The organism is Georgenia sp. Z1344, assembly GCF_057652375.1.
Window position 1 is genome coordinate 1,142,601 of record NZ_CM172728.1, and the last position, 56,247, is coordinate 1,198,847.

Sequence of the window (56,247 nt, forward strand, 5' to 3'; positions counted from 1 at the left end):
GGGCGGCCTGCTCGCGTTCGAGACGCGCCGCCCGGAGGCCCGGGCGTGGGAGGACTGGGGACGGCGGTACGCGCCCGAGACGATCGACGTGCCCGGCACCGGCGAGGTCACCCAGGAGTACACGCTCCTCGCCGTCGACCTGCCGCTGGTGAGCTTCCGGTTCACCCACACCTTCCACTCCGACGGCGCGGTCGTCGTCTCCGACTCGACACTGCGGTTCCGCGACCGGGCCGAGGTGACGGCGGACCTGCTCGCGGCCGGGTTCGCCGTGGAGGAGGTGCGGGATGCGCCGGACCGCCCGGGCCGCGAGCACGTGTTCCTCGCGCGGCGCCGGCCGTGGACGGTCCGCCCGGCGGGCGCCGACGACGAGACCCACCTGTGGCGCGGCCTCGCCCGTGCAACGGCCTGGCGGGGCGGCGAGGAGCGCCCGGTCGAGGTACTGCGGGCCGACGGCGACGTGGCGCGCTACGTCGAGGGCTGGACGCCGGACCAGGGCGGCGTCGTCGCGGTCGGTGGCGACGGCGAGGTGCTCGGCGTCGCCTGGCTCCGCCTCCTGCCCGCCGACGGGCCCGGGTACGGGTTCGTCGCCGAGGACGTCCCGGAGCTGTCGATCGGGGTGGCGCCGTCCGCGCGGGGCGCCGGCGTCGGCTCAGCGCTGCTCGCCGTGCTGCTCGAGCGGGCCCGCCGGGACGGCCGACGCGCGGTGAGCCTGAGCGTCGAGCGGGACAACGTGGGCGCCCGGCGGCTCTACGACCGCGCCGGCTTCGTGCGGGTCGGCGCGGTCGGCGGCGCGGACACCCTGCTGTGCGAGCTGTGAGCGCCCCGTGAGCGCGCGGTACGCGGTGGTGGTCCGCACCGGTCTCGACGCGGATCGGGCCCTCGCGCGGGTGCTCGACCCGGCGCTGCACGCCGAGGTCGTGCCGCTGACGACGCTGCGTGGCCGCGCTCGGCGTGGACCGCTGCTGCGGGGCGAGAGGTTCACCATGCGCACCGCACTCGGACCGCTGTACATGGACGACCACATGGTCGTCGACCGGTTGCGCACCGACGAGGCGGTCGGCGCCGGTGCAGGGGCGGAACGTCCGGGAGGCTCGGTCGCGTCGACCGGGGGGCCGACGCGCGACCGGGGAGGCTCGGGCGGCGCCGTGCGGTTCGTCAAGACCGGGCGCGTGCTGCGCGGCGTCGTCCTCGCCCGGGTCGCGCCGGCCGCCGGCGGCGCCGTCGTGCGGTGGGACGCGGAGCTCGCCGTGGCCGGGGTGCCGCGCGTGCTGGACCCGGCCCTCGCCGTCGTCGCGCGTCTTGCCTACGGAGCCGCGCTGCGCCGCATCCTTCGCCCCGGGGCGGCGCCTGTCACCAGCCGGTCAGAACGAGGACAGCAGGTCCGCCGGCAGGACCGGTGACAGCGCGGTCCACGCCCACCACGTGCACAGCGCCGCGACGAGCACGAACGTCCCGGTCCACAGCCAGGACGGCACGCGGGTGAGGTCGGCCAGCTGGGCGGGGTCGTCGCCGCGCCGGCCGGTCGTCGCCACCACGGCGATGTGCCGCCACGCGCCGAGCAGGAGGAACACGCCGGCCGCGAGCGTGAGGATCGCCGCGCCGTCGGGGCCGCCGAACCACCAGACGCCGCCGACGACGGCCGCCGCCCCGAGCACCGCGGCCACGGTGTGCAGCGAACGGGAGAAGGCGAGCGAGACGAGGAGGACGAGCAGGGCAGCGAGCAGCGCGATCCCCGCCCAGCCCCGCAGGCCGACGTTGACGAGGGCGGCGCCGAGCAACGCCGGCGCGGGGTAGCCCGCCCAGGTGGTGGCGACCCGGCCGAACCCGCGCCGCGGGCCCACGGTGACGGCGTGGCCCGACATGTCCGAGCTGACGACGAAGCCGGTGAACCGGCGCCCCACGAGGATCCCGACCCCGGCGTGCCCGAGCTCGTGGGCGATCGTCACGGCCGGACGGACGAGACGCCACAGCACCGGCACGAGGACGACGGCGAGCGCCGCGCCGAGCGCGACGAGCGCCCACGTGCCCACCTCGGGGGTATCGGTGGGCCGGGTGCGCTCCCACACGGCCGGCCAGATCTGATCGACGTCCACGGCCCCATCGTCGCAAGGACGAGGGGGCCGTGGAGGTCGGGTCCCGGGGTCGGGCTACCTGCCGCTGCCGCGCAGCCGGGCGACGAGCGCGAGGCCGCCGACGATCCCGGCGAGCGCCCGCAGCGCGGAGGCGACGACGGTGCCCCACGGGAGGTCGTCGTAGACCACGAGGTCGTTGGGCACGATCGTCACGACGCCGAGGTAGGTGCCCCACGCCGCGAGCGCGCCGGTCCCGGCGAACGCGAGCACGACGGCGACGCGCCGGGCGCCGTCGGTCCGCAGCGCCCACAGCGCGCCGGCGGCGACGCTCCCGATCCCGAGGTCGATGACCCGCTGGACCAGACCGGCGTCAGTGACGAGGAGGTGGACGACGCTCGCGCCCAGCACGGCGGTCGCGGCGGTCGCGAGCCACGCGCGGGCGCCGCCGGTGACGGGCGGGAGCGTGCGCCGGCCCCACCGCGTCCAGGTGTAGACGGCGAACGCGCCGAGGAGGCCGATGCCGAGGCCCGCGAACCCGGCGTAGACCATGCCGAACACCCAGCCCTCGATCGGCGGGAGCTCCGTGGTCGGCTCGGGCGGGTCGACGATCCCCGCCACGAGCAGGACCGGCATGGAGACGAGGATCTGCCCGAGCAGGCCGGCACCGATCCACAGCGGCGGGAGCGTGAGCCACGCGGGCGCCCGGATCCCCCTGCGCGTGATGAGCACGACGGCGAGGACGAGGGCGACGACGTCGAGCCCGGCGGTCGCGACGTTGAGGGCGATCATGCCGGGGCTGTCCCCGAACCCCGCCTCGGCGAGCCCGATGTCGGACCCGGCGAGCCAGGCGACCTTGAGGGCGAGGTACGGCAGCGTCATGAGGATGGCGAACGCCGCGAGGCCGCGCCGGACCGGGCCGACCGGCGGGAGCTCGTCGGTCGGCCGCCGGTCGGTCGGGTCGCCGGTGGTCGGGGCGCCGGTGGTCGGGGCGCGGTCGGGCGGGAGCCCGCCGGGTGGGAGCCCGCCGGGTGGGCGGTCGGGAGTCAGCACGGCGGGGCGCGGGCGGGTCTCGTCGTCGTGCGTGGTCGTGGTGGGTGTGTCGGTGGTGTGCATGCCCCGACGCTCCCGCCGGCCGCCTGCCCGTCACCACCCCCTGCCGGGTGGACGCGCTCCCTCGCGCGAGGGATCCCGGGCGCAGCGCGTGCTGCCACGATGGGCGGGTGGCCGGCCGCTGGATCCGAGGGCTGCTTCACCTCCTGGTGGGCGGCGCGTGCGGTGCGCTCGTCGCGTGGCTCGGGTACGGCTTCACGGTGACGATCGTGTCCACCGACGGTCCGGCGCAGGTCGCCGTCGCCGCGCTGGTCGCGGTATCGGCGGCCGTCGTCGTGACCCTGCTGCTGGCTCCGCCGGTCCGGGCCGCCGAGGTCGCGCTCGCCCGCGCGCTGCTCGCGACCGACCTGCCCGAGCCGCTCGACACGACCTCCCTCGAGGCACGCGGGCGGGGGTTGCTGTGGGCCGGCGTCGTCCTGCTCCTCGGCAGCGTCTCGCTCGGCACGATCCTGTGGGCGGTCCCGCAGGGCGTGGTCCTCGTCGTCGCCGCGTTCGCCCCGGTCACGCGCGAGACGGCGGTGCCGTTCCAGATCGCCGACGCGCACCCGGTCGTGCTCGTCGGGCTCGGTGTGGCACTCCTGGCCGGCGGGATCGCGCTGCAGCCGCTCCTCGTCCGGCTGCTCGAGCGGCTCGCCCCGCGCGTGCTCGGGCCGACGCCCGCCGACCGGCTCGCGCACGCCGACGCCGAGCGGACGCGCCTGCGGGCGGCGAACGCACTCGCCCGGGAGCTGCACGACTCGATCGGGCACTCGCTCACGGCGATCGGCGTCCAGGCCGAGGCCGGCGCGCGCGTGGCCGCGCGGGACCCGGAGCTGGCCCGCGAGTCGCTCGGCCGGATCACCGGGCTCGCGCAGCGCGCGGTCGCCGAGCTCGACGACGTGCTGGGCATGCTCCGGCAGGGGGACGAGGCAGGGCGGACGGCGACGCAACCCGAGCGGAACGGCCTGCCCGACGTGCTCGCGCTCCTCGGGGACCTCGCCCCGGGCGGGACGGAAGGGGTCGAGGTCGGCGTACGCCCCGGCGAGGTCGACGACGAGACGGCGGCCGTCGCCTACCGCGTGGTCCAGGAGGCGCTGACCAACGCGCAGCGCCACGGGGTGGACGGTCCGACGGGGAGCGTCTCGGTGACGGACGGCCTGCTTCAGATCGTCATCGCGAACCGGATGCGGGTGGAGGACCACCCGGGGCAGGGTCGCCCGGAGCAGAGCCGGCGGAGCCGGGGGCGGCGGAGCCCGGGACGTCACGGACTGCTCGGCATGCGCGAACGGGTCGAGGCGCTGGGCGGCTCGCTCGTCGTCGGCCTCGCGCCCCCCTCCGGGGGCGAGCCGATCTGGCAGGTCCGTGCGACGCTCCCGGCGCGGGTGGAGGAGGAGCCATGACGGCGGTGCTGGTCGTCGACGACGACGCGATGGTGCGGTCAGGGTTCGCGGCGATCCTCGCCGCCGAGGGGTTCGACGTCGTCGGGGAGGCCGAGGACGGGGCGGGGGCCGTCGAGGCCACGCGGCGACTCTCGCCGGACGTCGTCGTCATGGACGTGCGGATGCCGGGGATCGACGGGATCGAGGCCACCCGGCGGCTGCTGCGGCTCACCGACCCGCCGCGCATCCTCGTGGTCACCACCTTCGAGCACGACAGCTACGTCCTCGACGCGCTCGAGTCCGGCGCCCACGGGTTCCTGCTCAAGCGGGCGGGCGCCGACCAGCTCGTCCACGCCGTGCGCACGGTGGCGGCGGCCGAGGGGCTGCTGTTCCCGGCGTCGATCCGCGAGCTCGTGCGCGCGACGTCTCCGCCGGGACCCGCCCTCCCCGCGCTCTCGGCACGTGAGGAGGACGTCCTGAGGCTGCTCGCCCGGGGGCACAACAACGCGGAGATCGGGGCCGAGCTGTTCCTCGGCGTCGAGACCGTGAAGACGCACGTCGCGTCGCTGCTCGCCAAGCTCGGGGTGCGGGATCGGACGCAGGCGGTGGTGCGGGCGTTCACCTCGGGGTTCGTCGACCAGGGATGACGGGGTCAGGCAGGTCGTCGTCGGGCATGTCGTCGTCGGGCATGTCGTCGTCGGGCAGGCTGCCCCGACCGGGACCGACGCGGCTCCTGCCGACGGGCCCGCCTCCCGTAGCGTGGTCGCACCGGCCGCCCTGCGCGGCACCCCAGACGAAAGGATGTTCATGTCCGAGCAGCTGCCCACCGCCACCGGCTCCTTCGGCGAGAGCCCCACGCTCACGTTCCCGACCCCGACCGCGCCCGAGGGCCTCCAGGTCGAGGTCCTCTCCCCCGGCGACGGCGAGGTCGTCGAGGCCGGCGACACGATCGTCGTCAACTACCACGGGCAGGTGTGGGGCGGCGGCGTGTTCGACAGCTCCTACCCGCGCGGCGAGACGATCTCGTTCCCCATCGGCATGGGCGTCGTCATCGGCGGCTGGGACGAGGGGCTGCCGGGCAAGACCGTCGGCTCCCGGGTCCTGCTCTCGATCCCGCCGGAGCACGGCTACGGCGAGCGCGGCGTCCCGCAGGCCGGCATCGGCGGCGGGGACACGCTCGTGTTCGTCATCGACATCGTGGGCGTCGAGCGGCACTGATCCCGGGCGGCACTCATCTCGGTCGGCACTGATCCCGGGCGGCACTCATCTCGGTCGGCGCCGTCCGCGGGTGGTGCTCGATCGGGTGGCGGCGTCGTCGTCGGATGTGAAGCGCATTCTCGGCACCGCTGAGCCGCACGCTCGACCAGCAGGGACGCGCGCACGTTCGTCGAGATTGCGGTTGGGGCCCCAACCGCAATCTCGACGACGACGAACCGCAATCTCGACGTCCACCAACCGCAATCTCGACGACGACGAACCGCAATCTCGACGAACGGACGAACGACGGCGGCCGGTCACCGTGGGGTGACCGGCCGCCGTCGTCAGCGGGTGCCTCGGATCAGTCGTTGCCGCGCAGGATCGCGAGGATGCGCAGGATCTCGACGTAGAGCCAGATGAGCGTGACCGCGAGGCCGAACGCCGCCGCCCACGCGTACTTGCGGGGCAGGCCGGCGTTGACCCCGCGCTCGATCCCGTCGAAGTCGTGCAGGAGGCTGAACACCGCGAGGAGCACGGCGAACGCGCCGACGAGGATCCCGAGCGGGATGCCCATGATCTCGACGCCGGAGCGCATGCCCCACGGGTCGTCGGAGAAGCCGAAGATCATCATGCCGAAGTTGACGAGCGAGAACAGCCCGTAGCCCAGCATGCCGATGAGCATGAAGCGCGTGAGCTTCGGCGTCACGCGCACGGCGCGCGACGTGTACAGCAGGAGGGTCACGGTGGCGACGGCGAAGGTCGCGAGGACCGCCTGGATGACGATGCCCGGGAACTGGCCCTCGAGGACCATCGAGAACGCCCCGAGGAACAGGCCCTCGAGCGCGGCGTAGGCGAGGATCAGCGCCGGGCTGGGGCTGCGCCGGACCGCGTTGACGATCCCGAGGACGAGACCGCCGATGGCGCCGACGATCATCGGGAGGAACGCGTTCTCGATCGGGGTGAGGAACGCGGTCGCGAGGCCGACGAGGATGACGGTGCCGAGGACGAGGCCGGACTTGACGATGACGTCGTCGAAGGTGAGGCGGCCCGTGTCGGCCGGCGCGGCGGCCGCGCCCGAGTACTGCTGCTCGAACCCGCCCATCGGCATCGAGCCGGGCTGGGTCTGCTGGCCGAAGCCGGCCTGGCCCTGCTGCGCGTAGCCGGGCTGGCCGTAGCCCTGCGGGGCGGTGGCGGTCGATGCGGCCGCGCGGCTGCGCTGCCTCGGATCGTCGGAGAACACGCTCCGGTTGAAGTATGGGTTGCTCAAGGGATCCTCCTACCCGCTGAGGCACGGGGGGCGTGATGGGTGTCGCGACCGACGACGTCCGCCGACGGCGTGTCTCCACCCCAGACTATCCGGTGATCCGCCGGACGACAGGTCCCGTGCGGGGCGTTCACCCCAGGGCGTAGAGGAATATCCACCCACGGGGCACGACCGCCACGTACTAGGTTGGCCTGCGTACCGCGTCCGCGCCGGGCGCGGTGGACCACACCCGCCGGGGAGCGACACATGATCGAGGCCCAGGGCCTGACGAAACGCTACGGACCGACACTCGCCGTCGACCGGGTGGACTTTCAGATCCACCCCGGCACGGTGACCGGCTTCCTCGGGCCCAACGGCTCGGGCAAGTCGACGACGATGCGCATGATCATGGGCCTCGACCGCCCCACGGCCGGGTCCGTGACGATCGACGGCAAGCGGTACCAGGACCTGCGGGCGCCGCTGCACGAGGTCGGCGCGCTCCTCGAGGCCAAGGCCGTCCATCCCGGCCGCAGCGCCCGCTCCCACCTGCGAGGCCTGGCCGCCACGCACGGGATCGGCCGGCGGCGCGTCGACGAGGTCATCGAGCTCACCGGTATCAGCAAGGTCGCCAAGAAGCGGGTCGGCGGCTTCTCGCTCGGCATGGGGCAGCGGCTCGGGATCGCCGCCGCCATGCTCGGCGACCCCAAGGTGCTCATCCTCGACGAGCCGGTCAACGGCCTGGACCCCGAGGGCGTCCAGTGGGTCCGCACGCTCGTGCGCCGCCTCGCCGACGAGGGCCGGACCGTCTTCATCTCCTCCCACCTCATGAGCGAGATGAGCATGACCGCCGACCAGCTGCTCGTCATCGGCAAGGGGCGCATCATCACCGGCGGCCCGGTCAAGGACGTCATCGACGCCTCGGTGCGTCCCGTCGTCGTCGTCCGCACCCCGCACGTCGACCAGCTCCTCGCCGCGCTCCCGCCGCAGGCCGTCGCCCGGCGGGCCGAGGACGGGTCGCTCGAGGTCGAGGACCTCTCCGCCCCCGAGATCGGCGCCGCCGCCCACCACGCCGGTGTCGAGCTCCACGAGCTCAGCCCGCGCAGCGCGAGCCTCGAGCAGGCCTTCATGACCCTCACGCACGACTCGGTCGAGTACCGCGCCGGCAACGACTCAGGCAGCGAGGTCACCCGATGAGCACCGCAGTCGCACCGCCCGCCGCCCGCGGCCGCGTCACCTGGCTCGGCACCCTGCGGTCCGAGTTCATCAAGTTCTTCTCGCTGCGTTCGACCTGGTGGGTGCTCGGGATCGGCGTCCTGCTCTACGTGGCGTTCCAGTGGGCCACCGTCTGGGGCATCACCGACTCGGTCGACCAGTCGGGCTTCCCCGGCCTCGGCGACATCAACGGCGTCTACCTCCTCGTCCTCGTGGCCGGCATGCTCGCCACCACCTCGGCGATACTCGGGGTGCTGACGATGACGTCGGAGTACTCGACGGGGATGATCCGCGCGACCCTAGCGGCCCAGCCGAGCCGGATCGTGGTCCTGCTCGCCAAGACCGTCCTCATCGTCATCGCGATCGCCGTGCAGACGCTCGTCGCCTTCCTCGCGACCTGGGCGGTGGGCAACCCCTACCTCAGCGACGTCATGGACTCCGTCAGCCTCACGGACGGCGACACGTGGCGCGTGGTCGGCCTGTTCGTCCTCTACACCGTGACGTGCGGGGTGCTCGGCGTCGGCTTCGGCGCGATCTTCCGCTCGACGGCGGCCGGCATCTCCGCCGTGCTCGTCCTGCTCATGCTCGTCCCGATCATCCTCGAGTTCCTCCCCTGGGAGTGGGTCTCGACGGTCCGCGACCTCCTGCCCTCCAACGTGGCGGCGGACTACCTCGCCCCGGAGACCGGCATGCTCGGGATGGAGAAGGCCTACTCCGACACGGTCGGCGCGCTCGTGTCGACCGCGTGGGCGGCCGTCCCGCTCGCCGTCGGCGGGGTCCTCATGGTCCGCCGCGACGCCTGACGGCACTACCGGTGGCGGTCGAGGAGGTCACGGCGCCCGGGGAGCGGCCAGGCTCCCCGGGGGCGACCTCCGCGCACCCGCGGCCAGACGGGGACGGCGCCTCGCGTTCCGGGGCCAGGACGGGGGCTGCCGGGAGGGGGACGGCCGGGACGGGAACGGCCGACGACGACGCCCTCGGGGCGGAGGGGTGGGCCGACCGGGGGACCGACCCGCTCCTGACCGGGGCACTCGGCCGACTCCTCGCCCGCTACCCGGGCGCCCTCGACCTCGTCCTCGCCACGGCGTACGTGGTCGTCATGCTGGGGCTCGCGATCGTCGGCGCCCTCAGCCGGTACACGCCGGTCGCGGTCGTGGGCATCGCCGAGACCCTCGCGCTCGGGGCCGTCATCCTCCTGCGGCGTCGCGCCCCGCTCGTCCTCCTGGGCGTCGCCCTCACGGTGCCCGTCCTCGCCCGCATCGCCGACTCCGGGCTCGAGCCCGACCCTCCGGTCGTCACCATCTGGTCCTACGACCCGACGACACCGTTGCCGGTGTTCGACATCCTCGTCACCCCGCGGATCTCCCCTGTCGAGATCGTCGCCGTCGCCGTGCTCGTCCTCACCATCGCCCTCGAGCGGCCCGGGCGCACGACGGTCGTCGCCTCGGTGTCCGCCGTCGTCGTCGCCGTCTGCGCGTACCTCGTCTTCGGCGGCGAGGGGACGCGCATGCTCGACGGCGCCGAGGCCGCCGGTGTCATCGCGGTGGCCGCGCTCGTCGGCTCGAACCTGCGCGAGCGACGCCGCCGGGTCGCCCAGCTCGGCGACCGCGCACGGCGCCTCGCACTCGAGCGGGACCAGCGCGAGCAGCTCGCGGTGAGCTCCGAGCGCACCCGGATCGCCCGCGAGATGCACGACGTGCTCGCCCACTCCCTGTCCGTCATGGTCACCCTCGCCGACGGCGCCGTGCGCATCATGGACCGCGACCCCGCCCGCGCCCGCTCCGCGCTCGAGCGACTCGCCGGCACGGGGCGCGAGGCGCTCGGCGACACACGCCGGATGGTGGGGATGCTGCGGGACGACACGCGCGCTGCCCCCGTCGTCGGGGCCGGTTCCCGCCTTCCCGGCGTGAGCGCGCCCCTCGCGCCGCAGCCGGTGGTCGGCGAGCTCGACTCCCTCGTCGAGTCCTTCCGCGGCGCCGGGCTGCCCGTCTCCCTCGAGGTCACCGGCCTGCCGCTGCCGGACGACACGACGCTCAGCCTCACCGTCTACCGGATCGTCCAGGAGTGCCTGACGAACGTGCTGCGGTACGCCCCGGGCTCCCCCGCCATCACGGTGACGATCGCGCGCACCGCGGGCCAGGTGACGATCACCGTGGAGAACGTCGCCGGGGGCGAGCCCACGGTGCCGGGCGGATCGGGGCGGGGTCTCATCGGCATCCGCGAGCGGGTGGCCGTGTTCGACGGCAGCGTGACCGCCGGCCCGACGGATACTGGGTGGCGGGTGGAGGCGCGCCTGCGAGTGGGCGCCGGGACGATGGAGGCACGGACATGACCGACCGGCACGAGTCGAGCGACCAGGGCGTGATCACCGTGCTCCTCGCGGACGACCAGGCGCTCCTGCGGATGGGCTTCCGCATGGTCCTCGACGCGGAGGACGACATCGAGGTGGTCGGCGAGGCCGGGGACGGCCGCACCGCGGTCGCCCAGGCCGCCGCGCTGCGCCCCGACGTCATCCTCATGGACGTGCGCATGCCCGAGCTCAACGGCATCGACGCGACGACCCGCATCGTGCGCTCCCACCCGGGCGCGCGGATCCTCATCCTCACGACCTTCGACTTCGACGAGTACGCGTTCGCCGGCCTGCGCGCCGGTGCCTCCGGCTTCCTGCTCAAGGACACGCCGCCCGCCGACCTCGTCGAGGCCATTCGGCGCGTGGCGAGCGGCGACGCCGTCATCACGCCGCGCATCACCCGCCGGATGCTCGACATGTTCGGCCCTCGACTGCCCGCGACGGGACGGGAGCAGACCCCCGCCGAGCGCGACCCGCGGATCGGCAGCCTCACGTCGCGGGAGCTCGAGGTCTTCACCCTCGTGGCCCAGGGGCTCTCGAACGCCGAGATCGCCGGGGAGCTCGTCGTCTCCGAGACCACGGTCAAGACGCACGTGGGGGCCGTGCTGGGCAAGCTCGCGCTGCGCGACCGCGTCCAGGCAGTGGTGCTCGCCTACGAGACGGGCGTGGTGCAGCCGGCCTGAGTGGCGGCGGGCGGTGCGGACGTCATCCGGGCCTGACTGGTGTGGCCGGCCCGAGTGGCGCGGGCGGTGCGAGCGTCATCCGGGCCTCACTGGTGTGGCCGGCCCGAGTGGCGCGGGCGGTGCGAGTCGCGGCTGAGCTCCGCACCTCCGCCGACTGCTCGGCACCCCACCGAGGGGTTGAAGAGTTGCCGAGGAGTCGGATCGCCGCCGAAGAGTCGGTCAACGCACCGAAACGACAGGCGGCGGAGGTCCACTCGACACGTCCACCGACTCCTCGACACATTCACCCGCTGTTCGACACGCCCACCGACTGTTCGACACGTCCGCTGCGCAAGCGGTCGGCCCGCCGAGGGGTTGAAGAGCCGCCGAGGATTCGGATCACCGCCGAACAGTCGGTCAACGCACCGAAACGACAGGCGGCGGGGGTCCACTCGACACGTCCACCGACTGTTCGACACGTCCGCTGAGCAAGCGGTCGGCCCGCCGAGGGGCAGTAGAGATGCCGAGGAGTCGGATCACCACCGAAGAGTCGGTCAACGCACCGAAACGACAGGCGGCGGGGGTCCACTCGACACGCCCACCGACTCATCGGCACGCCCACCGACTGTTCGACACGCCCACCGACTGTTCGACACGTCCACCGACTGTTCGACGCCCCCTCGGCGCCGCGGGTCCCGATCGCCGGACCACCCGGCAGCCACCGCAGCCCACAGGCGCCCCCCGGCCCCCGCTGTCCACAGGGCCAGCGCGGTACCACCGCCCGGCCGGCGCCCGTCGACCAGTCTCGAGCTCATGACGAACGCCGCACGGGTCCCACGGCCGCCGACGCCCCGGCTGCTCCTCGGCGACCGCCGCCGCTGCTCGGACCCGTTGGCCGGCGACCCCGCGCACGAGACCGTCAGGGTCCGGCGCGGCGCCGTCGCCGTGGTGCGGCGTGACCTCTCCGGTCCCGCTCGACGGCGGGAGGTCTACCGGGCGAGGTGCGTCGCGGTGCAACGACAGGCCCGGTCGAGGCGTGCCCTGACTCTCGAGTCGGCGGCGGCGCTCCACGGGCTGCACCTGTGGGGCTTCCCGACGAGCGTGCCCGTTCTCTACCCGGCGCGCGGGAGTGCGGTGTCTGCCGCGGACGTCGAGATTCACAGATTCTCGGTCCGGCCCGACGACGTCGAGTCCATCGACGGCATCCTCGTCACGACGCTCGAACGCACGGCGATCGACCTGGCTCGTCTGCGCGACCCGGAGTCCGCGATCCTTCCCCTCGACCACGTGTTCGCGAAGCTCTGCCGCGCCGATCGACGGGAACGGGAGCGGGTCGACCGGGACGCGGCCCAGCTCCGCGCGCGTCTGATCGATCGGCTCCGGACGGAGTTCCGCGGCGCTCGCGGCGTCCGTCGCGCCATCCAGCTGATCGGCTGGGCCTCACCGTGGTCGGAGTCGGCGTGGGAGTCCCGGCTCCGCTGGATCGTGCTCACCTGGGGCGTGCGGGACGCGGTTCAGCAGTGCCGGATCGAGACCGAGCACCACCGCTGGTGGGTCGACCTCGCGATCCGGTTCGGGACCTCCGACGACGGGCGTCCGCTCTGGCTCGTCGTCGAGTTCGACGGGCGGACCAAGTACGGCACCGATCCCACGACCACGTCGGACGCGTTGTTGAAGGAGCGCCGACGGTACCACGATCTCGAGCGGGCCGGGCACAAGGTTCTCCACCTCACCGCCGCGGAGGCCACCGATCCGGCCGTCGCCGTCCGCCGGATTCTCGATCGCCTGCCGGACGGCACCCACCTGGCCCTCGACCCCGTCGTCGAGCTCATGAACCCTGCGCCGAAGCCCAGCCGGCAGGCCAGGTAGGCGCGACCCGCACAGCAGGCGCGACCGGCCCGGCAGGCGCGGCCCGCACTGCAGGCGCGACCGGCCAAGCAAGCGCGGCCCGCACAGCAGGCGCGACCGGCCCGGCAGTCGCGACCGGCCCGGCGGGCGAGGTCGGCCCGGCAGTCGCGACCGGTCCGGCGGCGGACACGGCTGAGTCGGCAGGCGCCGCGCCGCGTCCTCATGTGCCCCCAGCGGGACTCGAACCCGCACTGGGCCGGGTTTAAGCCGGCTGCCTCTGCCGATTGGGCTATGGGGGCGCCCGCTCTCGCGAGGCAAGGGTCCATCGTGCCGTACCCGGGCACGATCCGAACCGACGACGACGCCGTCACCACCGCCGACACCACCGGCACCATCACGGCAACACCCTGAAACCGCGCGGGAGTCCACCGAGGCGTGGATACACTGCCGCCGATGCCAGTCACCGTCGACCTCGTGCCCGACGCCGCCGTCGCCGCGTCGGTCTGCACGCTGCCCGTGCACGTGGGCACCAACGGTCAGGTGTCATCCTGGGGCGCACCGCTGGCGGGATTCCCGCCGACCCGATGAGTGCGGCCGGCCCATCCGCGCGAGCGAGACCGTGCGGGTGCGGCCAGTGACAGACCAGTCCCCCATCACCTCCTAGGCGGCACCGTTGCTCACCCTTGCACTTCTGGCCACGCTCCTCGCGTGCGTGGCCGCGATCCCGCTCGGGCGCGTCCTCGGACGCGGCGCCGGCCTCCCACTGGCCCTGCCACTGCTGATCGGCGCAGGGCTGCTGGTCACGGCCTACGACGGGGTCGACGAGCCGGTCGACGAGGTGTGGTCGTGGATGCCCACGCTGGGCGTCGACCTGGCGCTGAGGCTGGATGGCCTCGCCCTGGTGTTCGCCCTGCTCGTGCTCGTCATCGGCGGCGCGATCCTCGTCTACGCCAGCCGGTATCTCGGCCGCGGGACGCAGTCGCGGTTCTACCTCCTCATGACGCTCTTCGCCGCGGCGATGACGCTCCTCGTGCTCTCCGACGACCTCGTCGTCATGTTCGTCGCATGGGAGATCACGACCCTGTGCTCGTTCTTCCTCATCTCACGGTCCGGCCCCCACGCCCACGAGCCCGCGGTCCGCACCCTCCTCGTCACCGTCGCCGGGGGCCTGAGCCTGCTCGCCGCCGTCACGACGATGATCGCCACCACGGGTACGAGCAGGTTGAGCGAGGTGCTCCGCGACCCGGTGTGGACGCAGGACGGCACCTTCACCACGACGGTCGCCGTGCTCCTCGCCGTCGCCGCCTTCACGAAGTCCGCCCAGTTCCCGTTCCAGGCGTGGCTGCCCGACTCGATGGTCGCCATCACGCCGGTGTCCGCGTATCTCCACGCCGCCGCGATGGTCAAGGCCGGCATCTACCTGCTCCTGCGGTTCTCGCCCGTGCTGTCCGGCGTGCCGATCTGGTCGTGGCTGCTCATCTTCTCCGGCCTCGTCACGGCGCTCATCGGCGCGGCCGGAGCGATGCGCCGACACGACCTCAAGGAGCTGCTCGCCTACTCGACGATCAGCCAGCTGGGACTGCTCGTCGCCGCGATCGGCGTGGGGACCGAGGCCGCCCTCACCGCCGCCGTCGTCCACACGATCGCGCACGCCCTGTTCAAGGCCACGCTGTTCATGCTCGTCGGCGTCATCGACCACGAGGCCGGGACCCGGGACCTGCGCGAGCTCGCCCGGATGCGCATCCGTATGCCGGTGACGACGGGCGCCACAGCCCTCGCCGCCGCCTCCATGGCGGGCGTACCGCTCCTCCTCGGCTTCGTCTCCAAGGAGTCCCTGCTCGACGCGTTCCTGGGCGCCCCGGGACCCGGGTGGGTACCGGTCGTCATCACGCTGGCGGCCGCCGCGACGTCGGTGCTCACGTTCGCCTACTCGGCCCGATTCGTGCTGGGCGCCGCCGGTCGCGGCACCGGTCGGCCCGAGATCGACCACCCGTCGACGACACGCCCGACGACGACAAGCCCGACACGCCCGACGACGACAGACCCGTCGAGCGCACCGGCGGCGTCGCTGCGTTCCTCCCCCACCGAGGTCCACGACGGCGATCCCGTGTTCCTCGCGCCCCCCGTCCTCGGCGCGCTCGCCACGCTCGTGCTCGGCCTCGCGCCGTTCCTGCTGGACACGCTGGCCTCCGCCGGCGCGAGCGGCTCGACCGGCGCGGGGCTCGACGTCCACCTCGCCCTGTGGCACGGCCTCACCCCGGCGCTGGGGGTGTCCGCCGGCATCATCTCCCTCGGCGTCGTCCTCGTCCTCACCCGCGCCCGGGTCGACCGCCTCCTCGAACCGCTCGCGTTCCCGTTCTCGGGGCTCGACGTCGTCGACGCCCTGCGCCGCGGCACGATCTCGTTCGGTGGCAGCATCGGCCGTCTCACCTCACCGATGAGCCCGCGCCGTCACCTCGCAATCCCGGCGGCGTCCCTCGCACTGATCGCGGGCTGGATGCTCCTGCGGACGGACGAGCTGCCGGCGCAGGTGGGCGACCCGACCCGACCGCTGGACTGGGTGCTCGTCGCGCTGGTCGCCGCCGGAGTCGTCGCGGCCGTGCGGGCGCGGTCGCGGATCTCCGCCGTCGTCGTCACCGGTCTCGCGGGCTTCACCATCAGCCTGTGGTTCGTCGTCCTCGGCGCCGCGGACGTCGCCCTGACCCAGCTCCTCGTCGAGATCCTCACCGTCTGCGTGATGGTCCTGCTCCTGCGCAGGCTCCCCGAGAACTTCCGTAGGTCCCCGCTCCGCAAGCGGGTCCCGGCCGCCGTCGTCGCGGCCGCGGCCGGCCTCGCCACGTTCGCCGGGGTGTTCGTGCTCACGGGCCGCCGCGAACCGTCGTCGGCGAGCACCTACTACCTCACCGAGGGCGAGTCGATCACCGGCGGTGCCAACATCGTCAACACGATCCTCGTCGACTTCCGTGCCCTCGACACTCTCGGTGAGCTGACGGTGCTGGGCGTCGCGGGTCTCGTGGTCGCCGTCGTCGTGCGGTCGCGCCGCCTCACACCCAGCCGCCCGTCCCCGATCGACCCGCGTTCCCCCATCGCCGACCCCCGCGAGAACACCGTGTTCGTCCGGACCGTGGCGCGAGTCGTCGGTCCGCTGGCCGTGATCCTGTCGGCCGTCCTGCTCCTGCGCGGGCACCATGAGCCCGGCGGCGGCTTCATCGCAGCGCTCGTCGGCGGCAGCGGCTTCGCGCTGCTGTACCTCGCCGCCCCGGCGGACAGCAAGGCCCCGATCCGTTGGCCCTACCTCCTGCTCACGGGCCTCGGCATCATGGTCGGTGCCGGGTCCGGGCTCGCGGGCTACCTCGACGGCTCGTTCCTCGCCCCGTTGTCGACCGACATCCTCGGGTACCACCTCATGTCGTCGCTCGTCTTCGACATCGGCGTCTACCTCGCCGTCCTCGGCCTCGTCCTCGCCTCGTTCAACCTCCTCGGCCGGCCGACGACGCAGACCGGGCCCGGCACGCCGACGGCACAGACCGGCCCGACCGACGCGGCGCCCCGGCGCGAGCACGCCATCCCCACCGACACGGAGGAGGCACGATGACCGTCGCCCTCACCGCCGCGATCCTCGTGGCCGGCGCCGTCTACCTCATGATGCAGCGCGAGATGCTGCGGGTCGTCCTGGGCTTCGTCCTGCTCGGCCACGCCGCGAACCTCGTCCTCATCGCGGCGGGCGGCACGTCCCGTCGGGGCCTGCCGTTCGGCACGCCCGACGACCCGTCCTCGACTGCCGACCCGCTCCCCCAGGCATTCGTGCTCACCGCGATCGTCATCGCCTTCTCGATCACGGTCGTCATGCTCGTCCTTGCCGTGGCCGGGGGTCAGGACGACGACACCGCCGACGGCTCCATGGAGGACGACGACGGGGCCGGTCCCGAGCGGCTCGGCCCGTCCGACTCCGACGGGGACTGGAGCGAGCCCGCCGACGCCCCGGCCTCGCACCGGGACGCCGACCCACGCAGCACCCGCGCACGACCGGCCGAGGACCCGGCGGTGAGCTCGTGAACGCCGCCGTACTTCCGCTGTTCGTCGCCGTCCCGCTCCTGGTCGGTGGCCTTCTCGTCGTCGTCGGGGATCGTCCGCGGGTGCAGGCGGTCACGTCCTTCGCGGTGCTCGCGGCGTCGCTCGCCGGCGGGGTCGCGCTCGTGGCCCACTTCCGCGACGGCGGGGCGATCGCTCATGACGTCGGCATGTGGGAGACGGGGATCGCGATCCCGTTCGTCGCCGACATGTTCTCCGCCCTCATGCTCGTCGTCACCGGCATCCTCACCCTGACCTGCACCGCGTTCGCCCACGCATCCGGACGCGCGGCCTCGCGCTACTTCGGCCCGCTGGTCCTCGTGCTCACCGCGGGCGTCAACGGCATCCTGCTCACCGGCGACATCTTCAACATGTTCGTCTTCATCGAGGTCATGGTGGTGCCGGCGTACGGCCTCTACGTGCTCGCGCGCCCCGCCTCCGCCACCCTCGGTCAGATCGCCGGCGCGCGACTGTTCGTCACCGTCAACATGCTGACGTCGACGCTCTTCGTCTCCGGCGTCGGGCTCGTCTACGGCGTGGCCGGCACGGTCAACCTCGCCGAGCTCCAGGGGGCCGCCGCGGAGGACCCGTTCGTGGCGGCCGCGGGCGCTGTGTGCCTGTTCGCACTCAGCATCAAGGCGGCCGTCGTCCCCGTGCACGGCTGGCTCGCCAAGGCCTACCCGGGCACCTCACCGGCCGTGACCGCGCTGTTCTCCGGTCTCAACACGAAGGTCGCGATCTACGCGATCTACCGGATCTACGCCGTCCTCTTCGACGGCGACTCGCGGTACCTGTGGATCGGCGTGGTCGCGTTCGCCGCCACGATGGTCATCGGCGTGCTCGGCGCGGTCGGCGAGACGACGACCCGCTCGATCCTCGCGTTCCACATGGTCAGCCAGATCGGTTACATCCTCCTCGGGGTCGCCTTGTTCACGCTCGCCGGGCTCACCGCGGGGATCTTCTACCTGCTGCACCACATGATCGTGAAGGCGTCGCTCTTCCTGTCGACCGGGGCGATCGAGGTCCGCTACGGGACCGGGAGGGTCGGCGCGCTGAGCGGCATCGCCAGACGCGAACCCGTGCTGGCGGTCGCGTTCTTCGTCGCCGCACTCTCCCTCGCGGGCATCCCTCCCTTCTCCGGCTTCGTGGCCAAGCTCTCGCTGATCACCGCCTCGATCGGGGCCGGTGAGATCGGCGCCGTCGTCGTCATGCTCGCCGTCAGCCTCGTCACCCTGCTGTCGATGCTGAAGATCTGGTCCGGGATGTTCTGGGACCGGAAGGCCGGGTCCGCGGCCTCGGGCGCTGCGACCCAGCAGGACGCGGACGCAGCCCCCTTCGCCGAGGAGGGTGACTCCGTGCCGCCGGCCTCCGCCGGTGCTCGCCCGGCGACGAACGACCAGGCGCCCCGCACGACGACGAACGACGCGGCCGCCACCGCGACGGTGACGGCCGCCCGGACGGCGACCGACCCCACGACCGACCCCACGGACGACACCGCGACCGCCGCGGAGAGTCCAGTCCCCGAGGACGGAGGCAGGCGGGTCGGCGCCGCGCTCGCCGCCCCGGCGGTGGCCCTCGCGGCCGTCACGGTCGCGCTCGGCCTCGGCGGCGAGCTCCTCCTCGGGCTCTCGGAGACCGCCGCCCAGGGTCTTCTCGACACGTCCACGTACGTCGAGGCGGTGCTGGGTCGATGAGCTGGTTGACGTGGCCGTTCCGCATCGCGTGGTTCGCCCTCTGGTACGCGTGGCAGCTGCTGATCTCCAACGTGGCCGTGCTCAAGGACAACCTCACGCCGGGACAGGACTCGACGCCGGGCATCGCCCGGCTCGTCACCCGGTGCCGCACCGACCTGGAGGTCACCCTGCTCGCCGCCCTCATCACGCTGACCCCGGGCACGCTGACGATCGGGAACGAACGATCCGGACCCGACGGCAGCCGCGTCCTGTACGTGCACGGCCTCTACTGCGCGGACGCCGAGGAGCTGCGCGCCGAGCTGCGGGACATGGAGTCCCACCTCCTGCACGCGTTGCGACGGACGGGGGTGGCCTCGTGACCGGCGTCGTCGTCGCGATCGTCATCGTCGGCGTGACCTCCGTGGTCGCCACCTACCGGATGTTCGTCGGCCCGACGGACGCGGACCGCGCCGTCGGCGCCGACCTGCTGTCCTTCGGGGTCATCGGACTGATCGCCCTTGCCGGCGTGCTCACCTCCATGGTCTTCGCCTTCGACCTCCTGCTCGTCGTCGCGCTCGTGGCCTTCCTCAGCGCGATCTCGCTCGGGCGCGCGGTGACGAGGGGGCGGCGATGACGGAGGTGATGGCAGTGGTCGGCAACGTCGTGGTGGTGCTCGGCGCGCTCGTGTTCGCGACCGCCGCGCTGGGACTCGTGCGCTTCCCCGACGTGTACATGCGGATCTCGGGCGTCGGGACCGCCGGAGGCTTCGGCATCATCCTCGTCGTCGTCGGATGCCTCCTCATCATGCCCTCGTGGCGCAACCTCGGCCTCGCGCTCCTCGTCATCGGCATCCACCTCGCGACCTCGTCGGTCGGCACGATGGTCGTGGCCCGCGCGGCCTACCTCACCGGCGTCCCGCTTCGTCGGAGGAGCTTCGACGACCTGGCCGACGAGACCGAGCGCCGTGCCGTGCGGGGCGACACGGCCGCGCCCGACGACGACGAACGCGCCGCCGACCACCGCGACTAGCCCGTCAGGCGAGCGAGAGCGCGATGCCGTCGAGGATGTCGTGCTCGGAGGTGACGACGCCGGCCGTCCCCGCCCCGCCCGTCCGCTCGGACACGTGGCGCACGACCTCGCTCCACACGAGCGCGCCGCCGCCGATGACGTCGATCCGGCCGGGGTGCATGAACGGCATCGCCTCGCGCTGCGCGCGGGAGGCGGCGAGCAGCTCGTCGCAGGCGGCGAGGACGGCCGCCTCGGTGAGGACCGAGCCGTTGATGGCGGCCGGGTCGTAGGCGGGCAGGCCGAGCGCGTGCGCGGTGACGGTCGTGACGGACCCGGCCACGCCGATGAGCGTGCGGACGCCGCCCAGCGGGAGGTCGGCGTCCTCGAGCAGCCGCCGCACGTCGGCGCGCGCCGCGGCCTCCTGCTCGGCGCTCGGCGGATCGGCGACGAGGTGCCGCTCGGTGAGGCGGACGCACCCGACGTCGAGCGAGACGGCCGCGTCCGGGGTCGCGGACCGCGGGTCCCCGACGACGAGCTCGGTGCTCCCGCCGCCGATGTCGACGACGACCACCGGCCCCGGCGTCCCCTCGGCCAGGACGGAGGCGGCACCGGCGAACGAGAGCGCCGCCTCGGCCTCCCCCGTGACGACCTCGGGCTCGACGCCGAGGATCTCGCGGATGCCGTCGACGAAGACCTGCCGGTTCTCGGCGTCGCGGGTCGCGGACGTGGCAACGAATCGGATCCGCTCCGCACCGTGCTGCTCGCACAGCTGCGCGTACTCGCGGGCCGCGGCGAAGGTCCGCTCGAGCGCGTCCTCCGCGAGGCGGCCGGTGCGGTCGACGCCCTGGCCCAGGCGGACCACCCGCATCTCGCGCACGACATCGTCCAGCGCCGCGCCGCCCGCCCCGGGCACGTCGGCGACGAGGAGTCGGATGGAGTTGGTCCCGCAGTCGATGGCTGCCGCTCGAGTCACCGGGTCATGCTGTCACGCGCCGGGGACAACCCGCTCAGCAGGTGCAGGTCTCGGGACTCCACATCCCGCGCGCGGCCAGGACGTCGAGCGTCTCGTCGCCGAACGGGTTGATCCCGCGCCCGACGGCGAGGGTGTGCGCGAGCAGGGCGTGCAGGCACTTGACGCGCTCGGGCATGCCACCCGCCGAGATGCCGGCGATCTCCTCGACCTCGCCGAGCTCGGCGCGCCGGGCGAGGTAGTCCTCGTGAGCGGCGGCGTAGGCGGACCTCAGGTCGTCGTCGGCGGCGAGTCTGGACTGCATGTCCGCCATGAGGTGCTCGGCCTCGAGCGTGGAGACGGCGCGCGTGGCGGGCGGGCAGGTGAGGTAGAAGCTCGTGGGGAACGGCGTGCCGTCCTCGAGGCGGGGTGCCGTCCGGACCACGGTGGGGCGGCCGTGCCGGCAGCGCGCGGCGATCGCGATCACGCCGCGCGGGACGCGTCCGAGCTGGTCCTGCAGCGCGTCGAGGTCGGCCTGGGCGACGGGGCTCTCGCTCATCAGTCCGGCACCGTCTCGCCCGACGGGATCTCCTGGTCGCTCGGCACCTCGGGTGGCAGCTCGGGCTCGGGGACGTCCTGCCCCTCCTCGCCCTCGGTCGCGTCGGCGCCCGGGATCGCGCCCGCCTCCTCGACCGACTCCTGGAGGTTGAGGTACCAGGGGCGCGAGGCGGCGATCGCCTCCTCGCGGGCGGCCTCCTCGACCTCCTCGACCGGTCGGCCGCCGGTCACGGCCTCCGGGTCGACGACGACGAACGGCGTCTGCCCCGGCATCGTGTAACCGAGCCGCTCGCGCGCCTGGGACTGGACGTACTCCGGGTCGTCCCACAGGGCGAGCTCGTCGGTGAGGCGCTGCTCCTCCTCCTCCGCGGCCGCGAGCGCGTCCTCGGCGGTGCGCAGCTGCTCGGCCTGGAGGAGGGCGTGGCGGGCCGTCGGCGCGATGATCGCGAAGGCCACGAGGAGCGTGAGGACGAGCGCGAGGGCCCGCAGGGAGAGGATCGGCCGGTCGCCGTCGGACGTGGCGATCGCGAGGCGACGGTTGCCGCGCGAGCCCCCGCCGGACCCGGGCGACGGCGGTGTGCTGGAACCGCGCGAGCCGCCGGCCCTCGTCCGGCCGGCGTCCCCGTCCCGGCCACGGCCGGTGGTGGTCGGCCTGCTCGCCCGGTCCGCGGAGGGGCGGGTGCGGCCCGTGGGGCGCGACCGTGCGCCGCGGGCGGCGGACGAGCGGGGTGCCCCGGGCTTGCGGGGGGCGGCGGGCGGACGACTCACCGCGTCATCGTCCCTCACGGGTCCGGCAGGGGCGGGGACCGGCGTGGCGCGAGTCGCGCCACACCCTCACCGAGACTGCGGTTGGTGCCCGCCGAGACTGCGGTTGGTGCCCGTCGAGATTGCGGTTGGTGCCCGCCGAGATTGCGGTTGGTGCCCGCCGAGATTGCGGTCGGGAACGGCGTCCCGGCCGAGAGTGCGGCGGGGAACGAGCCTCGGTCGAGAGTGCGGTCCGGAGACGTCGAGAGTGCGGGTGGAGCCAGGCCCCACCCGCACTCTCGACCACCGGGGGCGAGGGAGCTCAGCCCCCCACCCGCACTCTCGACAGCTGACAACCGGAGACTGTCCGGCTCCTAACCGCAATCTCGACGAAACGGGGAGGGTCAGGCCTGGTGACGCGGGAAGGCGCTGCGGCCGGCGTACTCGGCCGCCTCGTCCAGCTCCTCCTCGATGCGCAGCAGCTGGTTGTACTTCGCCACGCGCTCGCCGCGCGCCGGGGCGCCGGTCTTGATCTGGCCGGAGTTCACGGCCACCGACAGGTCGGCGATCGTCACGTCCTCGGTCTCGCCCGAGCGGTGCGAGACCATCGCGGTGAAGCCGGAGCGCTGCGCGAGCGCGACGGCGTCGAGGGTCTCGGTGAGCGAGCCGATCTGGTTGACCTTGACGAGCAGCGAGTTGGCCGCCTTCTCGGCGATGCCGCGGGCGAGCCGCTCGGGGTTGGTGACGAACAGGTCGTCGCCGACGATCTGCACCTTGTCCCCCACGGCGCCGACGAGCCGGCTCCACGCGCCCCACTCGTCCTCGCTCAGCGGGTCCTCGATGGAGACCAGCGGGTAGTCGGCCACGAGCTGCTGGTAGTACGCCACCATCTCGTCGCTCGAGGTCGACTTCCCCTCGAACTGGTAGGCGCCGTCGGAGAAGAACTCCGTCGAGGCCACGTCAAGGGCGAGCGCGATGTCCGTGCCGGCCGAGAGGCCCGTGCTCGAGATCGCCTCGAGGATGAGGTCGAGCGCCTCGCGGTTGGAGCCGAGGTTGGGGGCGAACCCGCCCTCGTCGCCCAGGCCGGTGGCCAGGCCGCGCTGCTTGAGCACGGACTTCAGCGCGTGGTAGACCTCGGCGCCCTGACGCAGCGCCTCGGCGAAGCTCGTCGCACCGATCGGCGCGATCATGAACTCCTGGATGTCCACGTTCGAGTCGGCGTGCGAGCCGCCGTTGAGGATGTTCATCATCGGCACCGGCAGCAGGTGCGCGTTGGGGCCGCCGAGGTAGCGGTACAGCGGCAGTCCGGCGGACTCGGCGGCGGCCTTGGCCACGGCGAGCGAGACGCCGAGGATCGCGTTGGCGCCGACCTTGCCCTTGTTGGCCGAGCCGTCGAGGTCGAGGAGCGTCTGGTCGATGAAGCGCTGCTCGGACGCCTCGAGGCCGAGGATCTCGGGCGCGAGGATCTCGAGCACGTTGTCGCGTGCCTGCTGCACGCCCTTGCCGCCGTAGCGCTTGTCGCCGGCGTCACGGAGCTCGACGGCCTCGAACGCGCCGGTCGACGCGCCGGAGGGGACGGCCGCGCGGGCGACGACGCCGTCGTCCAGCCCGATCTCGACCTCGACGGTCGGGTTGCCCCGGGAGTCGAGGATCTCGCGTGCCGCTACTTCGAGGATGGTGGCCACAGGTTCTCCTTGTGTCGGGGATGCCCGGATGTTGTCGGGCTCCACGCTAGTCCCCACGAGCGGCCGGGGTCAGTGCTGTCCGGCCTTCCGGGAGTACGTGCAGCGCTCGGGGCGATGCCCCCACCCATGCACGACGACGAACATCGCACCTTCGCCGCGGCGCACCGCACACGGACCCGGCCGGCTCACGACCGACGAGCGGCCCGGTCAGGGAACGACCGGCATGCCCTCCCCGGCGGGCGCCGCCTGCAGCCACGGATGCGCCGGCTGCGCGTACTGGCCGCCCTCGACGGTCCCGTACCGGGGGTTGAGCTCGATGTCGACCTCGCTCATCGCCTCCGTGACCTGGGTGGACAGCGCCTGGTCCGACTGGAGCTGGCCGGCCAGCATGAGGGACTCGACGATCTCGAGGGTCTGCGGGAGGTAGTCGCCGTCGGGCGTGTAGCCGCTCTGCTCCGTCATCGTGGCGAGCTGGTCGCGCACGGCCTGGTCGCTCACGGTGAGTCCGTTCTCGCCCGCGACGCGGGTGATGGCGTCGGAGTACGCGTAGTTCATCACGGCGTCGACGGTGGTCAGCTCCTGGCCGAACACCCCGACGAGCTCTCCGGCGACGGACTGCGCCTCGCGCTCGGACATCTCCTCGCCGTCGATGACGGCCGCCGTGCCGGGGTTGGCCGAGCAGCCGGCGAGCAGGGCGCCCAGCGCGAGCGCGGGCACGATCGCCGATCGGATGGTGCGAGCCACAGTTCCTCCTGTCGTCCTCGCCCGCGGCACGGCCGTGAGCGCCACCATGCTAACCGCGTCGCCGACCCGGTCTGCGCGGTGCGGAGGTGGCCGCCAGCACGACGCCGATGCCGGCGAGCGCGAGCGTGGTCGCCGCGGCGACGCGGACGAGCCACGGCTGCATCCCGATGGGCAGCTCCGCGGCCTCGAGGATCTCGAACCCGCTGCCCGAGTCGGTCGCGGACGCGGTGGCACCGTCGAGCAGCCCACCGCTGCCGGCCTCGGCGGACGCGTCGGTGCGCGACCCGTCGGAGCCTGCCTCGCCGGAGCCGCTCTCCCCCGCACCCGGCTTGTCGGGCTCGCCCGGGGACGTCGACGACGACGCCGCGGCGGCCGTGGAGGTGTCGGTGACGTCCGGGGCGGCAGCGGCCGCCGGCCCGGCGGCCAGCCCCACCACGAGCACGGCCGCGGCGAGGGTCGACCGCAGGGCGGTGCGTCCGGCGTCGTGCACGGTCATGCCCCCGCCGCGCCCGAGCCTGCACCCGCGCCCGCGCCGGCCCATGCACCGGCCGGCGCCCCGACCGGCGTGCCGATGAGGGCGACGACCTCCTCGACCCACGCGAGCAGGTCGACGTCCGCGAGCGGTCGCCCGCCGACCTTCTGCGTGAGCGGCCACGGCACGAGCGCGGTGCGCACGGCCGGCTTGAGCATCGTCCCGCGGTGGACGCGGGTGAGGCGCAGCGACTGGGACTCGGCGAGCTCGACCGGGAAGAACCGCACGTTCTTGCCCTGCGCGGTGATCTCCTGGATGCCGGCCTCCCGGGCGTGGGCCCGCAGGCGCGCGACGGCGAACAGCCGCTCGACGCTCGGCGGGACCGGCCCGTACCGGTCGACGAGCTCGGCGCGCACGGAGTCGAGGGCCTCGTCGTCGTCGGCCGCGGCGATCTTTGCGTAGACCTCGAGGCGGAGGCGCTCGGTGTCGACGTACTCGGTGGGCACGTGGGCGTCGATCGGGAGCTCGACCCGGACGTCGACGCGCTCGGGCTCGACCTTCCCGTCGCGCCAGGCGGCCACGGCCTCGGAGATCATCCGGACGTACATGTCGAAGCCGACGCCCTCGATGTGCCCGGACTGGTCGGAGCCGAGCAGGTTGCCGGCTCCGCGGAGCTCGAGGTCCTTCATCGCCACCTGGATGCCGGCGCCGAGCTCGGTGTGGGAGGCGATGGTGGCGAGCCGGTCGTGCGCGGTCTCGGTCAGCGGCTTGTCCGGGTCGTAGAGGAAGTAACCGTAGGCCCGCTCGCGCCCGCGACCCACGCGCCCGCGCAGCTGGTGGAGCTGGGACAGGCCGAACGTGTCGGCACGCTCGACGATGAGGGTGTTCGCGTTGGCGATGTCGAGGCCCGTCTCGATGATCGTCGTGCACACGAGCACGTCGATCGAGCGCTCCCAGAAGTCCTGGATGACGGCCTCGAGCTGGTGCTCGTTCATCTGCCCGTGCGCCACGCCGATGCGCGCCTCGGGGACGAGCTCGGCGAGGTGCTGGGCGGTGGCGTTGATCGAGCGGACCTTGTTGTGGACGTAGAAGACCTGACCCTCGCGCAGGAGCTCGCGCCGGATCGCGGCGCCGACCTGCTTGTCCTCCTGCGCACCGACGTACGTGAGAATCGGGTGCCGCTCCTCCGGCGGCGTGGCCAGCGTGGACATCTCGCGGATCCCGGTCACCGCCATCTCGAGGGTGCGCGGTATCGGGGTCGCGGACATCGCGAGGACGTCGACGTTGGTCCGCAGCTGGGTGAGCGTCTCCTTGTGCTCGACGCCGAAGCGCTGCTCCTCGTCGATGACCACCAGCCCGAGCTCCTTGAACCGCACCTGACCCGTGAGCAGGGTGTGGGTGCCGATGACGACGTCGATCGACCCGGCGGCCAGCCCCTCGCGGACCTCCGTGGCCTCGGCCGGGCTCTGGAAGCGGGACAGGGCGGCGACCCGGACCGGGAAGCCGGCGTACCGCTCGGCGAACGTGTCGAGGTGCTGGTTGACGAGCAGCGTGGTGGGCACGAGGACGGCCACCTGCTTGCCGTCCTGGACGGCCTTGAACGCGGCCCGCACGGCGATCTCGGTCTTGCCGTAGCCGACGTCGCCCGAGATGAGGCGGTCCATCGGCATGGCCTTCTCCATGTCGGCCTTGACCTCGTCGATCGCGCTCAGCTGGTCGGGCGTCTCCGTGTAGGGGAAGGCGTCCTCGAGCTCGCGCTGCCACGGGGTGTCCGGGCCGAACGTGTGGCCGACCGTGGCCTGGCGCGCGGCGTAGAGGCGGACGAGCTCGCCGGCGATCTCGCGGACCGCCTTGCGCGCCTTCCGCTTGGCCGCCGCCCAGTCAGAGCCGCCCATCTTGTTGAGCGCGGGCGCCTCTCCCCCGACGTAGCGGGAGACCTGGTCGAGCGAGTCCGTGGGCGCGAACAGGCGGTCGCCCGGCTGGCCCCGCTTCGACGGCGCGTACTCGATGACGAGGTACTCGCGGGTGGTGGCGGTCTCGCCCCTGCCGACGGTGCGGGACACGAGCTCGACGAACCGGCCCACCCCGTGCTGGGAGTGGACGACGAGGTCGCCCGGCCGCAGGGACAGCGGGTCGACGGCGGTGCGGCGCCGGGCCGGCATCTTGCGCATCTCGCGCGTGGAGCTGCCCGGGCGGCCGGTGAGGTCGGACTCGGTGAGGACGGCCAGGCGCTGCCCGTCGACGACGAACCCCCGGTCCAGCCCCGGGTGCGTGATGGTGACCAGGCCGGGCTCGGGGGCCTCGGGCAGGTCGGTGACGAGGCGGGCCGGGACGTCGGCCTCCGCGAGCGAGTCCCGCAGGCGGCGGGCGGGCCCGGCTCCTTGGGTCGTGAGCAGGATGCGCCACTCGTCGTGGACGAGGGCGGCGAGGTCCTTGAGCGCGCCGTCGACGTCGCCGCGGTACCGGCGGGTCTCGCGCGCGGCGACGGTGCGGGGGTCGTCGTCGGGGCCCGACGCGGCCGCGATCGCGGCGCGGGCGGCGGACCCGCCGGGATCGGCGGCGTCGTCGGCCGGGGTGCCGGAGCCGTCGGGCGCGCCGCCCGACCCGGCGGAACCGGGAACGACGGTCGCGTCCTCGAGCCCCTCGTCGGTCGGCAGGGAGCTGACGCTCCACCAGCCCTGCCCCTTGGCCAGGGCGAGCGCGCGGGCCTCGGCGAGGTCGGCGAAGGCCGCGGCCCGCAGGTCGAGCGGGACCTCGGCCCCGGACGCGGCGGACGTCCACGCGGCGGCGAGGAACTCCTCGGTGGTCGCGGCCAGGTCGGCGGCCCGGCGGCGGATCCGCTCGGGGTCGACGAGGACCACGAGCGAGCGCTCCGGCAGCAGGTCGAGGAGGGGCTCGAGGCCGTCGGCGAGGACGGGGCTCAGGGCCTCCATGCCCTCGACGGCGACACCCTCGGAGATCCGCTCGAGCATCGGGGCGGCGGACGGCACGGTCGGGATGAGGGACCGCGCGCGCTCGCGCACGGCCGGGGTGAGCAGGAGCTCGCGGCACGGCGGCGCCCACAGGCCCTCCTCGGCGACCTCGAGGCTGCGCTGGTCGGCCACCGAGAAGCGGCGGATCTCCTCGACGTCGTCGCCGAAGAGCTCGAGGCGCAGCGGGTGCGGGTCGGTCGGCGGGAAGACGTCGACGATCCCGCCGCGCACGGCGTACTCGCCGCGGCGCTCGACCATGTCGGTGCGGGTGTAGGCGGCGGCCTCGAGGGCGCGGACGAGGTCGTCGAGGGCGATCGTGTCGCCGACCTGGACGCGGACGGGCTCGAGGTCCGCGAGGCCCGAGACGATCGGCTGGAGCAGCGCGCGCACGGGCACCGTGACGACGCGCGGGCGCGCGGTGCGCGCCTCCGGCCCGGGGTGGACGAGGCGGCGCAGCGTGGCCAGGCGGTGGGCCACGGTGTCCGAGCGCGGCGAGAGGCGCTCGTGCGGAAGGGTCTCCCACGCGGGGAACGTCGCGACCTCGTCGGCGGGGAGGAACTCGCGCACGCCGGTGGCGAGCTCGTCGGCGTCGCGGCCCGTGGCGGTGACGAGGACGATCGGGCGGTCGGTCGCGGCCAGCTCCGCGGCGAGCGCGGGGCGGACGCCGACGGGGGCGGTGGTCGCGCGGTGCGGCTCGAGGACGGGGGCCGAGGCGGCCGCGACGAGCGCGGCGATCGCCGGGTCCTCGCGCAGCAGGGGAAGCAGTCCGGTGAGGGACAACGGGTCCTCCGGTCGAGGAAGTGGGGAGCGGGAGGCAGTCTACGACCGGTGCGGGGCGGCGCGGGCAGCGGTCACCGGGCCGTGACGGCCGCGCCGGTCGGCCGCGCCGGACGATCCGTGACCGCCGGTACGGGCGTACCCGGGGCAGGCGACGGATGGGACGTGACGCGGCGGCCTGCCGGCGCCGGTCAGTCGGCCGTGTGCAGCCGCATCTGGGTGCGCTGCAGCCCCTCGGTGACGACGTCGGCCACCGTGTCGGCCGCGATCTCGAGCGTGACGCCGAGCTCGGTGCGCTCGGCGGCGGAGAAGTTCTGCAGGACGTAGTCGGCGGGGTCCATCCGGCCCGGCGGACGGCCGATGCCGACCCGCAGCCGCGCGTAGTCCTTGGTGCCGAGGGACCGGGTGATCGAGCGCAGCCCGTTGTGGCCGCCCTCGCCGCCGCCGATCTTCAGGCGCAGCGTGTCCGGGGCGAGGTCGAGCTCGTCGTGCACCACGAGGACCCGGCCCGGCTCGATCGAGTAGAACTGCGCGAGCGCAGCCACCGGCGGGCCGGAGAGGTTCATGTACGAGCCGGGGCGGGCGAGGATCACCCGAGGGCCGGGGACTCCGCCCGGACCGGTGCCGAGCCGCACGTCCGCGACGCTCGCGCGGGACTTGTGGGTGGTCAGCTCGGCGCCGCCCCGCTGCGCGAGGAGCTCGACGATCATCTGGCCCACGTTGTGCCGGTTGCCCGCGTAGCGCGGACCCGGGTTGCCGAGCCCGACGACGAGCCACAGGTCGCTGTCAGCCACGGGCGTTCACTCCTTGCGCGCGGGCGACGACGGCGAGGCCGCCCGCAGGGGTCGGTCCGCCCCGGCCCGCAGTGGGCCGGGGCGGGAAGGATCAGGCGTCGTCGTCGGAGGACTCGTCGTCGGAGGAGGACTCGTCCGAGGACTCGGCGGCCTCGCCCTCGGTCTCCTCGTCCTCGCCGCCCGGGGTCTCGAGGTCCTCCTCGGAGATGCGCGGGACCGTGACGAGGACGACCGAGGTCTCCGGGTCGGTGACGTACTCGGAGCCGGGGAGCGCCGGCAGGTCGGCGACGCGGACGACGGAGCCCTCCTCGAGGCCCTCGATGTCGACCTCGACGTACTCGGGGATCGCGGTCGCGTCGGCCGTGACCGTGACGGTCTGGCTCTCGACGGTGTGGATCGTGCCGGGGGCGGACTCGCCGACGGTGTGGACGGTGATGTCGACCTCGACCTTCTCGCCCTTGCGGACGAGGAGGAGGTCGACGTGCTCGATGGTGCGCTTGACGGCGTCGACCTGGACGTCCTTGGTCAGCGCGAGCTGCTCCGTGCCCTCGATGTCGAGCGTGAGGAGCGCGTTGGCGTTGCCGCGCAGCGCGAGGAAGGTCTCGTGGGCCGGCAGCGAGAGGTGCTGCGGGTCGGTGCCGTGGCCGTACAGGACGACGGGGATGCGGCCCTCGCGGCGGGTGCGGCGGGCAGCGCCCTTGCCGAACTCGGTGCGGACGTTCGCGGTGATGACGGTCTTGTCAGCCATGGGTGCTCCACTGGGTTCGTGACGGATCGGGGCGGCGGGCCTCGGCGCGGGACGGCGGACGGACGCGCTGGGCTCCGCCGCGTCGAATCACGGACGACCGGACCTGTGGCCCGGATGCGGGCACCTGCCCGTCCGTCGTCCCTCGCCGAGGCAACCCGGAGAGTCTAGCGGCTCCGTCCCTGCGCGACAGGGCCCGATCCTGCGGCCTGCGGCACACTGACGTCCATGGCGAGCGAACGCGTGACCGTGACCACCGATGCCGGGCCCATGCCCGCGGACCTCGTCCGCCCGACGACGACGAACGCGGACGGCGAGGGTGCCGGACCGCGCGGCGCGGGTGCGGGCCTCGTCGTCGTGCAGGAGATCTTCGGGGTGACCGGGTACGTGCTCGACCGCGCCGCCGACCTCGCGGCCCTCGGGTACACCGTGCTCGTCCCCCACCTGTTCTGGCGCACCGGCGACGAGGTGGTCGAGGGCGGGGACGAGGCGGCGCTCGGGCGCGCGATGGGGATCGCCGGCGCCACCGACTGGGAGGGGGCGGTGGCGGACACCCGGGCCGCGCTCGCCCACCTGCGCTCGGAGGTCGGCGGTCCGGCGGGGCTCCTCGGGTTCTGCTGGGGCGGCGGGGTCGCGTTCGACGCGGCATCGAGGGAGGGCGAGGGTGTGGCCGCCCTCGTCGCGTACTACGGCTCGGCGCTGCCGACCCTGCTCGACCGGGCTCCCGGCGTCACCGCTCCGTCCCTGCACCACTGGGGCACGGACGACGCGTTCATCCCCGCGGACCAGGTGGACCGGATCGAGGAGGCCGTGGCGCGCGACGGCGTCCGGCTCGTGCGGCACCCCGGCGCCGGGCACGCGTTCGACAACCCGCTGCCCGGGTTCCACCACGCGGAGGCGTCGGCGGCGGCGTGGGCGGGGACGACCGCGTGGCTGGCCGAGGAGCTGCCGGCGGGCTGATCGGTACCCGGCCCGGACAGTCCCTAGGAGCGGCCCTCGAACAGGGAGGTGACCGACCCGTCGTCGAAGACCTCGCGGATCGCGCGCGCGAGCAGCGGGGCGATCGGCAGGACCGTCAGCTGCGGGAAGTGCTTGGTGATCGGCAGGGTGTCGGTGACGACGATCTCGCGGGCGCCGCAGTCGGACAGCCGCTGCGTGGCCGGGTCGGAGAGCACGCCGTGGGTCGCCGCGACGATGACGTCCTTGGCCCCCTGCGCCTTGAGGACCTTGACGGCCTCGGCGATAGTGCCCCCGGTGTCGATGAGGTCGTCGACGAGCACGCAGGTGCGGCCCTCGATGTCACCGACCACGCGGTTGGCCACGGCCTGGTTGGGCCGGGTGATGTCGCGGGTCTTGTGGACGAACGCCAGCGGGACGCCGCCGAACTTCGCGGCCCACTGCTCGGCCACGCGGATGCGCCCGGCGTCGGGCGAGACCACGGCGACGTTCTCGAGGTCCACGCGCCCGCGGACGTAGTCCACGAGGATCGGCATGGCGAACAGGTGGTCGACCGGGCCGTCGAAGAAGCCCTGCGTCTGCGAGGCGTGCAGGTCGACGCTCATCAGGCGGTCGGCGCCGGCGGTCTTGAACAGGTCCGCCACGAGGCGCGCGGAGATCGGCTCGCGGCCCCGGTGCTTCTTGTCCTGGCGCGCGTAGGGGTAGAACGGCGCGACCACCGTGATGCGCTTGGCCGAGGCGCGCTTGAGCGTGTCGACCATGATCAGCTGCTCCATGAGCCACTGGTTGATCGGCGTGGTGTGGGACTGCAGGACGAACGCGTCCGTGCCGCGCACCGACTCGTCGAACCGGACGTAGATCTCGCCGTTGGCGAAGTCGTACGCGGTCGTCGGCAGCGGGTCGATCCCGAGCTCGCGGGCGACGTGGTCGGCGAGCTCCGGGTGCGCGCGGCCCCCGACGAACACGAGTCGCTTCTCGCCGCTGGCGTGGATGCCGGTCATCGGGTGCTCCCTTCACCGGGCGCCGCGGCGCCGTCGCTGTCCCGGCCCACGTCCGTGGTCGGGTCCTCCTCCGCGGCCGGCTCCGGGTCGGAGGCCGACGACGACGAGCTGCCGCCGGCACCTGCCCCCGAGCCGTTCGCGGCCGACGCCGCCTCCGCGGCCGCCGTGCCCGGCCGCTTCCTCTCGACCCAGCCCTCGACCACCTTCTGGCCGAAGTCGTTGAGCGCCAGCGCGCCCGCCGGGACGTCGTGGCGGACGATCGTGCCGGCGCCGGTGTACGCGCCGTCGCCGACCTGCACGGGCGCGACGAACATGTTGTCCGCCCCGGTCCGGGCGTGTGCGCCGATCGTCGACCGGTGCTTGTGGACGCCGTCGTAGTTGACGAACACCGACGCGGCGCCGATGTTCGTGCCCTCGCCGATGTCGGCGTCGCCCACGTAGCTGAGGTGCGGGACCTTGGCGCCGCGCCCGAGCGTGGAGTTCTTCAGCTCGACGAACGTGCCGACCTTGGCCTCGTCGCCGACCACGGTGCCGGGGCGCAGGTAGGCGAACGGGCCGACGCTCGCGCCGGCGCGGACCACGGCGAGCTCGGCGTGCGTGCGGACGACCTTCGCGCCCGGACCGACCTCGCAGTCGGTGAGCGTGGTCTCCGGACCGACGGTCGCGCCCTCGGCCACGACCGTCGTGCCGTGGAGCTGGGTGCCGGGCAGGATCGTCACGTCACGGGCGAGCTCGACGTCGACGTCGATCCACGTGGTGCCCGGGTCGACGATCGTCACGCCGGCACGCATCCACCGCGCGAGGAGCCGGTCGTTGAGGCGGGCGGCGGTCGCGGCGAGCTGGACGCGGTCGTTGATGCCCTCGACCGTCGACGGGTCGTCGACCTTGAGGGCCCGCACCGGCAGGCCCTTGCCGTGGGCGGCGGCGACGACGTCGGTGAGGTAGACCTCGCCCTGGTCGTTGTCCGAGCCGAGGCCGGCGAGCGCCTCCCGCAGGACGGCCGCCTCGAAGACGTAGGTCGAGGTGTTGATCTCGGTGATCGCCCGCTGCGCATCGGTCGCGTCCCGTTCCTCGACGACGCCGACCACCTGCTCGCCGTCGCGCAGGATCCGGCCGTAGCCGAACGGGTCGGGGACCTCGGCGGTGAGCACCGTGACCGCGTTGCCCGAGCCCGCGTGGGCCTCGAGGAGGGCGGCGAGCGTGTCGCCGTCGAGCAGGGGGGTGTCCCCCGCCATGACGAGGAGCGAGCCGTCGGCGGCCGCGGCGGCATCGAGGGCGTCCAGCGCGCACTGGACGGCGCGGCCGGTGCCGGGGATCTCGTCCTGGTCGACGAGCAGCGCGGCGGGGTCGGACTCGGTGACGAAGGCGGCGACGCGCTCACGCTCGTGGCGCACGACGACGGCGAGACGCTCCGGGTCGACCTGGCGGGCGGCCGTGAGCGCGTGGCCCAGCAGCGTGCGACCGCCGACGGCGTGGAGCACCTTCGGGGTGGCCGAGCGCATCCTGGTCCCCGCCCCGGCGGCGAGCACGACGACAGCAGCCGGACGGGTCTGGGTCACGCGGGTTCTCCTCGGGTGCGACTCTCCTGGGCGTCGGCGCGGCCTGGGCGCGCGACCCGGCCACTGTACCGCCGGGGCTCCGCCCCCAGGACTCGAACCCGGACCTCAAGGCACCAAAGGCCTGCGTGCTGCCGTTACACCAGGGCGGACCGCCGCCGGCCGCCGACGCGGGCGGTCGAGGCGCTGACCCATCCTGCCAAAGCCTGACCGTCCCGCGGACCGGGCGCCAGGCACAATGGCGGGCGTGGCGAGCGAGACGAGACGGCAGCGCACCCGGATGACGGCCGGGCAGCGGCGCGAGCAGCTCGTCGCCGTGGCCCGCACCCTGTTCGCCGAGAAGGGGTTCGACAGCACGTCGGTCGAGGAGATCGCGCAGCGCGCGAAGGTCTCGCGCCCGGTCGTCTACGAGCACTTCGGAGGCAAGGAGGGCATCTACGCGGTCGTCGTCGACCGGGAGGTCCAGCTGCTCGAGGGCGTGCTCATCGGCTCGATCCGTGTCGGCGGGCACCCCCGCACGATCGTCGAGCGCACCACCCTCGCGCTGCTCGACTACATCGAGGAGCACACCGACGGGTTCCGCATCCTCGTCCGCGACTCCCCCGTCGCCCAGGCCACCGGCACGTTCTCCTCCCTCATCGGGGACGTCGCCACGCACGTCGAGCATCTGCTCGCCGCCCAGTTCAAGGCGCGGGGCTTCGACACGAAAGCGGCGCCGCTGTACGCGCAGATGCTCGTCGGGCTCATCGCCCTGACCGGTCAGTGGTGGCTCGACAACCGCACGCCGGGCAAGCAGGACGTCGCCGCGCACGTGGTCAACCTCGCCTGGCACGGTCTCGAGGGGCTGCGCCGGGAGCCCCGGATCCACGCCACCGGCGACTGACACCGCCGGTGACTGACCGCCGGTCACCGGCGTGGCCACGGACCCCCGCGAGCGCGGACGAGCCTCACGGACGATTCATGACGGACGTCAGGCGGTCGCTCACGTCACAGCCCGTACGGTTGGCCCCGCACACAGCCGGCAGGGAGAGGCACCCCTCGACGTCGGCCAGAGCGGACGAAGGGGGACACGTGGGTGATCTCGAGCTCAACGGGCTCAGCAAGGCGTACGGCAACGTCCGGGCGCTGACCGACCTGTCGTTCACCGTGCGGGCCGGAGAGATCTTCGGCTTCGTCGGGTCGAACGGCGCGGGCAAGACCACCGCCATGCGGATCATCCTCGGCGTCCTCGCCGCGGACTCCGGCGAGGTCCGGCACGACGGCAGCGTCCTCGACCTCGACGCCCGGCGTCGTGTCGGTTACATGCCGGAGGAGCGCGGCCTCTACCCGAAGATGAAGGTCGGCGAGCAGCTCGTCTTCCTCGCCCGGCTGCACGGCATGTCGAAGCAGGAGGCGACCTCCGCGATGGAGAGGTGGACCGAGCGCCTCGGCGTGGCCCACCGGCGGGGCGACGACGTCGAGAAGCTCTCCCTGGGCAACCAGCAGCGCGTGCAGCTCGCCGCCGCCCTGGTCCACGAGCCCGAGGTGCTGGTCCTCGACGAGCCGTTCTCCGGCCTCGACCCCGTCGCGGTCGACGTGATGAGCGACGTCCTCAAGGAGCGCGCCGCCGCGGGCGTCCCCGTCATCTTCTCCTCGCACCAGCTCGACCTCGTCGAGCGCCTGTGCCACCGGGTCGGGATCATCGCCGCGGGCAAGATGGTCGCGCTCGGCACGATCGACGAGCTCCGCACGGTGGGCCAGCCGGTCTGGCGGGTCGTCGTCGACGCCGAGGGTCTGGACCTCGCCCCGATCGCCGGCTCGGTCCCCGGCGCCGTCGCCGAGAACATCGAGGTGGGGGCCGGCAAGTCCGCCGCGCAGGTCATGCTCCCCGAGGGATCGGCCGGCGCCGAGCAGGCACTGATCACCGAGGCGCTGCGCCACGGCCCCGTGGTCGAGTTCGGTCCGGTGCGCCCCGCGCTCGCCGACCTCTTCCGCGACGTCGTCTCCGACAGCTCCGCCGCGGAGAAGGACGGCAGCGCCGGGCGCGACGGGCACGAGGACGCAGGCTCGGGCAGGAAGAAGACGAAGGAGGCGCGTCGATGAGCGCGGTCGGTCTGGTCATCAAGCGGGAGCTCCGCACGCGGCTGCTCGCCAAGTCGTCGATCATCTCGATGATCGTCATGCTCGTCGTCATCCTCGCCGCGGGCGTCGGCTACAAGATCTGGGACTCGAGCCAGGGCGAGGACACGGGCACGGTCGTGGCCGTCGAGGAGTCCGCCGCGTCGCTGGTGCCCTACCTGCAGACGACGTCGAGCACGCAGGACGTGCCCCTCGACATCCAGGAGACCGCCGACGGCACCTTCGCCGAGGAGCTCGAGCGGGACGAGGACCCTGCCGAGATCGTCGTCTCGCGCGACGGCGACGCGCTGACCGTCCACGCCCGCACCGATCCCGACCAGCAGCTCCTCGGGACCATCGCCGGCGCGGCGCAGACCGAGGCGCTGAGCACCCAGATCACCGAGCTCGGCGGGGACCCCGCCGAGGTGCAAGGTGCGATCGCCTCGAGCACCCCGCAGGTGGAGATCCTCGAGGGCGCGGCCACCGGCTTCAACAGTCCCGACTTCGACGGGCAGGCCTACGCCGCAGGGATCGCGACGATCTCCCTCATGCTCTTCGCCATCCTCACGGCGGGCGCCACGGTGGCGACCGGCGTCGTCGAGGAGAAGACCTCCCGCGTGGTGGAGGTCCTCCTGGCGACGATCAAGCCCACCCAGCTGCTCACCGGCAAGGTGCTCGGCATCGGCCTGTACACGCTCGTCTACATGGTGGTGATCGTGGGCGGCATGATCGGCGCCCTGGCGATCGCCGGGCTCCTGCCGTCGCTGAGCATCCCGATCGGCACCGTGACGGTGTGGGCGTTCGTGTGGTTCCTCGTCGGGTTCGGCATCTGGACCGTGGTCTTCGGCGGCTTCGCCGCGCTGGTCTCGCGCCAGGAGGAGATCGGCTCCGTGACGACCCCGCTGATGTTCGCCCAGTTCGTCCCGTTCTACGTGGCCATGTACCTGGTCCCGAACCAGCCGGACTCGCTGCTCACGCAGATCCTCGGCTACATCCCGTTCCTCTCGCCGTTCATCATGCCGATGCGCCAGGGCTTCGGCGCCAGCACGGTCGAGGCGCTGATCGCCGTGGCGATCGCCGCGGCGACGATCCCGTTCCTCATCTGGATCGCCGGCCGCGTCTACCGTCGCGGCATCCTGCACACCGGTGGGCGTCTCAAGCTGAGCGAGGCCCTCAAGGGCTGACACCCCTCACGACGACGACGGCGGGGCGGCGGGCGCGGGAGCGCCTGTCCCCCGCCGTCGTCGTGCGCGTCCCCACCCCGTTCGTCGAGATTGCGGTTCGTCGTCGTCGAGATTGCGGTTGGGGCCCCAACCGCACTCTCGATGAACGGGTGCGCGCCCCCATCTGGTCGAGAGTGCGGTCCAGGGTGACGGTCCATCGAGCCTGCGGTTCGTCGTCGTCCGTGCGGACCGTCCGCTCATTCGCCGGAGGTGTCTCGACGTCGAGTAATCTCGATCCATGGCGGAACGAGGCACGGACGAGGTCGACCGCATCGTCGCGGCCTGGCGTCGCGAGCGCCCCGACCTCGACGTCGCGCCGCTCGAGGTCTTCTCCCGCGTCACCCGCCTCGCCCGGCACCTCGACCTCGCCCGGCGACGCGCGCTCGCCGGCCCCGCCCTCGAGATCTGGCAGTTCGACGTGCTCTCCGCCCTGCGCCGTGCCGGTGCCCCGTACCAGCTCACCCCGACCCGGCTCGTGGCCGAGACGCTCGTGTCCTCGGGGACGATGACCCACCGGATCGACAAGATGGTGGCCGCCGGGCTCGTCGAGCGCACCCAGGACGCGGCGGACAAGCGGGTGGTGCGCGTCCGGCTGACCGACGAGGGGCTCGAGCGCGTCGACCGCACGATGACCGCCCTCCTCGCCGCCGAGCGGGAGCTGCTCGCCGGGATCTCGCCGGACGAGGCGGCCGAGCTGGCCGACCAGCTGCGGTCGCTCACCGCCCAGTTCGAGCCGGACCCGCCCTCGGGCCGCTGACGCCCGTGCGGGGGGAGACCCCCACCCTCGACGCACGCACGGACGCCTGGCGCCGCCCGCGGGGACATCCCGACGCTTGCCCGGACCGCCGCCGCTCAGTTCCCCCGGCGCCCAGCGTTGCGCCCCACGCAAACGACTCTTGCCCGGCCCGCCCGCGCGCGGGCGACGCGCCGCCCCTAGCGTGGACCCCCACGGCGTCGTGGCACCCGGCCCCGCCGGAGCTGCCCCGTGGAGGAGAGCATGAGCACCTACCGGATCGCCGTCATCGCCGGCGACGGCATCGGCACCGAGGTCGTCCCCGAGGGCGTCAAGGTCCTCGAGGCGGCCGCGGAGCGCTTCGGCCTCTCGCTCGAGCTCGAGCACTTCGACTTCGCCAGCGCCGCGTACTACCAGGAGCACGGCCAGATGCTCCCGGACGACTGGTTCGCCACGCTCAAGGGTTTCGACGCGATCTTCTTCGGCGCCGTCGGCTGGCCCGAGGTCGTGCCGGACCACGTCTCGCTGTGGGGCTCGCTGCTGCAGTTCCGCCGGCACTTCGACCTGTACGTGTCGCTGCGCCCCGTCAAGCTCCTCAAGGGCATCCCCTCGCCGCTCGCGGGCCGCGCCCCCGGCGACGTCGACTATCTCGTGGTCCGGGAGAACACCGAGGGCGAGTACTCCTCGATCGGCGGGAAGATGTTCGAGGGCACGGACCGCGAGACGGTGGTCCAGGAGACCGTGATGACCCGCACCGGCATCGACCGGATCCTGCGCTACGCGTTCGAGCTCGCACAGCAGCGGAAGAAGCACCTCACGTCGGCCACCAAGTCGAACGGCATCTCGATCACCATGCCCTACTGGGACGAGCGGGTCGTCGAGATGTCGGCCGCCTACCCGGACGTCGACGTCGACAAGTTCCACATCGACATCCTCACCGCCCAGGCGGTCCTCCACCCGGACTGGTTCGACGTCATCGTCGCGTCGAACCTGTTCGGCGACATCCTCTCCGACCTCGGGCCCGCCACCACCGGGACGATCGGCATCGCGCCCAGCGCCAACATCAACCCCGAGCGCACCTTCCCCTCGCTCTTCGAGCCGGTCCACGGGTCGGCCCCGGACATCGCGGGCAAGGGCATCGCCAACCCGATCGGCCAGATCTGGTGCGCCGCGATGATGCTCGACCACCTCGGCGAGACCGAGGCGGGCGCGGCGGTCGTCGACGCGTTCGAGAGCGTCATCGCCGAGGCGAGCACGCTCACCCCGGACCTCGGCGGGACGGCCACGACGGCGGAGCTCGGCTCCGCGATCGCCGCTCGCGTCGCGCAGGGCTGACGAGGGCGGCGCCCGGGCGGCCCGTTCGTCCCGGGCGCCCGCGGCATCGCGGCGCCGCGATGCCGCGGGCGCTCCCGGCGCCGCCCCACTCAGGCCCCGAGGAACTCCCGGATCTCGCGCACGATCTCGTCCGGCGCCTCCTCCGGGAGGTAGTGGCCGCAGTCGACGGCGTGCCCGGACACCTCGTCGGCGATCCGTCCCCACAGGGCCAGCGGGTCGAACAGCCGCTCGATGACGCCGTGCCGCGCCCAGAGCACCCGCAGCGGCACCTCGATCCGCCGGCCGGCCGCCCGGTCGGCCCGGTCGTGCTCGAGGTCGATGCCGTTCGCGGCGCGGTAGTCGTGGGCCGCGCCGGCCGCGCGCTCGGCGCCGTCGAACCCGGCCACGTACTCGTCCAGCACCTCGGGAGGGAACGGGGCGAGCCCCGCGTGCCGCGCACCCATCACGCCCTCGACGTAGCCGCGCGGGTTCGCCCCGGCGAGCGCCTCGGGCATCGGCGCGGGCTGGATGAGGAAGAACCAGTGCCAGTAGGCGCTCGCGAACGCGCGGTCGGTCGCCTCGTACATGTCGAGCGTCGGGGCGACGTCGAGGAGCATCGCGGCGCTCACCCGGTCCGGATGGTCCCCGGCGAGACGCGCCGCCACCCGGGCCCCGCGGTCGTGGCCGACCACCGCGAACCGCTCGTGCCCGAGAGCCGCCATGAGCTCCACGGCGTCGCGCGCCATCGTGCGCTTGCTGTAGGCGGCGTGGTCGGGTCCCGGGGCGGGCCGGCCGGAGCGGCCGTAACCCCGCAGGTCGGGGAGCACGACGTCGAACTGCCGGGCCAGCTGCGGCGCCACGCGGTGCCACATGACGTGCGTCTCCGGGTGGCCGTGGAGCAGGAGCAGGGGTGGCCGGCCGGTGCTCGGCCCGAGACGGCCGCGGACCCGGACACCGTCGAGCTCGACGTCGAGAGGCTGGAAGTCGGGGAACACGTGCACGCTCCTTCGTCGTCGGGCCGTCGAGGTGTCCCTCTCCCCCGACAGGTGGTCCCACACCGAGGCTAGACTTGCCGCCCGCGGCACGGGAGGGCGCTCGCGACACATGCGGCTTGCGCCCCGAGCAAGGGAGCGACGCATGCCCTCGGAGATCGACGACCTCGAGCTCGTCCAGGTCGTCGCCGCGGCCGGGACCCTCACCGGGGCCGCCCGGCACTGGGGGATGTCGATCTCCGCCGTCAGCCGCAGGCTGCGCGCGCTCGAGCAGCGCCTCGGCACCACGCTCGCCCACCGCCGCGCGCGGGGGCTCGAGCTCACCCCCGAGGGCCGCCGGTACGCCGAGCGCGCCGCCGAGCTCCTCCAGGAGGTCCGCGACCTCGAGGACTCGCTGCGCCCGGGCCCGGACCGGATCGCGGGGCCGCTCCGCGTCGTCAGCACGGTGGGGCTCGGCCGCAGCCACGTCGCCCCGCTCCTGCGCGAGCTGCAGGCCGAGCACCCCGGCCTCGACGTCCGCCTCGAGCTCTCGAGCCTGCCGCTGGGCGCCTCGCTGCCGGGCTTCGACCTGGCGGTGCGCGTGGGCCGCGTCCCCGACTCCACGCTCGAGCTCCACCTGCTGCTGCCCAACCGGCGCATCGTCGTCGCCTCCCCCGCCTACCTCGAGCGGCACGGCACACCGAGGACCGTCGAGGACCTCGCGCACCACGAGTGCCTGGTGGTCCTCGAGGACGAGGGGTCCTCCACGTGGGAGCTGGAGGTCGGCGGCGCGCCGGTCGCCGTGCCCGTGGACGGCCACCTCACCTGCACGGACGGGACCGCCGTCACGCAGTGGTGCCTCGACGGAGCAGGGCTCGCGATGCGGTCGACGTGGGACGTCGGCCGGCACGTGCGCAGCGGGGCGCTCGTCCAGGTCCTCGCCGACGTCCCCACCCCGGACGCCCACGTGGTCGCCCTGCACGACGGCGGCGGGCGCGCCCCGGCCCGCGTCCACGCCGCGGTCGAGCACCTCCGCGCGGGACTCGCCCGCCGGTGCGACCCGGCGGCGGTACCCTGACGGACGAGCACCGAGGCAGGAGAGGCACCCGTGAGCACCCGCACCGAGCACGACGCGCGCACGGTCGCGCCCGGGACCCGCTCGCCCGCCTTCCCCACCGACTCCCGCGAGACCGCGGCGGACCGCTTCATGCGCCGCCTGCTGCGGGTCCGGCGCACCAACCGCAGTCTCGACGCGGGGGCGCACCGGCGGCTGCGGCTCTCGCTCGTCGTCTCGGCGGTGCGCTGCCTCGTCACCTACGTCCTCATCCCGGTGCTCGTCCCGCTGCTCAGCATCGCCGGCGTCCTCGCCGCGCCGGTCGGCATCGCCCTGTGCGCGGTGGCGGTCGTCAGCGGCATCTCGGCGCTCCGGCGGTTCTGGGCCACCGACCACAAGGGCCGCTGGATGTACACGGGCTTCATCGCCGTCGTGTTCGTCGTCCTCGCGGTCGGCCTCGTCGCCGACGTCTCGCACCTGGCGGGTGCCGCATGAGCGCCGGTCAGGACCCGCGCCGCACCCGCGAGGAGGTCGGGCACGGAGGCGCGGTCGACGACCCGACCGCGGACGAGCTCCTCGACCAGAGTTCCGACCTCGACGACGCCACCGAGGCTCCCGAGGACGCGACCGAGGAGGACCCCGACGAGGTCCCCGAGGTCAACGCCTGGCTGACCGTCGTCATGTTCGGCTTCTTCGTCGTCGCGACGGTCGCCTGCTACATCTGGCTCGACGGCTGGCACTGAGCCGGGCCCGCGGGCGCTGATCCGGGCGCCCGGCGCGCGGCCCGTGCACCCGGCCACGTGCTCCGCGCGCACCCACCACCCGGCGACCACCCGGACGCACGTGCCCGGTACTCGACCGCCTCCCGGATCGGCCCGCGGGCGCCCGAACACCGTTGTCCGGCGCCCGGGGCAGTCCTAGCGTGAGCGCACCCGCAGGACCCCTGTCCCCCAAGGAGCGTCGTGACGATGCCGCCCGCACCCCCCTCCCGGGACCCGGCATGACCACCCTCGCCGACCGGGACGCCCTCACCGACCCGGCCTCGCCGGACCTCCCCCTCACGAGCGTCGAGACGCGCGCCGGAGAGGCCGTCGTCGAGCCCGTCGTCACCGGCGCGCCGGAGGCCGGCGCCGCTGCTCCGCACGCCGAGGCGAAGCACGCCGTGGTGCAGCACGCCGTGGCACAGCTCGTCCCGGCCCCGCACGCACCGCCGACCCCCACGCCCGCTCCCCCGACGCCGCACCCGCACCCGCACGAGCGGGTGGACCTCGCGGGCATCGTCGTCGACCTCATGGGCGAGGCCGACGCCGTGTCGACGATCGTCCGGCGTGCGTCCCGCCCGGCGGGGATCGACCGCGACGACGACACCCCCGCGCTCCCGCCGCTCGCCGTCATCTCCGCGAACCTCGACCACATCGTCCAGTTCGGGTCCACCGGACGCTGGCGCCACCAGCTCGGCGACTCGCTGCACCCCACGAGCACCGACGTGGACGGCACCGCTCGCCCCCTCGAGTGGCTCACGCTCCTCGACGGCGCGCCGCTGGTGTCCCGGGCGAACCGCCTGACCGGGCGCGCCTGGCCACGCCTCGCCGGCAGCGACCTCGCCGACCCGCTGCTCGACGCCGCCGAGGCGGCCGGGGTCTCGGTCGGCTTCGTCGGCGGCTCCTACCTCGTCCAGCGCCTGCTCTCGCGACGGCTCGCACGGACGCGTCCGGGTCTCGTCGTCGCCGGCATGTGGTCCCCCGACCGTTCCGACCTCTCCGACGACGCCGCCTCCCTCCGGCTGGCCGCGGACATCGCGGAGTCGGGGGCACAGCTGCTCGTCGTCGGCCTCGGCAAGCCCCGCCAGGAGCTGTGGATGTCCCGCTTCGGCCCGGCCACCGGGGCGAACGTGCTGCTCGCCTTCGGCGCCGTGGTCGACTTCCTCGCCGACGCCGTGCAGCGTGCCCCGCGCCTCGCGAGCGACCACGGCCTCGAGTGGGCCTACCGCCTGGCGCGCGAGCCGCGCCGGCTCGCGACCCGGTACCTGGTCGACGACCCGCCGGGCCTCGTCCAGCTCCGGCGCGACAGCCGGGCGCTGCCCCCGACCGACCCGCCGGAGGCGGTGCAGTCGCCCCCGGTCCGCTCGACGAGCGCACCGGACGTGACACCGGCTGCCCCCCGCCCCGCCGGGTCGACCACGCCCGGACCTGCCGTCCCCGGGAGGGGCGGCACCTTCGTCCCGGCCGACGCGCCGGCCGAGGTCGCCGCCCTCGTGGTCACCTACGACAGCGCCGAGCACGTCGAGTCGCTGATCGACAGCCTCCGCACCGAGGCCGAGGACCTGCGCCTCCGGGTGGTCGTGGCCGACAACTCCTCCACCGACGGCACGCTCGAGCGGCTCGCGGCGCACCCGGACGTCGTCGTCGTACCCACCGGCGGCAACCTCGGGTACGCCGCCGGGATCAACGTCGCCGCGCGCGCGGCGGGCGACGCCGAGGCGCTGCTCGTCCTCAACCCGGACCTCGAGGTCCGGCCCGGGGCGGTCGCCGAGCTGCTGGCGGTCCTGCGCTCGGGCCACGCCGACCTCGTGGTCCCCCGGCTCGTCGACACGTACGGCGCCACGGCGATGTCGCTGTACCGGGAGCCCACGGCCGCGACCGTCCTCGGCGACGCGGTCCTCGGCAACCGGTGGCCCCGGCGGCCGGCGGCCCTCGGCGGCACCGACCTCGCCCCGGAGAGCTACCAGTTCGGCCACGAGATCGACTGGGCGACCGGGGCGGCGATCCTCGTGAGCGCGTCAGCGGCACGCACTATCGGCGAGTGGGACGAGCGGTTCTTCCTCTACTCCGAGGAGACCGACTACTTCCGCCGCGCACGCGACCTCGGGCTCGTCGCCCGGTACGAGCCGCGCGCCACGATGGTCCACGCCGGCGCGGGGTCCGGGACCTCCCCGCGCCTGCGGGCCCTCATGGCGGTCAACCTCGTGCGGTACGCGCGCAAGCACCACGGCGCGGGCGTCGCGCGGCGCTGGTGGGCGGGCACGCTGCTCTCCGAGGCGCTGCGGGCGCACCGGCCGGGTCGCCGTGGCGTGCTCGGGGTCGTGGCCGACGAGGCGCGGTGGGACACGCTGCCCGGGCCGGCAGCGGGACCGGCGTCGGGGGCGGTTCCCGTGACGGGGGCCGCCGCGGGTCCGGCGGCGGGACCGGTCGACGAGCCGGCGGTGCGTCCGGCGGGCGCCCCCGCCGAGCACCCGCGCGGCACCGTCGTCGTCCCGGCGCACGACGAGGCGGCGGTCGTGGGACGGACCCTTGCCGCCCTCGCGCCCGCGCTCGCCACCGGCCGGGTCGAGGTCGTCGTCGTGTGCAACGGGTGCACCGACGGGACCGCGGCCCGCGCCGCGGCCGTCGCCGGCGTCCGGGTGGTCGAGATCGACGTCGCGTCCAAGACCGCGGCGCTCAACGCGGGCGACCGGGCGGCCACGCACTGGCCGCGCGTGTACCTCGACGCCGACATCGAGCTCGCCCCGGCCACGCTGCGGCGGCTCCTCGAGACCCTCGCCGACGGCGCGCTCGTCGCCCGCCCGGCCTTCCGGTACGACACGGGCACGGCGCGCTGGCCGGTCACCGCGTACTACCGGGCGCGGCGCCGGCTGCCGAGCACGAGTGCCGCGATCTGGGGAGCCGGCGTGTTCGGGCTCAGCGAGGCGGGGCACGCCCGGATCGGATCCTTCCCGGACGTCACGGCGGACGACTACTTCGTGGACCAGGCCTTCGACGACGACGAGAAGGTCGTCGTCGCCGCTCCCCCGGTCCCCGTCCGCACGCCGCGGGACGTCGCCTCGCTGCTGCGGGTGCTCCGGCGCCAGCACCGGGGGCCGGCCGAGCAGCGTGGGCGGGCCGCGCGGCATCCACGTACCGCGGCGTCGCCGGGCGCGGCTCCGGCTGGTGCAGGGTCCGGCCGTTCGTCGTCGGGCAGGTCGTCGACTGGCCGTTCGTCGTCGTCGTCGGCGGGGTCGACGGCACGTGAGCTGCTCGCCTCGGTGCGCGGCCCGCGGACCCTCGTCGACGCCGCGGTCTACGCCGCGCTGGCGGCGGTCCCCCGACTGACCCGGCGGTCGCGGTCGGCGGACCCCGGGTGGGAACGGGACGAGAGCAGCCGGGTGCCCCGGGAACGAGGAGGAGCCCCTCATGCAGCTCAGTGACACGATCGCGACCCTGCTGCGGCGCTGGTACGTCCTGCTGCTCGGCCTCTGCCTCACCGCTGCCGGCGGGTGGTACGCCTACCGGTCGATCCCCACCACGTACGAGGCCACGGGCAGTCTCCTGCTCATGCCGTCCACCGACACCGTGGGCGCCGAGGGAAACCCGTACCTCTACCTCAACGGCATGATCGACGCCCGCGACGTCCTGCTGCGCCGGGCGGGATCGACCGAGAACTACACGTCCGTCGTGGCCGAGCACCCGGGGACCGCGTACACGCTCGGCTCCGACCCGACCACGCAGTCCCCGATCGTCACGGTGGCCGTGGAGGGCGCGACCCCCGAGGACGCCCTCGCCGTCATGCACGGGGCCCTGGAGAACGTCGAGGAGAACCTCGACGCCATGCAGGACGAGGTCGGGCTCCCCGACGGCCAACGGCTCGGTGCCTCGCCGCTGGTCCTCGCCGACTCCGCCACCGCGAGCCGGACCGCCGCCGCCCGCCTGGCCATCGTCGTCCTCGGCGCCGGCGGGCTGGGCACGCTCCTGGTCGCCGGTCTCGTCGACGGCGCACTGATGCGTCGCCGCGAACGCCGGTCGGCCGAGATCGAGCCGGCCGCGACCGATCGAGCCGTGGGAGACGGTCCACCGGTGGAGCCCCTGAACGCGGTGACGGACCCACAGGCCGCGGGGGCTGCGGAGACCGGGCCGGCTCACGACGGCACGACCGCTCCCGGGGAGGCGGCCGCCGACGTCCGGCCGGACGTCACGGAGGCAGCGACGGACGACGACGCAGCGGCGCGCGGCACGACCACCGAGGCGCAGGACGAGCCCGCGGACGACGCCGTTCCGCGCGAGACGGAGCTGGCCACCGCGTCCGCGGGCCCGCCGGACCGATGAGGAGCGGTGCGGCGAGTCTCGTCCGACGCCGCTGGTACGTGTACCTCGTGGCCCTGGTGGCACTCGGCGTCGTGGTGCTGTCGGCACCCGCTCCCCCGCGCGCCACCACGATCCGGGCGGAGCTCACCCTCAGCCCGCCGCCCGAGTTCTCGGCCGAGACGCCGTACGTCTTCTCCCTGGAGACGATGCTCGCCTTCACGGCCGCGGTCGACGAGGCGTACGACGCGCGCTACCCGTCGACCCAGCTCTCCACCCCGAACGCCTCCCTGTTCGGCAACCAGGTCCTCGACGGCGTCTCGGTCACCTCGTCCCGGTCCGGCACGCAGTGGCAGGAGTGGCAGGACCGGCCGTCGATGATCGTGACGGCGACGGGGCCGACGGAGGCCGCCGCCCTGGCCACCATCCGCACGACGATCGCCCAGGTGGCGGAGGTGACGACCGACATCCAGGTCGGCTCCGGCGTTCCCGCCGCCGCGCGGATCCGCCTGCTCTGGCAGGAGGACACGTTCACGATCGGTTCGATCGGCAGGACCGATTCCAGCGCGGTCAAAGGGGCGGCGGTCCTCGGTCTCGTCGCGCTCGGCGCCGCGACCGCCGTCGCCTCCGGGCTGGACCGGGCGGGGACGCAGCTGCGCAGGGACCGGTCCGAGACGTCCGTGGGGCGGACCGGATGACGCTCGCCGACCACGCCGTCGTCGTCCCGCCGGACGGCACCCCCGCCACGCGCCGCGTCCGGTTCGACGCGGTGACCTTCCTGACCGTCTACCTCGTGCTGCTGCTCGGGATCCCGTCCTACCTCGTCATCCCCGCGCTGGGCACGATGGGGCAGCTCTCCCTCCTGTGGGGACTGGCCGGCCTCGCGTGGTGGGCGTTCACGGCGGTCTCCCGCGGCGGGCGCGGACACCGCCGCACGTCTCCCGTCGGGGTCGCCCTCGCCGTGCTCCTCGCGGTGGTCGCGACCGCGTACGGCATGGGGGCCCTGCACGGGTTGCCGACGCACCTGGCGGCCGCGGCAGACAGCGGCCTGATCCGCGTGCTCAGCTGGTCCGGCGTGGCGCTCGTCGCGCTCGACGGGATCCGGACCAGGGCCCGGCTGCTCGCCCTCGTGCGCCGGGTCGCCTGGGCCGGCGCGCTGATGTCCGTCCTCGGGCTGGCCCAGTTCGTCACCGGGCAACCGCTGGTCACCTCGATCTCGCTCCCCGGGTTCGCAGTCGACGGCTCCTTCGCGGGAGTGATGGACCGCGGCGGATTCGTCCGCGCGGCCGGCACCGCGTCCCACCCGCTCGAGTACGGGACGCTGCTGTGCCTCACCCTCCCCCTCGCCCTCGCCCTGGGGATGAGCGAGCTGCGTCGTCCGTGGTTCGTCCGGTGGCTGCCGGCCGGGCTGATCGCGCTCGCCGTGGCGCTGTCGGTCTCCCGGTCGACCCTCATCGGGGTCGCGTTCGGGCTGCTCGTCCTCGCCCCCCGCGTCCCCCCGGCCTACCGGCTCCGGGGGGCACTGCTCGGTGTCCTCCTCGGCGCGGCCATGCTGGTCGCGGTCCCCGGGCTGGTCGGCACGATGCTCGGCCTGTTCACCGCCATCGGGTCCGACGCCAGCACGGTGTCCCGCACGGGCAGCAGCGACGTGGTCCTGGAGATCGTCGGCCGGCACTGGTGGCTGGGCCACGGGTACGGGACGTTCCAGCCGAACGAGCTGATCCTCGACAACCAGTTCCTGCTCATCCTCGTCGAGCTCGGTGTCCTCGGTCTCGCGGCGTTCGCCGCGGTCGTCCTCACGAGCATCGCCTGCGCGTGGCGTTCCGCCCCTCGTCCCCGGGTGGCCGGCCCCGGCGGCGCACCGGCGCCGGCCGTCTCGCACTCGCTGGCCACCGGACCTGCCCTGGCGGCCGGGATCGCCGCCGGATCGCTCACCCTCGCCTTCTTCGACGGGCTCTCGTTCCCCATCAGCGCGGGACTGCTCTTCCTCTCCTACGGGGCCGCCGGCGCGTCCTGGCGGATCGCGCGCACGGACCGCTCGGCGGCCGACGGGTAGCGCCCCGTCCCGGTCCGGACGCGGTCCTCCACCATCTCCGCGGTCATCCGCTGCGCCACGTCCCAGCCACGCGGCCGACGGGCGGCGATGCGCGCGGCGCGGTCGGCACGATCGGCCGGGTCCGACACCGCGACGGCTGCGGCCAGGGCGTCGGCGAGCGCCTCGGGACGTCCGGGCACCCAGGTGGCCTCCGGGTGCTCGAGGTCGAGCCGCGGTCCAGGATCGTCGTTGAGCACGGTGACGCTGCCGGCGGCCAGCATCTCGGCCGCCACGAGGGAGATGTTCGTGAACGACATCGCCAGGCCCGCGACCACCTCGTTGTACAACCGGTTGAGCTCCTGCGGCGGGAGCGAGCCGTGCTGGACCGCAGGGACCCGCCACCCCGGGATGCGGTCGCCGACCACATGGATCGGCTCGTCCGGGCACCGCTCGTGGAACAGCTCGAGGGTCCGTCGCGCGAGCAGGTAGCCGCGGCGGTCGACGTTCCGCTTGGCGTAGTAGACGACGCCGCGGCGCGTCTCCTGACGCCCGGGAAGCAGTCGGTAGGTCTCCACGTCGCACCCGAACGGGACGACGAGGTCGGGCTCGGCACCCGCCTCCCGGCGCATCGCCGCGGCGACCATCCCGCCGAGGGCGATGGTCTGCAGTCCCATCGTGTACGTCGCCTCGGCGAGGTCGTAGAGGTAGCCACGCGGGTAGAAGTAGGCCTCGTAGTCCTGGACGAAGTAGAAGGGGACCGCACCGCCGTGCAGCGACGCCACGACGTGGGCGGTCTGCCACGAGCTCGCCACCACGGCGTCGTACCGGTCCAGACCGTCCGCGACGCTCGCGACGCCCGCCGGGAGGCCCGGCCACCACCGGCGGATCGTCTCCTCGCGGCGCGCGACGTCGTCGTCGGTGGCGTCGTAGAGGACGAGCGTGCACCGGTGACCGCGCTCGGCCATGGCTCGGACCATGCGGAACAGGGTCGTGTGCCCTCCGGAGCCGGCGCCCGGAGGCGTGCAGACCCAGCCCACCTCGAGGCTCTCCTTCTGCCGGCCGGGGATCGGCGGCGGAGGAGGGCCGACGTGGACGTGCTCGTCCCGCAGGGGCAGCCGCGGCTCGTCCCAGGCCCGCGCGGCGCCGAGGCGCTCGACCCCACGGCGGGCGATCGTGCCCGCGGTGCCGCGCAGCCCGTCCCTGCGCAGGCTCGCTCGGACGTTCTCGGTCAGTCCCATGTCAGTACACCCCGTTCCGGTGCCAGCTGCGTTCGGTCCATGCGCGTCGCACGCGGTCACGGGCACGCCGGGCGGTCCCGGCGAGGACGTCCACCGGTCGGCGCCCGCGTGCCGCCCGGCGAGCGATCGCCCGCTTGCGTCGGAGGTTGGCGGAAGTCGGTGCGATCGCCATCCCGTCGAGCCGGAGGTAGGTCTCCGTCACCGCTCCGTGGACGTCGAGCTCGTGGGTCATCGTGTCGAGCACCTGCCGGTCGAGCGCAGCGTCGGCCGTTCGCCGGGCGGCGGCCGCCCACCCGAGTCCGCCGGCCGCGCCGTCGAACAGGGCGTGGAAGGCGAGCCGGCGCTCGGCGAGGTCGACGACGACGTCGACCTCGCGCGCGGAGAGGCTGAGGTCGTGGTCGCGGTGCCACGCCTGGTCCGCGCCGTGGACGTACCCGACGTCGCCGAACGCGGCGAGCCGCAGCCACATCTCCATGTCGTGCGTGTGGGCGAGCGGAAGCTGCCCGCCCACACGGGCGACGAGGTCGGACCGCATGACGACCTCGGCGGACGTGATGACGTTGTACCCGTCGGCGCACCGGTCCTGCACCCACTGGTGGCCGGGCCAGATCGTCCAGGCGGAGGCGGTGGTCCGCGCCGGGCGCCGCGGGCCGCCCTCGACGAAGTGGCTCGGGTGGCCGTAGACGAGTCCGACGGACGGGTGGGCGCGGACGAGTGCGACCGCACGGGCCAGGGAGCCGGGCGTCAGCAGGTCGTCGGCGTCGAGCCGGACGAGGAACTCGCCGGTGACGTGCTCGAGCCCGGCGTTGAACGCGGCGACCGGTCCCCGGTTCTCCGGCATGCGGACGACCCGGACCCGGTCGTCGGCTGCGGCCAACGTGTCGGCGACGGCCGCGCTGTCGTCGGTGGAGAGGTCGTCGACGACGACCACGTCGACGTCGACGCCGGGCTGCTCGAGCACGCTGGAGACCGACTCGACGAGGTAGCGCCCGTAGTTGAAGCACGGGACGACGACGGTGACGCTCGCGCGCTCCCCCGGCCCGACAGCCACCGGCACGGGGGGGACGCGCAGCCGTCGGCCGACCGGGTCACGTCCGGTGGCGCGGCGTTCCTGGGACAGGGTCATGCCGACTCCTTCGTGGGCGTGCGGACGGGGACGGGCGCGGGCACGGGTGTCGGGCCGGCGCCGTCCGTCGCGGGCTCCGCCGGTGCGTCGTCCGCGGTTCCGAGCACTCCGTCGGAGCCCAGCTCACGGGCTTGCGCGAGGCGCGCCAGGAACCAGCGGTGCAGGAGGGCGGCGTAGACGAGGGTGCCGAGCAGGCCACCGACCAGGAGCGCCGTCAGGTCGTTCTCGACGAACGCCGCCACGCCCCGCGCGGTCGCACCCGCCGGCACGGCAGCCAGAAGGGGCGGCCAGAGCGCCACCCGCGCGGCGGCGACGTCGGTCCCCGCCCGGGCCAGCACCCACCCGACGAGGCAGACGAGGAGGAGCGCGGCAGCAACCTGCGCGAGGGCCGCCCCGGTCCCACCGGCCGTGCGCGCACCGAGCACGAGCAGCGGAACGAGTGCGAGCATCCATCCCACCTGCAGCCACAGCACCCAGCCCGACCGGCCGCGCGCCAGCAGGTAGGCGGTCGCCAGGTCGACCGGCGTGCGCAACGCGCCGAACACGGCGAGCAGCGCCAGCAGCCCGACGGCGGGCGACCACCGTGCGCCGTAGAGCAGGCCGACGAGAGGCTCGGACAGGGTCGCCAGCATGAGCCCGGCGAGGACCGAGAGCGTCCACACCGGTGCCAGGGCGGTGGCGAAGGAGGTGTCGCGGCGCCCCTCGGCGAGCCGGGCGAACGCCGGCAGCGAGACCGACCGGACGATCTGGCCGAAGACGCTCATCGGCCAGTTCGCCACGTTGAACGCGAGGTAGTAGAAGCCGAGGACAGTCGTGCCGGCCAGGGTGGACAGCACGATCTTGTCGATGCCGAGCAGCGCCCAGGACAGGAGGTTCGCGGCGGCCAGCGGGACGCCGAAGGCGAGGATGTCGCGGACGAGGAGCCGGTCGAACCCGAGGTGCAGGCGCCGCCGGGTGAGGACGAACTGGAGGACGACCGCGGTGGCCTGGGCGACGACCCGGGCCACGGCGAGCGCCATCACGCCCCACCCGGCGAGGATGAGCACGACCGTCACGGTCGTGCCGACGACGAAGTCGGCGACGCCGACGAGGAAGACCCGCTTCTGCTGGAAGTCCCGCTGCAGCGCCGCGTTCGGGACCACACCCGCGCCGGCGACGACGAGGGTGAGGGACATGACCGCGAGCACCGGCCCGGCCTCCGGCGCACCCAGGATCTCGGCGACGGTCCCCGAGCCGATCACGAGTGCGAGCGTCAGCGCCGCCGACATGACGAGCGAGAGTGTGGCGACCGTGGGCGCGCGACGCTCGTGGTCCGGCGAGCGGACGAGGTCGGCGCTGAGCCCGAGGTCGGCGAGCGTCATGAGCACGGTCTGGACGGTGAGGACCACCGCGTAGACCCCGAACTCCCCCGGGCTGAGCATCCGGGCGAGGAACACGCCGACCCCGAGCGACCCGAGACGGAGCACGGTGCTGCTCACCGAGCTCCAGGCGAGCCCGTGACGGATCCCCGCACGCAGGTCGCGCGGCGCGCTCATGCCGCAGCCGTGGTCCGTGGGCCGCGGCGCGCGCCGGCCCGGTGGAGAAGGAAGCCGGACATCGCACCGGCGGAGCGCGCGAGGGAGGCCGCACGCCGCGCGGTGGTCAGCACGGGACGACCGCCGCGCGACCTGTCGTGGGCCTGCGCGTAGATGTCGAGCAGCACCGTGGCCGCCCGGTCGAGCCCGAACCGCTGCTCGACGAGCCGTCGGGACCACTCGCCGAGCCGGGTCCGCTCCGCGCGGTCGGTGAGCAGCTGCTCGAGGGGATCGCGCAGGGCGTACGGCCCTCCGTCGCCGTGGCCGAAGAAGCCCTCTCGAAGGAACTCCGGCATCGTGTCCGCGCGCACCGCCCGGACGTACCCGCCCGCCCCGAGCACGACGGCGGGCCGGGCGTGGGCCATCCCTCGCAGGATCGAGCTGCCCATCCCGAGGACGACGTCGCCGGCGGCGTAGGCGGCTCCGGGGTCCAGGAGAGTGCCTGGCATGCGGACGACGGGTCGCCCGTGCCGGTCGTTCACCTCGTCGGCGGCGATCCGGACCCGGGCGGCGTCGTCGCCGTCGCCCGCCACGAGGAGGGTGACCGGGAGCCGCTCCGCGAGCGTGCCCACCGCGGCGATCGCAGCGATCACCCCCGCGGACTTGTCGAGGTCCGTGGTCAGCCGGCCGACCACGCTCACCACCGGTCCGCCCTCGTCCAGGCCGAGGCTGCGACGCGCGGGCCCCGCCGGACGCGGGGTGTCGAGCGCGGTGTCGATCGGCGGCTCGAGGACGTGGCGGTGCGCGAAGCCCTCCCCCGCGGCCTCGGCGGCGAGTCGTTCGGTGCCGACGACGAGGTCGAGATGGCGCGGCAGGAAGCCGGGGACCTCCATCGACAGCACCGTCATGACGAGCGGGGTGTCGAGCCACCCGTGCGCCCCGAGGGAGGCACCCATCGACGGCGCCCACTCGTAGGCGTGCACGAGGTCCGCGCGCCACTCACGCACGAGTCGCATGAGCCCGAGGGCCCAGGGCAGCGAGAGCCGCAGCCCCGTGGCCGCAGGACGCCAGTCCAGTCCGGCGGCCCGCGCGCGCTCGACGAGCGGACCGGGCGGGGCGTAGACCACCACCTCGTGCCCGCGGTCGCGGACCGCGGCAGCGAGGTCGAGGGCGTTGATCTGGCTGCCGCCCATGCCCATGTCGTGCGGGCAGACGACGATCCTCATGTCGAGGTCGCCTCCCGGGGGCGGACGACGGTCGTCACCGCGGCACCTCGACGGCGGCCCGCAGGACCTCGGCCACCCGTTCCTGCTGGTCCGGCGTGATGTGCGGGAACATCGGCAGCGAGATCATGGTGCCCGCCGCGGTCTCGGTGACGGGGAACGACCCGTGCGCGTGCCCGAGGTCGGCGTAGGCACCCGTGAGGTGGACCGGCACCGGGTAGTGCACGCCCGCACCGATGCCGGCGACCCGGAGCCGGTCGAGGACCGCGTCCCGGTCCGCGACCCGCACCGGGTAGAGGTGCCACACGTGCTCGTTCCCCTCGGCGGCGAACGGGAGGCGCACGCCCTCGACGTCCCCCAGGAGCTCGGCGTACCGGGCGGCGGCGGCTCGGCGGGCCTCGTTCCAGGCGGCCAGTCGGCGGAGCTTGGCGGACAGCACCACGGCCTGCACGGCGTCGAGCCGGGAGTTCATGCCGATGACGTCGTGGTGGTACTTCGTGGCGCTCCCGTGGTTCCCGAGCCGTCGGACGTGGGCGGCGGCGTCGGCGTCGTCGGTGAGGACGGCTCCCGCGTCGCCGGCCGCCCCGAGGTTCTTGCCCGGGTAGAAGCTCGTGCCGGCCGCGGCACCGAGCGAGCCGGCTGGCCGTCCGTGCCGGGTGGCGCCCTGGGACTGGGCCGCGTCCTCGACGATCACCGCGCCCTCCCGCTCCGCGACCACAGCCAGCTGCTCGACGAACGCCGCCTGGCCGAACAGGTGGACCGGGACGATCGCCTGGGTCCGGTCGGTGACGGCGGCCTCGACCGCGCTCGGGTCGATGAGGAGGTGGTCGGGGTCGACGTCGACGAGCACGGGCACCGCGCCGATCCGGCTCACCGCCTCGGCGGTGGCGATGAAGGTGTTCGCCGGGAGGATGACCTCGCCGCCGGGCGAGACGCCGACGCCGCGCAGGGCGAGCTCGAGCGCGTCGGTCCCGCTGCCCACGCCGATGCAGTGACCGACCCCGACGGCGTCGGCGTAGGCCCGCTCGAACCGGTCGATCCAGGGGCCGCCGATGAACCCGGCCGTGGCGAGCACCTGCTCCAGGCCCTCGCGGACCTCGGCGTCGACCTCGAGCTGTTGGGCGACGAGGTCGAGGAAGGGGACGGGGGCGGCGTCGTCCAGGGGCGTGGGATCGGCGGCCGGCCCTGCCGGCGCGGCGAGCTGCGTGGTGGACATCAGGCGTACTCCTTCTCGAGCTGCGAGACGATCGATCGGACGAGGGCGTCGTCCGTGTCCGACGTCGACTGGATGTGGACGGCCCGGTGCTCCGGTCCGAAGCCCTCGACGAAGTCGTCGGCCTCCGCGGCGTCCATCGGGGTCGGGGACCAGTGGCTGTGGCACCGGGGCGTCCCCGACTCGTAGTCCCTGTCCTTCGGTCGACCGAAGTGGCGCACGTACGTGCCGTACAGGACGTCCTCGCTCAGGTGCAGGTGCCGCGCGAGCGCCACCGCCCACGGCCGACCGGTGACCTCCTCCACCCGGCCCAGGCCGGCGTCCACGAGCTCACGGTCGTAGGTGACGATCCCCGCCACGTGGTCCGGGTAGGCGTCGCGGTCCTGCCACGGCAGGCCCAGGAGCTCGTGGGCGACCTGGCACCACCGGTGGTGGCGGTGCATGCTGCGGGTGATGCCGCCGTCCTTGCTGTAGAAGTGCACGGACCCGTCGCGGACGAAGTCGGACACGTGGGTGCGCCGGACGAGGACGACGTCGGAGTCGACGAAGACGAGCGCGTCGGCGTCGACGTGGGCCGCCATGTTGAGCTTGATGAGCTGCTGCATCACCCACCCGCGGATCGGCTGCCAGGGCCTCCGCCGACTCACGCCCGCGCAGTTGAGCCGCCGGGACAGGAAGGGCACTCTCCGAGTGGCGGCCGCCAGCCGGTCGGTGGGGATGATGCCCTCGGGGACGACCTCCTGGTAGGACCAGACCGCGAGCCGCGGCGAGTCGATGCCCCGGTAGAGGTCGACGTCGATGCCCGGCACGGCCGCGTGGTGCACGACCGACTCGTCGGTGTGCCTGAGCACCGAGTCGTGGAGCCGCCGGAAGCTGTGGAAGTCCGGCCGGTAGGTCGGGGTGACGATGGCCATCGTCGAGGTGTCCCCGGTCGAGGGTCGGTGGGTGGTCATGGGAGTGCTCCTTCTCGGGCCCAGCGCTCGCGGGTGACCACGGAGCCGAGTCGTCGGTCGGCGTAGAAGCGGGCGCCGGCGGCCGCGGAGGTCGCCAGGGAGCGCACCGCCTCCGTCCGGGTCGTGCGTCCACCCACGGTGTCGAGGTAGATGTCGGCCAGCCGGTCGGCCGCCCGGTCGAGGTCGTGGTGCTCGGAGACGACGTTCCGGCCGAGCTCGCCGAGGCGGCCGCGGAGCGCCGGGTCGGCCGCGAGGCGGACGAGCGCGTCGCGCAGGTCGCGGGCGCCGGCACCACCGCGCCCGAACCACCCCTCGTGGCGGAGCTCGCGCACGGAGGTCCAGTCCGCGACCCGCCAGAAGCCCGCCTCGCCCTGGACGACGAGCGGTCGGGCGTGGGCCATCGCCCGGATCGCGGAGGACCCCATCCCGAGCACGACGTCGGAGGCGGCGTAGACCGGGTCGGGGTCGAGCCGGAGCCCGACCGTCCGTACGACGACCCGGCCGTGCCGCTCGTTGACCGCGGCGGCACGGGTCTCGACGGCCTGCCGCCCCTCACCGTCACCGGCGACCAGGAGGCTCACTCGCTCGGTCCCGGAGAGCCGGTCGACCACCCGGATGGCCTCGAGGACGCCCTGGAGCCGCTCGTGGTCCGTCGTGAGCATGGTGACCGTGCCGACGACGAGCTCGTCCGCGTCGATGCCCCACCGGGCGCGGGCGTCTGCCCGGAGCCGTTCCGCGCGG

General features: G+C 74.0%; 52 protein-coding genes, 2 tRNA genes and 1 pseudogene (2 of these 55 running past the window's edge). 31 read left to right on the forward strand and 24 right to left on the reverse strand.

What is annotated here, in order from left to right; translation table 11 throughout:
- The 3 genes and pseudogenes from AC24FB_RS05050 to AC24FB_RS05060 all read left to right on the forward strand — a co-directional run.
- Positions 1-331: pseudogene (locus tag AC24FB_RS05050) on the forward strand (class I SAM-dependent methyltransferase) (its annotated part extends 389 nt beyond the left edge of the window); the annotation flags it as partial.
- Complete coding sequence (locus tag AC24FB_RS05055) at positions 314-817, forward strand: N-acetyltransferase family protein (RefSeq protein WP_487561408.1); 504 nt, start codon at positions 314-316, stop codon at positions 815-817. The pseudogene AC24FB_RS05050 and the gene AC24FB_RS05055, both read left to right, overlap by 18 nt.
- A 7-nt stretch (positions 818-824) precedes the next feature.
- Positions 825-1,400 carry a hypothetical protein gene (locus tag AC24FB_RS05060; protein WP_425714785.1) on the forward strand — a complete coding sequence of 192 codons (576 nt, stop codon included), beginning with the start codon at positions 825-827 and terminating at the stop codon, positions 1,398-1,400.
- On the opposite strand, the gene AC24FB_RS05065 is transcribed toward AC24FB_RS05060, so the two are convergent.
- Both AC24FB_RS05065 and AC24FB_RS05070 read right to left on the reverse strand, forming a co-directional pair.
- A complete protein-coding gene (locus AC24FB_RS05065) occupies positions 1,362-2,093 on the reverse strand; it encodes a M50 family metallopeptidase (RefSeq protein WP_425714784.1) in 732 nt (243 codons plus the stop codon). The two genes, AC24FB_RS05060 and AC24FB_RS05065, sit on opposite strands and share 39 nt — an antisense overlap.
- Positions 2,094-2,147: 54 nt before the next feature.
- Complete coding sequence (locus AC24FB_RS05070) at positions 2,148-3,185, reverse strand: hypothetical protein (protein ID WP_425714783.1); 1,038 nt, start codon at positions 3,183-3,185, stop codon at positions 2,148-2,150.
- Between the two features lie 107 nt (positions 3,186-3,292).
- On the opposite strand from AC24FB_RS05070, the gene AC24FB_RS05075 reads away from it, so the two are divergent.
- The 3 genes from AC24FB_RS05075 to AC24FB_RS05085 all read left to right on the forward strand — a co-directional run bounded on the left by AC24FB_RS05075 (position 3,293) and on the right by AC24FB_RS05085 (position 5,758).
- Entirely contained in the window at positions 3,293-4,561 is a 1,269-nt protein-coding gene (locus AC24FB_RS05075) for a sensor histidine kinase (RefSeq protein WP_425714782.1), read from the forward strand.
- The gene (locus tag AC24FB_RS05080; RefSeq protein ID WP_425714781.1) at positions 4,558-5,187 is read left to right on the forward strand and encodes a response regulator transcription factor; all 630 of its coding nucleotides are present in this window, start codon (positions 4,558-4,560) and stop codon (positions 5,185-5,187) included. The genes AC24FB_RS05075 and AC24FB_RS05080 overlap by 4 nt, the downstream gene beginning before the upstream one ends.
- Positions 5,188-5,347: 160 nt before the next feature.
- Positions 5,348-5,758: an FKBP-type peptidyl-prolyl cis-trans isomerase gene (locus tag AC24FB_RS05085; RefSeq protein WP_425714780.1), complete on the forward strand. Its 411-nt coding sequence runs from the start codon at positions 5,348-5,350 to the stop codon at positions 5,756-5,758.
- Between the two features lie 340 nt (positions 5,759-6,098).
- Here AC24FB_RS05085 and AC24FB_RS05090 read toward each other — a convergent pair whose 3' ends face one another.
- Positions 6,099-7,004 (reverse strand): Bax inhibitor-1/YccA family protein, encoded by a 906-nt coding sequence (locus tag AC24FB_RS05090; RefSeq protein WP_425714779.1) that lies wholly within the window; start codon positions 7,002-7,004, stop codon positions 6,099-6,101.
- Positions 7,005-7,247: 243 nt separating this feature from the next.
- Here AC24FB_RS05090 and AC24FB_RS05095 point away from each other — a divergent pair, with 243 nt between their 5' ends.
- The 5 genes from AC24FB_RS05095 to AC24FB_RS05115 all read left to right on the forward strand — a co-directional run bounded on the left by AC24FB_RS05095 (position 7,248) and on the right by AC24FB_RS05115 (position 13,073).
- On the forward strand, positions 7,248-8,174 hold the full coding sequence (locus tag AC24FB_RS05095; RefSeq protein WP_425714778.1) for an ABC transporter ATP-binding protein: 927 nt from the start codon (positions 7,248-7,250) through the stop codon (positions 8,172-8,174).
- Entirely contained in the window at positions 8,171-8,995 is an 825-nt protein-coding gene (locus AC24FB_RS05100; protein WP_425714777.1) for an ABC transporter permease, read from the forward strand. The genes AC24FB_RS05095 and AC24FB_RS05100 overlap by 4 nt, the downstream gene beginning before the upstream one ends.
- An 11-nt stretch (positions 8,996-9,006) precedes the next feature.
- Positions 9,007-10,524: a sensor histidine kinase gene (locus AC24FB_RS05105; RefSeq protein WP_425714776.1), complete on the forward strand. Its 1,518-nt coding sequence runs from the start codon at positions 9,007-9,009 to the stop codon at positions 10,522-10,524.
- Complete coding sequence (locus tag AC24FB_RS05110; RefSeq protein WP_425714775.1) at positions 10,521-11,225, forward strand: response regulator; 705 nt, start codon at positions 10,521-10,523, stop codon at positions 11,223-11,225. Before AC24FB_RS05105 ends, AC24FB_RS05110 begins: the two co-directional genes overlap by 4 nt.
- Before the next feature lie 792 nt (positions 11,226-12,017).
- Positions 12,018-13,073, forward strand: a complete 1,056-nt coding sequence (locus AC24FB_RS05115) for a type IV toxin-antitoxin system AbiEi family antitoxin (RefSeq protein ID WP_425714774.1) — start codon at positions 12,018-12,020, stop codon at positions 13,071-13,073.
- A 204-nt stretch (positions 13,074-13,277) separates the two neighbouring features.
- Here AC24FB_RS05115 and AC24FB_RS05120 read toward each other — a convergent pair.
- Positions 13,278-13,351 (reverse strand) — tRNA-Leu (locus AC24FB_RS05120).
- 154 nt (positions 13,352-13,505) lie between these two features.
- Between AC24FB_RS05120 and AC24FB_RS05125 the strand changes: the two genes are divergently transcribed.
- The 7 genes from AC24FB_RS05125 to AC24FB_RS05155 all read left to right on the forward strand — a co-directional run bounded on the left by AC24FB_RS05125 (position 13,506) and on the right by AC24FB_RS05155 (position 19,825).
- A complete protein-coding gene (locus tag AC24FB_RS05125) occupies positions 13,506-13,640 on the forward strand; it encodes a hypothetical protein (RefSeq protein WP_425714773.1) in 135 nt (44 codons plus the stop codon).
- Between the two features lie 85 nt (positions 13,641-13,725).
- Positions 13,726-16,647 (forward strand): DUF4040 family protein, encoded by a 2,922-nt coding sequence (locus AC24FB_RS05130; RefSeq protein WP_425714772.1) that lies wholly within the window; start codon positions 13,726-13,728, stop codon positions 16,645-16,647.
- Positions 16,644-17,108, forward strand: coding sequence for a cation:proton antiporter subunit C (locus AC24FB_RS05135; RefSeq protein ID WP_425714771.1), 465 nt, complete (start codon positions 16,644-16,646; stop codon positions 17,106-17,108). The genes AC24FB_RS05130 and AC24FB_RS05135 overlap by 4 nt, the downstream gene beginning before the upstream one ends.
- The gene (locus tag AC24FB_RS05140; protein WP_425714770.1) at positions 17,105-18,817 is read left to right on the forward strand and encodes a monovalent cation/H+ antiporter subunit D family protein; all 1,713 of its coding nucleotides are present in this window, start codon (positions 17,105-17,107) and stop codon (positions 18,815-18,817) included. The genes AC24FB_RS05135 and AC24FB_RS05140 overlap by 4 nt, the downstream gene beginning before the upstream one ends.
- Complete coding sequence (locus AC24FB_RS05145; RefSeq protein WP_425714769.1) at positions 18,814-19,176, forward strand: Na+/H+ antiporter subunit E; 363 nt, start codon at positions 18,814-18,816, stop codon at positions 19,174-19,176. The genes AC24FB_RS05140 and AC24FB_RS05145 overlap by 4 nt, the downstream gene beginning before the upstream one ends.
- A complete protein-coding gene (locus tag AC24FB_RS05150) occupies positions 19,173-19,430 on the forward strand; it encodes an MrpF/PhaF family protein (RefSeq protein ID WP_425714768.1) in 258 nt (85 codons plus the stop codon). Before AC24FB_RS05145 ends, AC24FB_RS05150 begins: the two co-directional genes overlap by 4 nt.
- Positions 19,427-19,825: a cation:proton antiporter gene (locus tag AC24FB_RS05155; protein ID WP_425714767.1), complete on the forward strand. Its 399-nt coding sequence runs from the start codon at positions 19,427-19,429 to the stop codon at positions 19,823-19,825. The genes AC24FB_RS05150 and AC24FB_RS05155 overlap by 4 nt, the downstream gene beginning before the upstream one ends.
- Positions 19,826-19,829: 4 nt before the next feature.
- Here AC24FB_RS05155 and AC24FB_RS05160 read toward each other — a convergent pair whose 3' ends face one another.
- From AC24FB_RS05160 to AC24FB_RS05200, 9 genes are all read right to left on the reverse strand, one after another.
- On the reverse strand, positions 19,830-20,777 hold the full coding sequence (locus AC24FB_RS05160) for a Ppx/GppA phosphatase family protein (RefSeq protein WP_425714766.1): 948 nt from the start codon (positions 20,775-20,777) through the stop codon (positions 19,830-19,832).
- Between the two features lie 34 nt (positions 20,778-20,811).
- Positions 20,812-21,312, reverse strand: coding sequence for a DUF501 domain-containing protein (locus AC24FB_RS05165; protein WP_425714765.1), 501 nt, complete (start codon positions 21,310-21,312; stop codon positions 20,812-20,814).
- A complete protein-coding gene (locus tag AC24FB_RS05170) occupies positions 21,312-22,079 on the reverse strand; it encodes an FtsB family cell division protein (protein WP_425714764.1) in 768 nt (255 codons plus the stop codon). Before AC24FB_RS05170 ends, AC24FB_RS05165 begins: the two co-directional genes overlap by 1 nt.
- 380 nt (positions 22,080-22,459) lie before the next feature.
- Complete coding sequence (gene eno / locus AC24FB_RS05175; RefSeq protein ID WP_425714763.1) at positions 22,460-23,740, reverse strand: phosphopyruvate hydratase; 1,281 nt, start codon at positions 23,738-23,740, stop codon at positions 22,460-22,462.
- Positions 23,741-23,947: 207 nt separating this feature from the next.
- The gene (locus AC24FB_RS05180) at positions 23,948-24,484 is read right to left on the reverse strand and encodes a hypothetical protein (RefSeq protein ID WP_425714762.1); all 537 of its coding nucleotides are present in this window, start codon (positions 24,482-24,484) and stop codon (positions 23,948-23,950) included.
- 49 nt (positions 24,485-24,533) lie between these two features.
- Positions 24,534-24,980, reverse strand: coding sequence for a hypothetical protein (locus AC24FB_RS05185; protein WP_425714761.1), 447 nt, complete (start codon positions 24,978-24,980; stop codon positions 24,534-24,536).
- Positions 24,977-28,708, reverse strand: a complete 3,732-nt coding sequence (gene mfd, locus AC24FB_RS05190; RefSeq protein WP_425714760.1) for a transcription-repair coupling factor — start codon at positions 28,706-28,708, stop codon at positions 24,977-24,979. Before mfd ends, AC24FB_RS05185 begins: the two co-directional genes overlap by 4 nt.
- 188 nt (positions 28,709-28,896) lie before the next feature.
- Complete coding sequence (gene pth, locus AC24FB_RS05195; RefSeq protein WP_425714759.1) at positions 28,897-29,499, reverse strand: aminoacyl-tRNA hydrolase; 603 nt, start codon at positions 29,497-29,499, stop codon at positions 28,897-28,899.
- 91 nt (positions 29,500-29,590) lie between these two features.
- Positions 29,591-30,247 carry a 50S ribosomal protein L25/general stress protein Ctc gene (locus tag AC24FB_RS05200; RefSeq protein ID WP_425714758.1) on the reverse strand — a complete coding sequence of 219 codons (657 nt, stop codon included), beginning with the start codon at positions 30,245-30,247 and terminating at the stop codon, positions 29,591-29,593.
- A gap of 225 nt (positions 30,248-30,472) precedes the next feature.
- On the opposite strand from AC24FB_RS05200, the gene AC24FB_RS05205 reads away from it, so the two are divergent.
- Entirely contained in the window at positions 30,473-31,204 is a 732-nt protein-coding gene (locus AC24FB_RS05205) for a dienelactone hydrolase family protein (RefSeq protein ID WP_425714757.1), read from the forward strand.
- Between the two features lie 23 nt (positions 31,205-31,227).
- Here the strand turns inward: AC24FB_RS05205 and AC24FB_RS05210 are convergent, their stop codons facing one another.
- The 3 genes from AC24FB_RS05210 to AC24FB_RS05220 all read right to left on the reverse strand — a co-directional run bounded on the left by AC24FB_RS05210 (position 31,228) and on the right by AC24FB_RS05220 (position 33,910).
- Positions 31,228-32,202: a ribose-phosphate diphosphokinase gene (locus AC24FB_RS05210; protein WP_425714756.1), complete on the reverse strand. Its 975-nt coding sequence runs from the start codon at positions 32,200-32,202 to the stop codon at positions 31,228-31,230.
- Positions 32,199-33,761: a bifunctional UDP-N-acetylglucosamine diphosphorylase/glucosamine-1-phosphate N-acetyltransferase GlmU gene (gene glmU, locus AC24FB_RS05215; protein ID WP_425714755.1), complete on the reverse strand. Its 1,563-nt coding sequence runs from the start codon at positions 33,759-33,761 to the stop codon at positions 32,199-32,201. The genes AC24FB_RS05210 and glmU overlap by 4 nt, the downstream gene beginning before the upstream one ends.
- A gap of 77 nt (positions 33,762-33,838) precedes the next feature.
- Positions 33,839-33,910, reverse strand: a tRNA-Gln gene (locus AC24FB_RS05220).
- Positions 33,911-33,996: 86 nt separating this feature from the next.
- On the opposite strand from AC24FB_RS05220, the gene AC24FB_RS05225 reads away from it, so the two are divergent.
- The 5 genes from AC24FB_RS05225 to AC24FB_RS05245 all read left to right on the forward strand — a co-directional run bounded on the left by AC24FB_RS05225 (position 33,997) and on the right by AC24FB_RS05245 (position 39,146).
- On the forward strand, positions 33,997-34,641 hold the full coding sequence (locus AC24FB_RS05225) for a TetR/AcrR family transcriptional regulator (RefSeq protein WP_487561143.1): 645 nt from the start codon (positions 33,997-33,999) through the stop codon (positions 34,639-34,641).
- Between the two features lie 188 nt (positions 34,642-34,829).
- Positions 34,830-35,840 (forward strand): ABC transporter ATP-binding protein, encoded by a 1,011-nt coding sequence (locus AC24FB_RS05230; protein WP_425709356.1) that lies wholly within the window; start codon positions 34,830-34,832, stop codon positions 35,838-35,840.
- Positions 35,837-37,039, forward strand: coding sequence for an ABC transporter permease (locus tag AC24FB_RS05235; RefSeq protein WP_425714754.1), 1,203 nt, complete (start codon positions 35,837-35,839; stop codon positions 37,037-37,039). Before AC24FB_RS05230 ends, AC24FB_RS05235 begins: the two co-directional genes overlap by 4 nt.
- Positions 37,040-37,316: 277 nt before the next feature.
- Positions 37,317-37,835, forward strand: a complete 519-nt coding sequence (locus AC24FB_RS05240; protein WP_425714752.1) for a MarR family winged helix-turn-helix transcriptional regulator — start codon at positions 37,317-37,319, stop codon at positions 37,833-37,835.
- Between the two features lie 240 nt (positions 37,836-38,075).
- Positions 38,076-39,146: a tartrate dehydrogenase gene (locus tag AC24FB_RS05245; RefSeq protein WP_425714751.1), complete on the forward strand. Its 1,071-nt coding sequence runs from the start codon at positions 38,076-38,078 to the stop codon at positions 39,144-39,146.
- An 89-nt stretch (positions 39,147-39,235) separates the two neighbouring features.
- On the opposite strand, the gene AC24FB_RS05250 is transcribed toward AC24FB_RS05245, so the two are convergent.
- Positions 39,236-40,126 carry an alpha/beta fold hydrolase gene (locus AC24FB_RS05250; RefSeq protein WP_463652681.1) on the reverse strand — a complete coding sequence of 297 codons (891 nt, stop codon included), beginning with the start codon at positions 40,124-40,126 and terminating at the stop codon, positions 39,236-39,238.
- 136 nt (positions 40,127-40,262) lie between these two features.
- Here AC24FB_RS05250 and AC24FB_RS05255 point away from each other — a divergent pair, with 136 nt between their 5' ends.
- The 7 genes from AC24FB_RS05255 (at position 40,263) to AC24FB_RS05285 (ending at position 48,260) form a co-directional block, all read left to right on the forward strand.
- Complete coding sequence (locus AC24FB_RS05255) at positions 40,263-41,174, forward strand: LysR substrate-binding domain-containing protein (protein ID WP_425714749.1); 912 nt, start codon at positions 40,263-40,265, stop codon at positions 41,172-41,174.
- A gap of 30 nt (positions 41,175-41,204) precedes the next feature.
- Positions 41,205-41,645, forward strand: a complete 441-nt coding sequence (locus tag AC24FB_RS05260) for a hypothetical protein (RefSeq protein ID WP_425714748.1) — start codon at positions 41,205-41,207, stop codon at positions 41,643-41,645.
- Positions 41,642-41,893, forward strand: a complete 252-nt coding sequence (locus AC24FB_RS05265; protein ID WP_425714747.1) for a hypothetical protein — start codon at positions 41,642-41,644, stop codon at positions 41,891-41,893. The genes AC24FB_RS05260 and AC24FB_RS05265 overlap by 4 nt, the downstream gene beginning before the upstream one ends.
- Positions 41,894-42,150: 257 nt before the next feature.
- Complete coding sequence (locus tag AC24FB_RS05270) at positions 42,151-45,333, forward strand: WecB/TagA/CpsF family glycosyltransferase (RefSeq protein WP_425714746.1); 3,183 nt, start codon at positions 42,151-42,153, stop codon at positions 45,331-45,333.
- Positions 45,320-46,228, forward strand: a complete 909-nt coding sequence (locus AC24FB_RS05275; protein ID WP_425714745.1) for a GumC domain-containing protein — start codon at positions 45,320-45,322, stop codon at positions 46,226-46,228. Before AC24FB_RS05270 ends, AC24FB_RS05275 begins: the two co-directional genes overlap by 14 nt.
- Positions 46,225-46,902 (forward strand): hypothetical protein, encoded by a 678-nt coding sequence (locus AC24FB_RS05280; protein WP_487561150.1) that lies wholly within the window; start codon positions 46,225-46,227, stop codon positions 46,900-46,902. Before AC24FB_RS05275 ends, AC24FB_RS05280 begins: the two co-directional genes overlap by 4 nt.
- Positions 46,899-48,260 (forward strand): O-antigen ligase family protein, encoded by a 1,362-nt coding sequence (locus AC24FB_RS05285; protein ID WP_425714743.1) that lies wholly within the window; start codon positions 46,899-46,901, stop codon positions 48,258-48,260. Before AC24FB_RS05280 ends, AC24FB_RS05285 begins: the two co-directional genes overlap by 4 nt.
- Here AC24FB_RS05285 and AC24FB_RS05290 read toward each other — a convergent pair.
- The 7 genes in view from AC24FB_RS05290 to AC24FB_RS05320 are tightly spaced (at most 34 nt apart) and all read right to left on the reverse strand, a layout consistent with a single transcriptional unit that may run on beyond the window.
- Positions 48,197-49,477: a rhamnosyltransferase WsaF family glycosyltransferase gene (locus AC24FB_RS05290; protein ID WP_425714742.1), complete on the reverse strand. Its 1,281-nt coding sequence runs from the start codon at positions 49,475-49,477 to the stop codon at positions 48,197-48,199. The two genes, AC24FB_RS05285 and AC24FB_RS05290, sit on opposite strands and share 64 nt — an antisense overlap.
- Position 49,478: 1 nt before the next feature.
- Positions 49,479-50,603, reverse strand: a complete 1,125-nt coding sequence (locus tag AC24FB_RS05295) for a glycosyltransferase family 2 protein (protein ID WP_425714740.1) — start codon at positions 50,601-50,603, stop codon at positions 49,479-49,481.
- A complete protein-coding gene (locus AC24FB_RS05300) occupies positions 50,600-52,138 on the reverse strand; it encodes an oligosaccharide flippase family protein (RefSeq protein WP_425714739.1) in 1,539 nt (512 codons plus the stop codon). The genes AC24FB_RS05295 and AC24FB_RS05300 overlap by 4 nt, the downstream gene beginning before the upstream one ends.
- Positions 52,135-53,343 (reverse strand): glycosyltransferase, encoded by a 1,209-nt coding sequence (locus AC24FB_RS05305; RefSeq protein ID WP_425714738.1) that lies wholly within the window; start codon positions 53,341-53,343, stop codon positions 52,135-52,137. Before AC24FB_RS05305 ends, AC24FB_RS05300 begins: the two co-directional genes overlap by 4 nt.
- A 34-nt stretch (positions 53,344-53,377) precedes the next feature.
- Positions 53,378-54,556 carry a DegT/DnrJ/EryC1/StrS family aminotransferase gene (locus AC24FB_RS05310; protein ID WP_425714737.1) on the reverse strand — a complete coding sequence of 393 codons (1,179 nt, stop codon included), beginning with the start codon at positions 54,554-54,556 and terminating at the stop codon, positions 53,378-53,380.
- A complete protein-coding gene (locus AC24FB_RS05315; RefSeq protein ID WP_425714736.1) occupies positions 54,556-55,506 on the reverse strand; it encodes a DUF6492 family protein in 951 nt (316 codons plus the stop codon). Before AC24FB_RS05315 ends, AC24FB_RS05310 begins: the two co-directional genes overlap by 1 nt.
- A protein-coding gene (locus AC24FB_RS05320; protein WP_425714735.1) for a glycosyltransferase family 4 protein crosses the window boundary here: on the reverse strand, positions 55,503-56,247 show its 3' portion. 467 nt of this gene lie beyond the right edge of the window; only the last 745 of its 1,212 coding nucleotides appear in the window; the start codon falls outside the window, past its right edge; the stop codon is at positions 55,503-55,505. The genes AC24FB_RS05315 and AC24FB_RS05320 overlap by 4 nt, the downstream gene beginning before the upstream one ends.

Coding starts and splice junctions, on each gene's coding strand:
- AC24FB_RS05290 (WP_425714742.1), bottom strand. CDS start 49,477: ATGGGACTGACCGAGAACGTCCGAGCGAGCCTGCGCAGGGACGGGCTG.
- AC24FB_RS05185 (WP_425714761.1), bottom strand. CDS start 24,980: ATGACCGTGCACGACGCCGGACGCACCGCCCTGCGGTCGACCCTCGCC.
- AC24FB_RS05125 (WP_425714773.1), top strand. CDS start 13,506: ATGCCAGTCACCGTCGACCTCGTGCCCGACGCCGCCGTCGCCGCGTCG.
- AC24FB_RS05315 (WP_425714736.1), bottom strand. CDS start 55,506: ATGACCACCCACCGACCCTCGACCGGGGACACCTCGACGATGGCCATC.
- AC24FB_RS05225 (WP_487561143.1), top strand. CDS start 33,997: ATGGCGGGCGTGGCGAGCGAGACGAGACGGCAGCGCACCCGGATGACG.
- AC24FB_RS05210 (WP_425714756.1), bottom strand. CDS start 32,202: ATGACCGGCATCCACGCCAGCGGCGAGAAGCGACTCGTGTTCGTCGGG.
- AC24FB_RS05265 (WP_425714747.1), top strand. CDS start 41,642: ATGAGCGCCGGTCAGGACCCGCGCCGCACCCGCGAGGAGGTCGGGCAC.
- AC24FB_RS05145 (WP_425714769.1), top strand. CDS start 18,814: ATGAGCTGGTTGACGTGGCCGTTCCGCATCGCGTGGTTCGCCCTCTGG.
- AC24FB_RS05100 (WP_425714777.1), top strand. CDS start 8,171: ATGAGCACCGCAGTCGCACCGCCCGCCGCCCGCGGCCGCGTCACCTGG.
- AC24FB_RS05305 (WP_425714738.1), bottom strand. CDS start 53,343: ATGAGGATCGTCGTCTGCCCGCACGACATGGGCATGGGCGGCAGCCAG.
- AC24FB_RS05235 (WP_425714754.1), top strand. CDS start 35,837: ATGAGCGCGGTCGGTCTGGTCATCAAGCGGGAGCTCCGCACGCGGCTG.
- AC24FB_RS05310 (WP_425714737.1), bottom strand. CDS start 54,556: ATGTCCACCACGCAGCTCGCCGCGCCGGCAGGGCCGGCCGCCGATCCC.
- AC24FB_RS05270 (WP_425714746.1), top strand. CDS start 42,151: ATGACCACCCTCGCCGACCGGGACGCCCTCACCGACCCGGCCTCGCCG.
- AC24FB_RS05300 (WP_425714739.1), bottom strand. CDS start 52,138: ATGAGCGCGCCGCGCGACCTGCGTGCGGGGATCCGTCACGGGCTCGCC.
- AC24FB_RS05110 (WP_425714775.1), top strand. CDS start 10,521: ATGACCGACCGGCACGAGTCGAGCGACCAGGGCGTGATCACCGTGCTC.
- AC24FB_RS05200 (WP_425714758.1), bottom strand. CDS start 30,247: ATGGCTGACAAGACCGTCATCACCGCGAACGTCCGCACCGAGTTCGGC.
- AC24FB_RS05255 (WP_425714749.1), top strand. CDS start 40,263: ATGCCCTCGGAGATCGACGACCTCGAGCTCGTCCAGGTCGTCGCCGCG.
- AC24FB_RS05280 (WP_487561150.1), top strand. CDS start 46,225: ATGAGGAGCGGTGCGGCGAGTCTCGTCCGACGCCGCTGGTACGTGTAC.
- AC24FB_RS05085 (WP_425714780.1), top strand. CDS start 5,348: ATGTCCGAGCAGCTGCCCACCGCCACCGGCTCCTTCGGCGAGAGCCCC.
- AC24FB_RS05295 (WP_425714740.1), bottom strand. CDS start 50,603: ATGACCCTGTCCCAGGAACGCCGCGCCACCGGACGTGACCCGGTCGGC.
- AC24FB_RS05115 (WP_425714774.1), top strand. CDS start 12,018: ATGACGAACGCCGCACGGGTCCCACGGCCGCCGACGCCCCGGCTGCTC.
- AC24FB_RS05070 (WP_425714783.1), bottom strand. CDS start 3,185: ATGCACACCACCGACACACCCACCACGACCACGCACGACGACGAGACC.
- AC24FB_RS05135 (WP_425714771.1), top strand. CDS start 16,644: ATGACCGTCGCCCTCACCGCCGCGATCCTCGTGGCCGGCGCCGTCTAC.
- AC24FB_RS05095 (WP_425714778.1), top strand. CDS start 7,248: ATGATCGAGGCCCAGGGCCTGACGAAACGCTACGGACCGACACTCGCC.
- AC24FB_RS05240 (WP_425714752.1), top strand. CDS start 37,317: ATGGCGGAACGAGGCACGGACGAGGTCGACCGCATCGTCGCGGCCTGG.
- AC24FB_RS05205 (WP_425714757.1), top strand. CDS start 30,473: ATGGCGAGCGAACGCGTGACCGTGACCACCGATGCCGGGCCCATGCCC.
- AC24FB_RS05165 (WP_425714765.1), bottom strand. CDS start 21,312: ATGAGCGAGAGCCCCGTCGCCCAGGCCGACCTCGACGCGCTGCAGGAC.
- AC24FB_RS05245 (WP_425714751.1), top strand. CDS start 38,076: ATGAGCACCTACCGGATCGCCGTCATCGCCGGCGACGGCATCGGCACC.
- AC24FB_RS05080 (WP_425714781.1), top strand. CDS start 4,558: ATGACGGCGGTGCTGGTCGTCGACGACGACGCGATGGTGCGGTCAGGG.
- AC24FB_RS05275 (WP_425714745.1), top strand. CDS start 45,320: ATGCAGCTCAGTGACACGATCGCGACCCTGCTGCGGCGCTGGTACGTC.
- AC24FB_RS05285 (WP_425714743.1), top strand. CDS start 46,899: ATGACGCTCGCCGACCACGCCGTCGTCGTCCCGCCGGACGGCACCCCC.
- AC24FB_RS05155 (WP_425714767.1), top strand. CDS start 19,427: ATGACGGAGGTGATGGCAGTGGTCGGCAACGTCGTGGTGGTGCTCGGC.